The 57,671-nt window shown below is 40.3% G+C and carries 48 protein-coding genes (1 of these 48 running past the window's edge); 21 read left to right on the plus strand and 27 right to left on the minus strand.

Annotated elements, in window-relative coordinates:
• Positions 1–7: 7 nt before the first annotated feature.
• On the minus strand, positions 8–1,006 hold the full coding sequence (dusB, locus tag B3394_RS09500; RefSeq protein ID WP_286918029.1) for a tRNA dihydrouridine synthase DusB: 999 nt from the start codon (positions 1,004–1,006) through the stop codon (positions 8–10).
• A gap of 176 nt (positions 1,007–1,182) precedes the next feature.
• Positions 1,183–1,473, minus strand: coding sequence for a hypothetical protein (locus tag B3394_RS09505; RefSeq protein WP_286918030.1), 291 nt, complete (start codon positions 1,471–1,473; stop codon positions 1,183–1,185).
• On the opposite strand from B3394_RS09505, the gene lepA reads away from it, so the two are divergent.
• From lepA to thiL, 3 genes are all read left to right on the plus strand, one after another.
• Positions 1,465–3,261, plus strand: coding sequence for a translation elongation factor 4 (lepA, locus tag B3394_RS09510; protein WP_177730497.1), 1,797 nt, complete (start codon positions 1,465–1,467; stop codon positions 3,259–3,261). The two genes, B3394_RS09505 and lepA, sit on opposite strands and share 9 nt — an antisense overlap.
• Positions 3,262–3,485: 224 nt before the next feature.
• A complete protein-coding gene (locus B3394_RS09515; RefSeq protein ID WP_286918031.1) occupies positions 3,486–7,538 on the plus strand; it encodes a T9SS type B sorting domain-containing protein in 4,053 nt (1,350 codons plus the stop codon).
• Positions 7,539–7,617: 79 nt separating this feature from the next.
• Positions 7,618–8,667, plus strand: a complete 1,050-nt coding sequence (thiL, locus tag B3394_RS09520; protein ID WP_286918032.1) for a thiamine-phosphate kinase — start codon at positions 7,618–7,620, stop codon at positions 8,665–8,667.
• Between the two features lie 408 nt (positions 8,668–9,075).
• On the opposite strand, the gene B3394_RS09525 is transcribed toward thiL, so the two are convergent.
• Complete coding sequence (locus tag B3394_RS09525; RefSeq protein WP_286918033.1) at positions 9,076–10,617, minus strand: glycine--tRNA ligase; 1,542 nt, start codon at positions 10,615–10,617, stop codon at positions 9,076–9,078.
• Between the two features lie 60 nt (positions 10,618–10,677).
• On the minus strand, positions 10,678–11,484 hold the full coding sequence (locus B3394_RS09530; RefSeq protein ID WP_177730506.1) for a hypothetical protein: 807 nt from the start codon (positions 11,482–11,484) through the stop codon (positions 10,678–10,680).
• A gap of 62 nt (positions 11,485–11,546) precedes the next feature.
• On the opposite strand from B3394_RS09530, the gene B3394_RS09535 reads away from it, so the two are divergent.
• Positions 11,547–12,230, plus strand: a complete 684-nt coding sequence (locus B3394_RS09535) for a ComF family protein (RefSeq protein ID WP_177730508.1) — start codon at positions 11,547–11,549, stop codon at positions 12,228–12,230.
• Positions 12,231–12,307: 77 nt separating this feature from the next.
• Entirely contained in the window at positions 12,308–13,909 is a 1,602-nt protein-coding gene (locus B3394_RS09540; RefSeq protein ID WP_286918034.1) for an Ig-like domain-containing protein, read from the plus strand.
• Here the strand turns inward: B3394_RS09540 and B3394_RS09545 are convergent.
• The 6 genes from B3394_RS09545 to B3394_RS09570 form a co-directional block, all read right to left on the minus strand.
• Positions 13,896–14,663: an amidohydrolase gene (locus B3394_RS09545; RefSeq protein WP_177730512.1), complete on the minus strand. Its 768-nt coding sequence runs from the start codon at positions 14,661–14,663 to the stop codon at positions 13,896–13,898. The genes B3394_RS09540 and B3394_RS09545 overlap by 14 nt on opposite strands.
• Before the next feature lie 177 nt (positions 14,664–14,840).
• Positions 14,841–15,584, minus strand: a complete 744-nt coding sequence (locus B3394_RS09550) for a succinate dehydrogenase/fumarate reductase iron-sulfur subunit (RefSeq protein WP_177730514.1) — start codon at positions 15,582–15,584, stop codon at positions 14,841–14,843.
• 58 nt (positions 15,585–15,642) lie between these two features.
• Entirely contained in the window at positions 15,643–17,643 is a 2,001-nt protein-coding gene (locus B3394_RS09555) for a fumarate reductase/succinate dehydrogenase flavoprotein subunit (protein ID WP_177730517.1), read from the minus strand.
• Positions 17,644–17,663: 20 nt separating this feature from the next.
• The gene (locus tag B3394_RS09560; protein ID WP_286918035.1) at positions 17,664–18,500 is read right to left on the minus strand and encodes a succinate dehydrogenase cytochrome b subunit; all 837 of its coding nucleotides are present in this window, start codon (positions 18,498–18,500) and stop codon (positions 17,664–17,666) included.
• Positions 18,501–18,682: 182 nt separating this feature from the next.
• A complete protein-coding gene (locus B3394_RS09565; RefSeq protein WP_177730521.1) occupies positions 18,683–19,549 on the minus strand; it encodes a hypothetical protein in 867 nt (288 codons plus the stop codon).
• 54 nt (positions 19,550–19,603) lie between these two features.
• Positions 19,604–20,458: a ChaN family lipoprotein gene (locus tag B3394_RS09570; RefSeq protein ID WP_273244327.1), complete on the minus strand. Its 855-nt coding sequence runs from the start codon at positions 20,456–20,458 to the stop codon at positions 19,604–19,606.
• Between the two features lie 113 nt (positions 20,459–20,571).
• Here B3394_RS09570 and B3394_RS09575 point away from each other — a divergent pair, with 113 nt between their 5' ends.
• Entirely contained in the window at positions 20,572–21,864 is a 1,293-nt protein-coding gene (locus tag B3394_RS09575; RefSeq protein WP_177730525.1) for an aminopeptidase P family protein, read from the plus strand.
• Positions 21,865–21,971: 107 nt separating this feature from the next.
• Positions 21,972–22,754, plus strand: coding sequence for an alpha/beta fold hydrolase (locus B3394_RS09580; RefSeq protein ID WP_177730527.1), 783 nt, complete (start codon positions 21,972–21,974; stop codon positions 22,752–22,754).
• 1 nt (position 22,755) lies between these two features.
• On the opposite strand, the gene B3394_RS09585 is transcribed toward B3394_RS09580, so the two are convergent.
• From B3394_RS09585 to B3394_RS09600, 4 genes are all read right to left on the minus strand, one after another.
• Complete coding sequence (locus tag B3394_RS09585) at positions 22,756–25,518, minus strand: PD-(D/E)XK nuclease family protein (RefSeq protein WP_286918036.1); 2,763 nt, start codon at positions 25,516–25,518, stop codon at positions 22,756–22,758.
• Positions 25,519–25,730: 212 nt separating this feature from the next.
• A complete protein-coding gene (locus tag B3394_RS09590; protein ID WP_177730531.1) occupies positions 25,731–27,134 on the minus strand; it encodes an OmpA family protein in 1,404 nt (467 codons plus the stop codon).
• 109 nt (positions 27,135–27,243) lie between these two features.
• Complete coding sequence (gene kbl / locus B3394_RS09595) at positions 27,244–28,440, minus strand: glycine C-acetyltransferase (protein WP_177730533.1); 1,197 nt, start codon at positions 28,438–28,440, stop codon at positions 27,244–27,246.
• 35 nt (positions 28,441–28,475) lie between these two features.
• Positions 28,476–31,628, minus strand: coding sequence for a UvrD-helicase domain-containing protein (locus tag B3394_RS09600; protein ID WP_286918037.1), 3,153 nt, complete (start codon positions 31,626–31,628; stop codon positions 28,476–28,478).
• A gap of 119 nt (positions 31,629–31,747) precedes the next feature.
• Between B3394_RS09600 and B3394_RS09605 the strand changes: the two genes are divergently transcribed.
• Positions 31,748–32,356 (plus strand): superoxide dismutase, encoded by a 609-nt coding sequence (locus B3394_RS09605; RefSeq protein ID WP_286918038.1) that lies wholly within the window; start codon positions 31,748–31,750, stop codon positions 32,354–32,356.
• A gap of 233 nt (positions 32,357–32,589) precedes the next feature.
• Here B3394_RS09605 and B3394_RS09610 read toward each other — a convergent pair whose 3' ends face one another.
• From B3394_RS09610 to B3394_RS09625, 4 genes are all read right to left on the minus strand, one after another.
• Positions 32,590–34,488, minus strand: a complete 1,899-nt coding sequence (locus B3394_RS09610; RefSeq protein WP_273244318.1) for an amidophosphoribosyltransferase — start codon at positions 34,486–34,488, stop codon at positions 32,590–32,592.
• Between the two features lie 71 nt (positions 34,489–34,559).
• Positions 34,560–35,489, minus strand: coding sequence for a PfkB family carbohydrate kinase (locus tag B3394_RS09615; RefSeq protein WP_177730542.1), 930 nt, complete (start codon positions 35,487–35,489; stop codon positions 34,560–34,562).
• A gap of 99 nt (positions 35,490–35,588) precedes the next feature.
• Positions 35,589–36,062 (minus strand): ribonuclease HI, encoded by a 474-nt coding sequence (gene rnhA, locus B3394_RS09620; protein ID WP_177730544.1) that lies wholly within the window; start codon positions 36,060–36,062, stop codon positions 35,589–35,591.
• A 1-nt stretch (position 36,063) separates the two neighbouring features.
• Positions 36,064–36,627 (minus strand): phosphoribosylglycinamide formyltransferase, encoded by a 564-nt coding sequence (locus B3394_RS09625; protein ID WP_177730546.1) that lies wholly within the window; start codon positions 36,625–36,627, stop codon positions 36,064–36,066.
• A gap of 176 nt (positions 36,628–36,803) precedes the next feature.
• On the opposite strand from B3394_RS09625, the gene B3394_RS09630 reads away from it, so the two are divergent.
• From B3394_RS09630 to pyk, 5 genes are all read left to right on the plus strand, one after another.
• On the plus strand, positions 36,804–37,040 hold the full coding sequence (locus tag B3394_RS09630) for an acyl carrier protein (protein ID WP_007137004.1): 237 nt from the start codon (positions 36,804–36,806) through the stop codon (positions 37,038–37,040).
• Between the two features lie 198 nt (positions 37,041–37,238).
• Entirely contained in the window at positions 37,239–38,492 is a 1,254-nt protein-coding gene (fabF, locus tag B3394_RS09635; protein ID WP_177730548.1) for a beta-ketoacyl-ACP synthase II, read from the plus strand.
• 7 nt (positions 38,493–38,499) lie between these two features.
• Positions 38,500–39,240, plus strand: a complete 741-nt coding sequence (gene rnc / locus B3394_RS09640; RefSeq protein WP_177730550.1) for a ribonuclease III — start codon at positions 38,500–38,502, stop codon at positions 39,238–39,240.
• Between the two features lie 94 nt (positions 39,241–39,334).
• Positions 39,335–39,820 carry an IPExxxVDY family protein gene (locus B3394_RS09645; RefSeq protein ID WP_177730552.1) on the plus strand — a complete coding sequence of 162 codons (486 nt, stop codon included), beginning with the start codon at positions 39,335–39,337 and terminating at the stop codon, positions 39,818–39,820.
• Between the two features lie 5 nt (positions 39,821–39,825).
• On the plus strand, positions 39,826–41,256 hold the full coding sequence (gene pyk, locus B3394_RS09650; protein ID WP_177730554.1) for a pyruvate kinase: 1,431 nt from the start codon (positions 39,826–39,828) through the stop codon (positions 41,254–41,256).
• A 65-nt stretch (positions 41,257–41,321) separates the two neighbouring features.
• Here pyk and dinB read toward each other — a convergent pair whose 3' ends face one another.
• Together dinB and B3394_RS09660 are read right to left on the minus strand one after the other, a co-directional pair.
• Positions 41,322–42,404, minus strand: a complete 1,083-nt coding sequence (gene dinB, locus B3394_RS09655; protein WP_177730563.1) for a DNA polymerase IV — start codon at positions 42,402–42,404, stop codon at positions 41,322–41,324.
• A 278-nt stretch (positions 42,405–42,682) separates the two neighbouring features.
• Positions 42,683–43,531 carry a hypothetical protein gene (locus B3394_RS09660; RefSeq protein WP_273244313.1) on the minus strand — a complete coding sequence of 283 codons (849 nt, stop codon included), beginning with the start codon at positions 43,529–43,531 and terminating at the stop codon, positions 42,683–42,685.
• A 331-nt stretch (positions 43,532–43,862) separates the two neighbouring features.
• On the opposite strand from B3394_RS09660, the gene B3394_RS09665 reads away from it, so the two are divergent.
• Positions 43,863–44,837, plus strand: a complete 975-nt coding sequence (locus tag B3394_RS09665; RefSeq protein ID WP_286918093.1) for a helix-turn-helix domain-containing protein — start codon at positions 43,863–43,865, stop codon at positions 44,835–44,837.
• Here B3394_RS09665 and B3394_RS09670 read toward each other — a convergent pair.
• A complete protein-coding gene (locus tag B3394_RS09670; RefSeq protein ID WP_286918095.1) occupies positions 44,825–46,864 on the minus strand; it encodes a site-specific recombinase in 2,040 nt (679 codons plus the stop codon). The genes B3394_RS09665 and B3394_RS09670 overlap by 13 nt on opposite strands.
• A 94-nt stretch (positions 46,865–46,958) precedes the next feature.
• Between B3394_RS09670 and B3394_RS09675 the strand changes: the two genes are divergently transcribed.
• A complete protein-coding gene (locus tag B3394_RS09675) occupies positions 46,959–47,432 on the plus strand; it encodes a CYTH domain-containing protein (protein ID WP_177730571.1) in 474 nt (157 codons plus the stop codon).
• A gap of 9 nt (positions 47,433–47,441) precedes the next feature.
• On the plus strand, positions 47,442–47,882 hold the full coding sequence (locus tag B3394_RS09680; protein ID WP_286918128.1) for a YciI family protein: 441 nt from the start codon (positions 47,442–47,444) through the stop codon (positions 47,880–47,882).
• Here B3394_RS09680 and B3394_RS09685 read toward each other — a convergent pair whose 3' ends face one another.
• From B3394_RS09685 to B3394_RS09710, 6 genes are all read right to left on the minus strand, one after another.
• Positions 47,883–48,344, minus strand: a complete 462-nt coding sequence (locus B3394_RS09685) for a septal ring lytic transglycosylase RlpA family protein (RefSeq protein ID WP_177730575.1) — start codon at positions 48,342–48,344, stop codon at positions 47,883–47,885. It lies immediately after the preceding gene.
• Between the two features lie 77 nt (positions 48,345–48,421).
• Positions 48,422–48,844, minus strand: coding sequence for a hypothetical protein (locus B3394_RS09690; protein ID WP_273244295.1), 423 nt, complete (start codon positions 48,842–48,844; stop codon positions 48,422–48,424).
• A gap of 103 nt (positions 48,845–48,947) precedes the next feature.
• The gene (locus tag B3394_RS09695; RefSeq protein WP_286918146.1) at positions 48,948–51,140 is read right to left on the minus strand and encodes a M12 family metallo-peptidase; all 2,193 of its coding nucleotides are present in this window, start codon (positions 51,138–51,140) and stop codon (positions 48,948–48,950) included.
• Between the two features lie 101 nt (positions 51,141–51,241).
• Positions 51,242–51,901, minus strand: coding sequence for an aspartate kinase (locus B3394_RS09700; protein ID WP_177730581.1), 660 nt, complete (start codon positions 51,899–51,901; stop codon positions 51,242–51,244).
• A gap of 73 nt (positions 51,902–51,974) precedes the next feature.
• Positions 51,975–52,334: a YraN family protein gene (locus tag B3394_RS09705; protein ID WP_177730583.1), complete on the minus strand. Its 360-nt coding sequence runs from the start codon at positions 52,332–52,334 to the stop codon at positions 51,975–51,977.
• A gap of 11 nt (positions 52,335–52,345) precedes the next feature.
• Positions 52,346–53,245, minus strand: a complete 900-nt coding sequence (locus B3394_RS09710) for a S66 peptidase family protein (protein ID WP_286918730.1) — start codon at positions 53,243–53,245, stop codon at positions 52,346–52,348.
• A 264-nt stretch (positions 53,246–53,509) separates the two neighbouring features.
• Here B3394_RS09710 and metG point away from each other — a divergent pair, with 264 nt between their 5' ends.
• The 5 genes in view from metG to B3394_RS09735 are tightly spaced (at most 28 nt apart) and all read left to right on the plus strand, a layout consistent with a single transcriptional unit that may run on beyond the window.
• The gene (gene metG, locus B3394_RS09715; RefSeq protein ID WP_286918176.1) at positions 53,510–55,570 is read left to right on the plus strand and encodes a methionine--tRNA ligase; all 2,061 of its coding nucleotides are present in this window, start codon (positions 53,510–53,512) and stop codon (positions 55,568–55,570) included.
• A gap of 28 nt (positions 55,571–55,598) precedes the next feature.
• On the plus strand, positions 55,599–56,285 hold the full coding sequence (locus tag B3394_RS09720) for an HAD family hydrolase (protein ID WP_286918177.1): 687 nt from the start codon (positions 55,599–55,601) through the stop codon (positions 56,283–56,285).
• A complete protein-coding gene (locus B3394_RS09725; protein ID WP_286918179.1) occupies positions 56,285–56,911 on the plus strand; it encodes a chloramphenicol acetyltransferase in 627 nt (208 codons plus the stop codon). Before B3394_RS09720 ends, B3394_RS09725 begins: the two co-directional genes overlap by 1 nt.
• A gap of 2 nt (positions 56,912–56,913) precedes the next feature.
• Positions 56,914–57,372: an NUDIX hydrolase gene (locus B3394_RS09730; RefSeq protein WP_177730602.1), complete on the plus strand. Its 459-nt coding sequence runs from the start codon at positions 56,914–56,916 to the stop codon at positions 57,370–57,372.
• Positions 57,373–57,671 carry the 5' end (the start) of a histone deacetylase family protein gene (locus B3394_RS09735; RefSeq protein WP_286918207.1) on the plus strand. It continues 604 nt past the right edge of the window, so 299 of the gene's 903 nt are visible here — the first part of the coding sequence; it begins with the start codon at positions 57,373–57,375; the stop codon falls past the right edge of the window.

The following is a 57,671-nucleotide window of genomic DNA, read 5'->3' on the forward strand; positions in this document are numbered from 1 at the left end:
ACCTATTTTAGGACGACTCAATCTGATAATCCGAATAGACTTCCTGGATTTCATCCAGTATCCGGAATAAGGTTTCCCCGTCATCGGTAGTTACCAGTTTCTGACGGTATTCTTTAAATCCGTGGATTCCTTTAAAATAATTGGTATAATGACGACGCATTTCTACAATACCAACACGCTCCCCTTTCCAGTCCATTGACCAGGTAAGGTGGTTTCTTGCTGCTTCCACTCTGTCCTGTATGGTTGGCGTTGGCAGTAATTCCCCGGTATTAAAATAATGCTTGATCTCGTTAAATATCCATGGATATCCAATTGCAGCACGCCCGATCATAATACCGTCCAATCCGTAGCGGTTTTTATATTCCAGCGCTTTTTGCGGACTGTCGATATCGCCGTTACCAAAAATAGGCATCGTAATTCTCGGGTTGTTTTTCACGCGTTCAATATGGCTCCAGTCGGAATGCCCTTTATACATCTGGGCACGGGTTCTGGCATGAATCGTCAGCGCCTGTACGCCTACATCCTGTAGTCTTTCGGCCACTTCATCAATATTGATCGAATCTTCATCCCAGCCCAGTCTTGTTTTTACCGTTACCGGAAGATGGGTACTTTTAATGACCGCTTTCGTCAGGCGCACCATCAGGTCGACATCTTTCAACACTCCGGCTCCGGCTCCTTTGCACACCACTTTCTTTACCGGACATCCAAAATTGATATCCACCAAATCCGGCTCGACCGTTTCCACGATCTTTGCCGAAAGCGCCATAGCTTCTTCATCACCGCCGAAAATCTGAATCCCAACCGGTCTTTCATAATCGAAAATATCCAGTTTTTTACGACTTTTCATTGCATCGCGTATGAGTCCTTCCGAAGAGATAAACTCCGAATACATCAAATCTGCGCCATGAAGTTTGCACAGCCTGCGGAAAGGCGGATCGCTCACATCTTCCATAGGTGCCAGCAATAACGGATAATCGGGTAATTCTATGTTGCCAATCTTGACCATCTTCTACATTTTGGCGCAAAATTACGAATTTTTCAGCGATTCTTTTTCTTAAGAAATGTTTAAAGCATTTTTAAACTGCTTTACAGGAAAGCATTAACGCTTTCCGAAGGCATAAAAAACAGCCTTAATACTCCTTTCAGCCGGGCTGTTTTCCTGCAAATCCGGGCGAAACAGTGTTATGCTGCCGTTATTTTTACAGTTAGCGGCAAAAAAGGTGCCGATTTAAAAATTAATCGTTTGTAACTGTTTAACTTTAAATTATATTTGCCGATTATTTCACTACCTTTATATGTTGGACCATGGTGAATGATGACTAATCGGAGCGTATAAGCTGCTGATTGGATGCGTAAAGGATTGCAGCGGCATCCTTTTGTTTCACGAAGTGAGCAAAAGATACAGCGGAAAGCCTGGCCTGCTTCCGGCAGGATACGCCCAAATAAACTTGATACTAAACGAAGATGAAGCATATTAGAAATTTTTGCATTATTGCACACATCGATCACGGAAAAAGTACGTTAGCCGATCGATTGCTTGATGCCACCCAAACCGTAACGGCCCGTGAGCAACAGGCGCAGTTACTGGACAACATGGACCTGGAGCGTGAGCGTGGAATCACGATTAAAAGCCACGCCATCCAGATGGAATATACCTATAAAGGGGAACAATATATCCTGAACCTGATTGATACTCCGGGACACGTGGATTTCTCCTATGAGGTTTCCCGTTCCATTGCTGCCTGCGAAGGTGCTTTGTTAATTGTAGATGCTGCACAGAGTATACAGGCGCAAACGATCTCCAACTTATACCTTGCTTTGGAAAATGACCTGGAAATTATCCCGGTACTGAACAAAGTGGATTTACCAAGTGCAAATCCGGAAGAAGTGAGCGATGACATCGTAGATTTATTAGGCTGCAAACACGACGAGATCATTCCGGCTTCCGGAAAAACAGGTCTTGGCGTAGACAAAATATTAGAAGCTATTATTGAGCGTATCCCTGCTCCGAAAGGCGATAAAGAAGAACCGCTTCAGGCTTTGATTTTCGACTCGGTTTACAATCCGTTCCGCGGTATTGAAGTTATTTTCCGTGTTATTAACGGTGAAATCAAAAAAGGACAGAAAATCAAGTTCATGGCTACCGGCAATGAATATTATGCTGACGAGATTGGTACTTTAAAATTAAATCAGGTTCCCAAACAGGTTGTTTCTACAGGCGATGTTGGGTATTTGATTTCCGGAATTAAAGAAGCCCGTGAAGTAAAAGTGGGCGATACTATTACCGATGCCAAAACGCCGACGCAAAACATGATTAAAGGTTTTGAGGATGTGAAACCAATGGTATTTGCCGGTATTTATCCTGTTGATACGGAAGATTATGAAGAATTGCGTAACTCTATGGAAAAACTGCAACTAAACGATGCTTCTCTGGTGTTCACACCGGAAAGTTCGGCGGCTTTAGGGTTTGGTTTCCGTTGTGGTTTCTTAGGAATGTTACACATGGAAATTATCCAGGAGCGTTTAGAGCGTGAATTCAACATGACGGTTATTACAACGGTTCCGAACGTTTCGTACCTGGCTTACACCAAAAAAGATCCGGAAACGGCGCTGATTGTAAACAACCCTTCGGATTTACCGGAACCTTCAAAATTAGACCGTGTAGAGGAGCCGTATATCAAGGCGACGATCATTACCAAATCGGACTTTGTGGGTAACGTAATGTCTTTGTGTATTGAAAAACGTGGTTTGATTACCAACCAGACGTATTTAACGACCGAGCGTGTGGAATTGAATTTCGACATGCCGCTGGCCGAAATTGTATTTGATTTTTACGACCGTTTAAAAACGGTATCCAAAGGATATGCTTCTTTTGACTACTCTCCGATTGGAATGCGTACGTCAAAATTAGTAAAACTGGATGTCCTGCTGAATGCGAATTCTGTGGATGCCCTTTCTGCGCTGATTCACGAAGACAATGCATATAACATTGGTAAAAAAATGTGTGAAAAGCTGAAAGAATTAATCCCGCGCCAGCAATTTGATATTCCGATTCAGGCTGCTATCGGCGCCAAAATTATCGCCCGTGAAACCATTAAAGCGTTGCGTAAAGACGTAACCGCAAAATGTTATGGTGGTGATATTTCCCGTAAGCGTAAGCTACTTGAAAAACAGAAAAAAGGTAAAAAACGTATGCGTCAGGTAGGTAACGTAGAAATCCCGCAGGAAGCATTTATGGCTGTATTAAAGCTGAATGATTAACATAGAAGACCTGATTGTATCAGGTCTTTTTTTTTATACTGCTGTAACTCACCTCCGAATAAATTACACTGAAAGTTTAAAGTAAATTTAATTTTAAAACAATATTTGCAATATTTTAACTTTAAATAGCTTTTTAATTAACCATAACTACAATTTAATTGCATTTTCACAATATCGAAAAGCGTTTTTTCGTTAACTTTACATGGCTAAAAATCATTTTAGTTATGAGAAAATTTATCCCCATTTTAATATTTCTCTTTAATCTCTCTTTATATGCACAAGGGATCACTATTGACACGACTTCACAGAGCGTTCCGCAGCTGATCAGCAACTCCCTTTTACAGAATTCCTGTTTTAACGAAACCAACTTTCAATATTCTTCCCATCGCGGTATCGGGCAGTTTACGAGCACCAATCCGAATTTCCCGATTCAAAGCGGTATCATTATTCGTAACGGTATCGCGAAATATACGGAAGGGCAATATACCGGATTAAACGAAAGCAGTGTGCTCACCGCAGCCGGTGATCCGGATTTACAAAACATCAGCAATGCCAGCGGACAGCCGTCATCTATAAACGATGTGGCGTATATACAATTTGATTTCACGCCCTTATCCAGCAGTTTTAGTTTTGATTTTCTTTTTGCATCCAACGAATACGGTCAGTACCAATGCGGGTTTAGTGATATTTTCGCCTTTTTACTTACCGATCTGACCACCGGTGTGACCACTAACCTGGCGGTCGTGCCGAATACAACCATTCCGATTTCGGTAAAAACCATACGCGACAATCTCTACAATTCCGGCTGTACGTCATCGAATCCGAATCTATTCGGCCGTTATAATGTTACCGATGTTGCCAATTCTGCCATTAACATGCGCGGAGAAACCGTCCTGCTGACCGCTTCTTCTGCCGTAACGCCCAACAGGGCCTACCGCATTAAACTTGCCATAGGCGATTATAACGATGCTAATTTTGATTCGGCTGTATTTATCGCCGGGAAAAGTTTTGTAACCAATACCGATTTAGGACCGGACACCACGATCTGCCAGGGAGAAACCATACTATTGCAATCGGGATTAGGACCGCAGTTCAATCATGTCTGGACTTTTAACGGCTCGATAATTCCCGGAGCAACCGCAGCCACATTAACCGTTACTCAGGCCGGAACCTATGGCGTGATTGCCACAACCGGCAATGGCGGCTGCCAGATAACCGACGACATTGTGATTACCGATCTGGCTATCACGATGCCAAATAACCTGAGAGTCTGCAACAACGGACAGAGTACTTTTGTATTTAACCTGACGCAAAACAATGCGGCTGCTTTGGGCCTGAATAACGCCAGCTTTGAATTGCTGTATTATGCTTCTTTAGCCGATGCCAATGCGAACAATCCCATTCCGCAATCGGATCTGGCAGCTTATTCCAGTGCCGGCAACCAAACCATATACATTAAAGTGAGAAGACTGAGCAACAATACAATTTGCAACAATCTTATTTCCTTTAACCTGCTGGTCAATGCCATGATTACCGCTACACAACCACCCAATCTGTCCAGATGCAGCACCCGTTCCGGAAATTTAAGCATTAACTTAACGGTTCAGACTCCCATAATTTTAAACGGACAGAATGCCAACGCTTTCAGCATACAGTATTTCACTTCACAGAGCAATGCTCAAAACAATACTGCTGCGATAAGCAATCCGGGTGCTTTCACGATGACTGCCGGGCAATCGCCAATGACCATCTGGGTCAGAATGTCCGATAGTAACAATCCGGGATGTTATGCCCTGGTTAGCTTTGATGTGGTTATCGAACCGCTTCCTCCGGTAGACACCCATCCCAACGTAATTGAATGCAGCAGCTATACGCTGCCGCCTTTGGTAAACGGGCATTATTTTTCCGGTCCGAACGGCACGGGCGTTCCGCTCAATCCGGGTGACGTGATTACACAACAGGGTACCTATTTTATTTTTAACGGCCCGATAGGCCCTTTAGGCTGTACCGATCAGAATTCTTTTATGGTAACGTTAATCGATCAGTTGAGTTTTCCGGATACCGGTTGCGGACAATATATCATCCGAAGTGCGCCGGCAGGGAATTTCTACACCGGACCGGCTGGAACCGGAACACTGCTACCACCGGGAACCGTATTGACAACCAATCAGACCATTTATTTTTATGCGCTTGTTAATGGTGTTCCCTGCCAGGAAAAAACCTACAACATTACCATTTTCCCGTTACCACCGGTAGATACTCCGGCCGATGTGGTAACCTGCAACTCCTATGTATTGCCGGCGCTCACGAATGGTAATTATTATACCGGAACCGGAGGAACCGGAACCCAGTTAAACGCCGGAGCCACCATTACCGCCAGCCAGACGTTATATGTATATGCGTTTAACGGAACCTGTCCTAACCAGCACCCTTTTCGCATCAATATTATTGATACTGCTGTTTTCCAGCCAATAACCGCCTGCGGAGAGTTTATACTGCCGGCCATTCCGATTGGCAATTATTATACCCAGCCGGGAGGCAACGGTACCGTTATTCCGGCCGGAACAAGCATCACCACGTCACAGACGGTTTACTATTATGCCAATACCACCACCACACCCAATTGTACGGACAATCTGAACTACCAGCTAACGATACTGCAAAAACCGGTAGTGGACACTCCGGCTGACCGGTTGGAATGTGCCCAGTACCTGCTTCCGCCATTAAACAACGGCGCTTATTTTACCGGAACCGGAGGTACCGGAACACCATTAAATGCCGGTGCTGTTATTACAAGTACGCAGACCCTTTATATTTATGCGTCTTCCAGCAATGGCTGTACGAACGAGCATCCTTTTACTGTTACCATAAGACCCTTACCGCCAATAGATAGTTTTACAGACGTATATACCTGTACTTCTTTTACCCTGCCGCAGTTAACCAACGGTAATTATTATACTGGAACCGGAGGAACCGGAACCCAATTAAACGCCGGAACCGATATTACGACCACCCAGACCATTTATATCTTTAACAACTGGAGTGATTTCCCGCAATGTACTAACGAAACGATGTTTACCGTACATGCTCTGGGCATTGATGTCGGCACGTTTGACGATGTACGCGCCTGCGACAGTTACACCCTGCCCAATTTAACTATCGGGAATTATTATACACAGTCTAACGGACAGGGCAGCCTACTTCCTGCCGGAACAGTTTTAACCACTACCCAGACTATTTATGTGTATGCCGTTTCCGGAAACCGGTTTACCTGTACCGATGAAGATGATTTTCTGGTTACCGTTTCCATAACTCCTGTTTTACCTGTATTTAACGATGTAGAGCGCTGCGGAAGCTATACCCTGCCGGCGATACCGCTTGGAAATTATTTTAGTGCTTCCGGAGGAACGGGTACTGCTTACAATGCCGGTGACGTTATTTCCGGTTCGCAGACCATGTATGTTTATGCCGCCGCCGCGGATAACAGTAACTGTTTTGATGAAAAACCGTTTCAAATTACCATCCATCCTTTACTGGATTTAGCTCTTGCAGACGGCACCATCTGTGTCGATCCGGTAACACAGGCCGTCATCACGCCTTATACCATAAACACCGGATTAAGCCCTTCGCTGTTCACGGTGGAATGGTCCTTAAACAACCAGGTCGTGCATACCGGACCCGATTATACCGCCACACAAACCGGTACCTATACCGTAAGTACTATAAAACTAACCCCGGAATCGGGTAATGACTGCAATTACAGTCCGGAAACCGTTATTGTCGATCAATCCAGTGTTGCCATAGCCACGCTGTCCATCAGCGAGCCTTTTGCCGATTCCAGCACGATTACCGTAAACGTTACCGGAGGTTACGGGAATTACGTTTTTCAGCTTGACGACGGTGGCGAACAAACGTCGAATGTTTTCAACAATGTATCGGGAGGAGAGCACTGGGTCAGCATTATTGATACCAAGGCTAATTGCGGCCTTATCCGCTTAAAAACCTATATCCTGAAATACCCTAAATATTTCACTCCGAACGGTGACGGTTATAACGACACCTGGAATATCCCGGATTTGCGCAATCAGAAAGATGCCCGGATCTATATTTTTGACCGTTACGGAAAATTCTTAAAAGAAATCAGCCCTAACGGAAGCGGATGGAACGGAACTCTTAACGGTTATCCGCTACCTTCAACCGACTATTGGTTCAAGGTTCTTTTTAAAGATAACGGAGAGCAAAAAGAATTCAAAGCCCACTTTTCACTGAAACGATAAGCGCCGTTTTTCAGTCCTTTTAACATTCTTATCCTGTGCGTTTTTTTTATTTAACTTTGCACTCTTATAATTTATTCAAATGATAGAAGATAAAACGCCTCAAAGAACAAGTTTGTCCCAACTGGGGGAATTTGGATTAATAGATCATTTAACCAAAAATATCCAGATCAGTCAGCCTTCTACCCTGAAAGGAATTGGTGATGACGCTGCCGTTCTGGATTTTAAAGATAAAAAAGCCGTTATTTCTACCGATTTATTAGTAGAAGGTGTTCATTTCGATCTGGCTTACATGCCGTTAAAGCATTTGGGTTATAAAGCTGTGGTGGTGAATCTTTCCGACATCTGCGCGATGAATGCCAAACCGACCCAGATAACAGTTTCGATTGCCGTTTCAAACCGTTTTCCGCTGGAAGCACTGGAAGAACTTTATGACGGAATTGCACTGGCTGCCAAAATTTACGATGTGGATGTTATTGGCGGCGACACGACTTCTTCTCAGAAAGGTTTATTAATCAGCATTACGGCTATTGGTGAAGCGACTGAAGAGGAGCTGGTGTACAGAACCGGCGCTAACGATAATGATTTATTGGTGGTTACCGGCGACGTTGGTGCGGCCTATATGGGATTGCAGGTACTGGAACGCGAAAAGCAGGTATTCCAGGTGAACCCGAACAACCAGCCGGATCTTGACAATTATACCTATTTAATAGAACGCCAGTTAAAACCGGAAGCCCGTAAAGACGTTAAAGAGCTATTACAGGCTTTGGATCTAAAACCTACGGCTATGATTGATATTTCTGATGGCCTGTCTTCCGAGATCATCCACCTGTGTAAGAATTCCGGAATTGGCTGTAACCTATATGAAGACAAATTACCGCTTGATCCGCAATTGATCAATACCTGTGAAGAGTTTAATGTAGACAGCACGACGATTGCCATTAACGGCGGTGAAGATTATGAATTGCTTTTCACGATCAAGATGGACGATTTCGACAAGATTAAAGGAAACCCTAATTTTACGGTAATCGGTCACATGACACCGGAAAGCGAAGGCATCCATTTAATTACAAGAGCAAACACTAAAATTCCTTTGAAGGCAAGAGGCTGGAACGCTTTAAATGCTGAGTAATAAAATAATTCCAAAAAAAAAAGCGTTAGTACATTACTAACGCTTGATTTTTAATGAGCTAAACCAAATCCTCTATTTGGCTGGGCTGAAGCAAGACCTTTTACAGGCTGGGCTAAAGAAGGTAATCCACTATTTTTACCTTATACTGTATAAACTAACTTAATTAAGTATTTAATGACACTGTAAAAGTACTTCTTTCGACAACACAGATTTTACGGTTTTTTCAAGTATTTTTTACGGTTTCGTTTTTTTTTGAGTTTTTCTTTGTTTTTAACACTTTCAAAGGGTTTAAAAGGGCTTAAAATCGTTCTGAAAGGGCTTCAGCATCTCAAAAAACTGTACCATTTATAAACCGGATTACGGTATAGTAAAAAGGCTTTCCCGAAAAGAGAAAGCCTTTTTTATAATTTACATTTTCATCAGCCAGTTACGCATAGAAACTTCTTCATTGATAATTCCTCTCAATTCTGAAATTTTCACACGATCCTGCTGCATGGTATCTCTGTGACGAATCGTTACTGTTTCATCTTCTAATGTCTGATGATCGACCGTAACACAGAACGGTGTTCCTAATGCATCCTGACGACGGTAACGACGCCCTACGGCATCTTTCTCATCATAGGCAACATTGAAATCCCATTTTAGATCTTCTATAATTTTTCTGGCAACATCCGGAAGTCCGTCTTTTTTAACCAATGGCAGTATCGCAGCCTTTGTTGGCGCTAAAACGGAAGGCAGTCTTAAAACCGTACGGGTTGAACCGTCTTCCAATACTTCTTCCTGCAATGATTTTGAGAAAACCGACAAGAACATTCTGTCCAGTCCAACTGAGGTTTCCACTACATACGGTACATAACTGGAGTTTGTTTCGTTATCGAAATATTGTAATTTCTTACCGGAATGCTGTTCGTGTGCTTTTAAATCGAAATCGGTTCTGGAGTGAATTCCTTCCAGTTCTTTAAATCCGAATGGGAAGTTAAATTCAATATCGGCAGCAGCATTAGCATAATGGGCTAATTTTTCATGGTCGTGGAAACGATAGTTTTCTTTTCCTAATCCTAATGAAAGGTGCCATTTTAATCTTGTTTCTTTCCAGTATTCGTAATATTTCATTTCTTCCCCCGGACGAACAAAAAACTGCATTTCCATTTGTTCGAACTCCCGCATACGGAAGATAAACTGACGGGCAACGATTTCGTTACGGAACGCTTTTCCGGTTTGTGCAATTCCAAAAGGAATCTTCATACGCCCTGTTTTCTGTACGTTCAGGAAGTTTACAAAGATACCCTGTGCCGTTTCCGGACGCAGGTACAGGTCCATTGCAGAATCGGCAGAAGCGCCTAATTTTGTTCCGAACATCAGATTAAACTGGCGTACTTCGGTCCAGTTTCTGGATCCTGATTCCGGGCAGGCAATTTCCAGCTCTTCAATCAAAGCCTTAACATCGGCAAGATTTTCCGTTTCCAGGGAACGTGCCATTCTTTCCAGAATTTCGCGCTGTCTGCTTCGGTATTCAATAACACGGGCATTGGTCGCTACAAACTGTGCTTCATCAAAAGCATCGCCAAAACGGTCTTTTGCTTTATCAATTTCTTTTTGTGCTTTCTGGTTTAATTTTTCGGCATAATCCTCAATTAAAACATCCGCACGATATCTTCTTTTTGAATCTTTATTGTCAATTAGCGGATCGTTAAACGCATCCACGTGGCCGGAAGCTTTCCATGTAGTAGGATGCATAAAAATAGCAGCATCAATACCTACAATGTTTTCGTGCATCTGAACCATGGATTTCCACCAGTATTCACGTATATTTTTCTTTAATTCTACACCGTTTTGAGCATAATCGTATACTGCGCTCAAACCATCATAAATTTCGCTAGAAGGGAAAATAAATCCGTATTCTTTTGCATGCGAAACTACATTCTTAAATAAGTCTTCTTGTTTTGCCATAATGCAAAAATAGGAAAAAGAGATTGTAAAAAATAGGGGAAATTTTAACTTTTTGAAGTATTATCGAAATTGGAAATTAGCCGTTCCGATTATTCTGTCCTGATGGATTATGTTAACTTCATAATCGCCTTTAATCAGTTTTTTTTTATCGACGTCAACAAAGGCGCAAACGTCGGTCGCTTTATTATCATAAAACACGATCCCTCTGGCGGTACAGTCCAGATCGCTGTTGTATTTTTCATTAGGATGAAGGCCGTTGCTCAACACGGTGTGTTCCGGGTTTACAATCTGATAGAAAATCTCCTGATTGCCGCGGCCGATGTTTTCGTTATATGCTAAAGTGTAGCAAATCCTGATCTGGTCTATCTTATTGGACCGGTTGGTTTCCAAAAAATCGCTGTAGATAATTTTAACACCTCTAACACTTACATTCATGGCTTTGAGCTGTTTCGATTTCAGACCGGCATCATCATTTTCCAGGCTGCTTAACTCGTTACTGGCTGCTTTCGCCGTTTTTTTTCTTTCTTTCGTTTTCGTACTGGCAATCTTCTGTTTTACCTTTTCCGTCTTTTTCAAATCTGCCGTAACAGCTTGGGGTTGTTTTACGGCTCCTTCGGGATGTATGACTGTTTTAAAAAGCAGGGAACTTCTTTTCGTATTTGTCCCCAGAACATTGCTAACAGAATCATATCGTTTTAAAATTTCCGAAAGTTCATTTTTATGTATGGAATTCTCTAAAGATATCTTATCTTTAAGTGATTTGTTTTCACTAGATAACCGATATAAATTAAAAGACAGGGTGAGTACTCCGATAACGAGCACACCGACACTCACCTGACCTAAAATTGAAGAATTATTACTTGTCATTTCTATTTATTAATCAATAAAAGTATTCCGCCTGTTGTAATACTAAAAAAATAATCGATGAAATGATAAAAAACTTGATAAACTTACTCTTTCCGAGATTATGTAGCGGCTGTAACAGCATTTTATTGCAAAATGAAGGGGCAATTTGCATCAAATGCCGGCATGAGATCCCGATTACGAATCATCATCTGATACCGGAAAATGAAACCCTGAAAAAGTTCTACGGAAGACTGCCTCTGGAATATGCTTCCTCCTTTTTTTATTACCATAAAGAAGGTATTGTACAGCAGCTCATTCACCATCTCAAATACAAAGGCCGGCAGGAAATAGGCGAATTGCTCGGCAATTGGTATTTTTCAGAAATTAAAGACCTTACCATTCTCAAAACCGTTACCGAGATCATTCCGGTTCCGCTTCACAAAAAACGGTTACAGGAACGCGGTTACAACCAGCTCACCACATTCGGAAAAGCGCTGGCGGCCGGTTTTGAAATTCCGTACAACGAAACCATCCTGCTTCGTAAATATTATTCCAAGACCCAGACAAAGAAGACTATTTTCAGCCGGACCGAGATTGGCACCGAATTATTCGAGGTTCATTTTACCGAAAAAGACCACGGCAAACATTTTTTACTGATCGACGATGTTATTACCAGCGGTGCCACACTGGAAGCCTGCGGCAAAATGCTGCTGAAAATCCCCAATGCCAGCCTGAGCATCCTTGCCATTGGTTATACACACTCTTAATTTTACAAAGATTTTCTAAAAACATTTTCATTCCACTGAATATAATTGTTATTTTGTGCTGTAAAATCATTGGTAACATGTTGAAGAACCGTATTGCTTTCTTTATTATTGTCTTTTCTCTTTTATTAACCGGTTGTGCCAAAAGAGGTATGGTTTCGGGTGGTCCGAAAGACACCATTCCTCCTACAATCACCTATAGTAATCCTGAGAATTTCAGTACTAATTTTAACGGGAATTTCATCAAGATCAATTTCGATGAATATATTAAGGTAAAAGACATCAATAAACAACTGATTATTTCGCCTCCAATGAAGAAGGCTCCGGATATCGTTCCGATGGGCTATGCCAGCAAATACATCACCATTAAAATCAAAGATACTTTACAGCCCAACACCACTTACAGTTTTAATTTCGGACAGAGTATAACGGACAACAATGAGTTCAATCCGTATTCCCAGTTTAAATATGTGTTTTCAACCGGTCCGTATATTGATTCTTTAAAAGTGGGCGGTGTCATCAAAGATGCCTATTCCAGAAAGGCCGATAATTTTGTATCGGTAATGCTGTATGAAGCCGAAAAATTTACCGATTCCACCGTTTTTAAACAGCAGCCGCGTTATGTTACCAATACGCTGGACAGTTTAAAGGTGTTTACCCTGGAAAATTTAAAAGAGGGCAAATACCATGTTGTTGCTATAAAAGACGTTAATAACGATTATAAGTTTGATCCGAAAACCGATAAAATCGCTTTTTTTAAGGATCCGATTACAATTCCTAACGATACCCTTTTCAGCCTGAGTTTATTCAAGGAAGAGCTTCCGTTTAAAGCAGAAAAGCCTACGCAGGAAACTCCCAACAAACTGATTTTAGGTTACGAAGGGAAAAATCCGAAAAATACCAAAGTGATTGTGAAACGGGGCGGCGAAACGCTGAATACCATAATTACCAAATTCCCGGCCAAAGATTCCCTACACATCTGGCTGCCTAAAATCACGCCCGATTCCCTGCAAATCCTGGTTAGTAACGGCAATTATTCAAAAGAGTTTAAAACGAAAATCAAGGAGCAGAAAGTTAAAGATTCCTTGTCTTTTGATGCCAAACCAAAGGGTTCCATCGGCCTGAGAGATTTTTTTACAGTATTGCCGTCGATGCCTTTAACCAAAATTGACGAGGCTAAAATGAAGCTGATCAATAAAGATTCCGTAGCGGTTCCCTTTAAAACAAAATATAACGATTTTGATAATGCGCTGGAATTCGACTTTAAAAAAGAACCCAATCAGAAATATTCCCTGACCTTATTTCCGGGCGCTTTAACCGATTTTTACGGAAAGGCCAACGATACCCTTAAATATTCATTAGCCACAAAAAGCATTACGGAGTATGGTAATTTACGGGTACAGCTTGAAAACGTAAAACGTTTTCCTGTAATTCTCGAAATTCTTGACAAGAACGCCAAAGTGATTGCAACCGCATACAGCGAAAAAGAAACGGTTCTGGACTTCAACACGCTCGAACCGAATTTGTACACGCTGCGCCTGATTTACGACGACAATAAGAACCGTAAATGGGACACCGGTAATTACCTGGAAAAGTTACAACCGGAAGAGGTTATTTATTTTATTAATGATGTCGACGTTCGCGCAAACTGGGATGTGGATCAGGTTTTTAAATTAGATTAAACTTATCCCTGTCTCTCAGGAAGCCCAGCTTATTTCTGTTCGCCAGCATTAATTCTTTGTCCAGCTGAACGGAGAACACCACTTCTTTTTCCACCGGTTCCACCAAAGCATTGCCCAGATAGTCCAGCACCTGCGAATGTCCAGAATAAAAGTTATGATTCACATCGTCACCAATCCGGTTCACGCCTATCACATAGGACATATTTTCTATGGCTCTTGCTTTCAATAATGTATCCCAGGCTAAAATTCTAACCTGAGGCCAGTTCGCTACATAGATCAGCAAATCATAATCGTCATTGTTACGGGAAAAAACCGGAAAACGCAGATCGTAGCAAATTAACGGACAGATTCTCCATCCCAGATAATTCACAATCAGTCTTTCGGTTCCGCCGGAAGTATAAACCTTGTTTTCGCCAGCCAGGGAAAACAGGTGTCGTTTATCGTAGTATTCCACATCACCGTTAGGAAAAACAAAAAGCAGGCGGTTATAGAAATTATCATTTTCGCGGATGACCAGACTGCCTGTTATGGCACAGTTTTTTTCAACGGCCGTGTGTTTCATCCACGTTACCGTTACACCATCCATGGATTCGGCTACTTCATCGGGATTCATCGTAAAACCGGAGCTGAACATTTCCGGCAATACAACCAGCAGCGAATCTTCGGGAATATTCTGAATTTTTGCAGCAAAATAATTTCTGTTTACTTCCGGGTTTTCCCAGAAAAGAGGGGCCTGAATAATGCTAATTTTCATTTCCTGTGCTTCGTTTTTACGGTTTATGGATTCGAAATGTATTTCTTCAATAAAAATAGAAAAGATATTGTAAACAAAAGGGTTTCATCCCACAAAAATACTGCAGGTTTTATTGCTAAAAACAAAAAACGCATTCAGCTTGTGGCCGAATGCGTTTTTATCGTGATTTTTATAAAACTATTTGATACTTGCTTTAAGATATTCTCTGTTCATACGGGCAATATTCTCAAGAGAAATTCCTTTTGGACATTCTACCTCACAAGCACCGGTATTAGTACAGTTACCAAAACCTTCGTGATCCATTTGCTCTACCATGTTCAGTACACGCTCTGCTGCTTCCACTTTACCCTGAGGCAATAAAGCAAATTGCGATACTTTAGCTGAAACAAACAACATAGCCGAAGAGTTTTTACAAGTAGCCACACAAGCACCACAACCGATACAGGTAGCCGCATCGAAAGCTCTGTCTGCATCATGTTTAGGAATTGGAATTGCGTTAGCATCCTGTGTATTTCCGGAAGTATTTACCGAAATAAATCCTCCTGCGTGCTGAATTCTGTCGAAAGCACTTCTGTCTACAACTAAATCTTTAATTACCGGGAAGGCTTTCGCACGGAATGGCTCAATATAAATAGTATCACCATCTTTAAACATACGCATGTGTAACTGACAAGTCGTTACTCCTCTGTCTGGTCCGTGAGCTTCTCCGTTAATATACAAAGAACACATTCCGCAGATTCCCTCACGACAATCGTGATCGAAAGCTACCGGTTCGTCTCCTTTTTCTACTAATCCGTCATTCAATACGTCTAACATTTCCAAGAAAGACATATCAGGCGACACATCGCTGATTTTATAATCAACTAATTGTCCTTTATCTTGAGCGTTTTTCTGACGCCATATTTTTAACGTTAAATTCATAACTTTTTGTATTAAGTATTAAGTGCAAGGTATTCTAATTTGCCTTAACACATTAAAATTATTTGTAACTTCTTTGAACCAGTTTCACATTTTCGAATTTCAGCTCTTCTTTGTGTAATACGGCTTCTCTCGGGTTTCCTTTGTATTCCCAAGCGGCTACGTATGCAAAGTTAACGTCATCACGTTGTGCTTCTCCTTCTTCTGTTTGATATTCTTCTCTAAAGTGACCTCCACAAGATTCATTTCTGTGTAAAGCATCTTTAGCGAATAACTCTCCTAATTCCAAAAAATCGGCAACACGCAATGCTTTTTCCAATTCCTGGTTAAATCCGTTAATATCTCCGGGAACACGAACGTCTCTGTAGAATTCCTCACGGATGGCTTTAATCTCATCCATAGCTTCCGTAAGTCCCTGGGCATTACGCGCCATACCTACTTTATCCCACATTACTTTTCCTAATTTTCTATGGAAATGGTCAACAGAATGTGTACCGTTATTGTTACTGAATTTTTCAATCAAGTCTCTAACGTTTTTCTCCGCTTCCGCAAATTCCGGTAAATCTGTTGAGATTTTACCTGTACGGATATCTTTTGATAAATAATCACCAATAGTATACGGTAATACGAAGTATCCGTCAGCAAGACCCTGCATCAAAGCAGAAGCTCCCAAACGGTTCGCTCCGTGATCGGAGAAGTTTGCTTCACCAATAGAATAACAACCTTCAATTGTGGTCATTAAGTTATAATCTACCCAGATTCCACCCATTGTGTAGTGAACTGCCGGATAAATCATCATTGGTGTTTCGTATGGATTATCGTCAACGATTTTCTCATACATCTGGAACAGGTTACCATATTTGTTAGCAACTACTTCTGTTCCTAATTTTTTTACTAAAGCCGCGTCATTCTGATCCAGGTGTTTGATTTTTGCCTGCTCTTTTCCATAACGCTGAATTGCAGAAGCAAAATCCAAATAAACGGCTTCTCCAGTTTTGTTAACGCCATATCCCGCATCACATCTTTCTTTTGCTGCACGTGAAGCTACGTCACGCGGTACCAGGTTACCAAAAGATGGATAACGTCTTTCCAAATAATAATCTCTGTTTTCTTCTGCGATTTGTGTTGGTTTCAAACGGCCTTCACGAATAGCAATAGCATCATCCATGTTTTTAGGAACCCAGATTCTACCGTCATTTCTTAATGATTCAGACATCAGGGTTAATTTAGACTGGTGGTCTCCTGATACCGGAATACAAGTTGGGTGAATTTGCGTATAACAAGGATTAGCGAAGTAAGCTCCTTTTTTGTGTATTTTCCATGCAGCGGTTACGTTACTTCCCATAGCATTGGTAGAAAGGAAGAATACGTTTCCGTAACCTCCTGAAGCGATAACAACAGCGTGAGCCGAATGTCTTTCGATTGCTCCGGTAACCAGGTCACGGGCAATGATTCCTCTTGCTTTTCCATCAACGATAACAAGGTCTAACATTTCATGACGGTTGTACATCTGGATTTTTCCACGTCCGATTTGACGGTTCATTGCAGAATAAGCGCCTAATAACAACTGTTGTCCTGTTTGTCCTTTTGCATAGAATGTTCTGGAAACCAATGTTCCACCGAAAGAACGGTTATCTAATAAACCTCCGTACTCACGTGCCAAAGGCACACCCTGAGCCACACATTGGTCAATAATATTAGCCGATACTTCTGCTAAACGGTGAACGTTAGCTTCACGGGCGCGGTAATCGCCTCCTTTAACCGTATCGTAAAACAAACGGAAAGTGGAGTCACCATCACCCTGGTAGTTTTTTGCTGCATTGATACCTCCCTGTGCTGCAATCGAGTGCGCACGACGTGGAGAATCCTGAAAACAAAAAGCTTTTACGTTATAACCTAATTCTGCCAAAGTAGCGGCAGCCGAACCTCCTGCCAAACCTGTTCCAACGATGATTACATCGATGTTACGTTTGTTCGCCGGGTTAACCAGGTTGATGTGATCTTTATAGTCTGTCCATTTCGTTGAAATAGGACCTTGAGGTATTTTAGAATCTAATGCCATAATCTTTATCTATTATAGGATTATTTAACAAAGTGAATATATAAAGGAATAATAGCAAATAAAAGCGGTACAATAATTGCAAATCCTTTTCCGAAAATTCGAATCGCCGGAGAATATTTAGGATTATTAGCTCCTAACGACTGGAAAGCACTATTAAATCCGTGTAGTAAGTGGAATGCTAAAACAGCCATTGAAAACACGTAGAAAATGGTAAATGCCAATCCCAATTTCGGATCTTTAAAGAACGCAATTGTAATTGTATGTAAATCTTTATATCCTTCTGCAAATTTAATTTTCGCCGGTTTAACGTAGTAAAAATCACGTCCTTCAACAACAATGTTTTCACCGTCTACACTTTGTACCGGGATAAATTTATCCTGTCCCCAACCGGAAGTAAGGTAAAATTCCTGAGAGTTTCCTGGCTGTGCTTCTACTGTAATTTTTTGCAAAGGCATATTTGAGAAATGCATTTTTGCCCAAAAATTCACCATGTGAGTAGCGATAAAAATCAGGATTAAGGTTCCTAAAACCGCCATGTTTCTTGAAGCCCACGCGCTGTTTACAGCAGCGTTGTTTTTAGCATACCCAACAGGCCTTGCTTTCTTGTTTTGGATTGTCAGAAGAATACCATCGATCGCGTGGAATAAAATCGAAATGTACGTTAAATAAGATAGAATTTTTACAGCTGGATTGGTAGTCATAAACAATGCATATTCATTGAATTGCAATTGTGTTCCGAATAATAACTGTAGGTTACCTGCTAAGTGACCCACCAAAAACAAGCATAAAAATAAACCCGTAAGAGCCATCCAGTATTTTTTCCCGATAGATGACTTTAAAAGTGCAGATTTTGCCATAGTGTTTGATTGTAATAGTTTTTAAAAAAATCAAACAAAAGTAACGCTATTTCAAATTAACCGCAACCCTTTAACCCTTATTTATAATGAATTTAAAGTGAGAAATGCAATGTCTTGCGAAAAATGCACTGCCTGAATTTGGTATATACTTTAAAAATAGAAGAGTAGCTATTCCGGAAATATTATTTCAGATAAGAAGGTATTAATCCTCTAAGCCCCATATCAACAACATTTTCACCTGCTGAAGGCTCATATTTCCCATCAAAATTAACCTCTTTCCACTCAAAACTGTTGTTTACAGAAAGCGACAGGGTAACTTCAACATTTTTTGTTTCGTTTCCGGTAATCACAAATGCATTGGCAAATTTACCGGTTACCACACAGGATTTAGGCGGTATCGGAGAGGTGGCAAAAAGCGGGTTCGGAACCGTTGTGGCACCTTCCGGAGCCTGTCCGGAAAAAGGCATTCCGTTAACATTTAAAGCCCAGTATCCCTGCTCTCTGTTACCGTTTACCGGGAAACTGCTGTTCCCGATGTGATGTGTCGTTAAATAGGTTTTAAATCCGACAAAACTAGCCAGCGTTCCGGTATAGTCTGTTCCCTGATTTAAAATATTGATGTCATAATTCTGGTAAGACAACGAAACCCTTACCCATTCGTAGCTTCCGGTAGCCACCTGACTTAACGGTATGGAAAGGAAAACTTCATTTTCACCCACAATTTTCGACTGACTAAAATCTATCGCATTTTCACCACCTGCCATTGTTTCAGGCGCATGGTATAAAACGGTACCCATTCCTAAAGCAGTATTGGCATTTGGTGCCAGCTCCAGATAATGAGAACTGATAGCATTAAAAGAAGGGGATTGTGCCGCATTGCCACTGGCAATCGGTGCCGGCTGACCGGTATTGTTTAAACGGATCTGGTTGTTGTCAAATTTAAATTTAACAATCAACTGCGGCTCTGAATTCCTCACATCGTCATTGTCATCACATGCAAATAATGTGATGGCAATTAATAATATGTATAGAATGTTTCTAAAATTCATAACCTTCGTTTAACAAAATATAATAAACAAAAATCTTGCCAAGATTTTGTTAAATCAATATGTCTTCGTGACATCTTCATCTACAACGATAATATAGTCCGCTTTATTGTGGTGTTCTTCCTCTAATTTCAAAATATTTTCCTGGCTTACCGTTGCAATGGTAATAATTTTAATTTCAGGCTGATATTGTTTCAGATACCAATAGATTCCTTCATGGTAATCGCTGTGATAACTTCCGTTATAATGCACAAATACCGTATTGTCTTTTTTATTTTTCACAATAAAATATCCCATGGTCGCATCTTTGATTGCCTGCGCTTTCGGAAGGGTTTCGCCGCCATGGCCGCCCATCATTTCTACTATTTTAACATAGCCCGGCAGTTTGGCATCATACGGAACCGGAAGCGGTGCTATCCAGGTTTTCTCTTCATCCGTAAGGGTTTCCAGTGCTTCAAAGCCTTTTTTAAATACCAGGCTGGCATATCGTCTCGGGATATTCGTGGCAATAAATTCTGTTTTGGTTGCTTTGGCAAAATCCACTAATGGTTTGTAATCTGTTTTATGATTTTTCCACAATCGCGCCAAAGTATCGAAAGCTTTCTGGTCTATCGCGCCACTCAGATACTGATTTAATTGCGGCTGATTATCGGCTTCGATCATTTCGGCTCCCAAAACCAGTTTTCTTTTTGCAGCCAGGTCTTTTGTTAATTCTAATTGCAGCCAGTGCACCACAGAGTTGTCATGAAACTCTCCAAACAACACTACTTCTGTTTTTTCACAGGCCTTTACTAATTTTTCATAATTTGTTTTTTTACCGTTTTTATCAAATAACTGGTATGGCATTTTATGCTGAGCCTGCAAAATTGTCACTAAAAATAGTGTTACAAGAAGTGATATTGTTTTTTTCATGGCAGAAAATTACCCATAATTATGAATTCTTCAAAATTTTATAGTCGTATTAACAGCATTTGTTTCTAAAGTTTTTAAATTTGGGTTCATATATACTTAAAAATTATTTCGTTATGAAATACCATCAAATAGACCGGGACTTATTCATTAAAAACCGCAAAAAATTCGCTGCGGCAATGAAGCCAAACAGTATCGCTGTTTTTAACTCCAATGATATTTACCCTGTTAGTGCAGACAGTACGTTGCCATTTGCACAGCACCGTGACATTTTCTATCTGTCCGGCGTAGATCAGGAAGAAAGCATCCTGGTTATTTTCCCCGATGCTCCTTATGAATCTCAAAAGGAAATGTTATTCTTAAGAGAAACCAATGAACACATTGCGATATGGGAAGGTGAAAAACTAACCAAAGAACGCGCATTTGAGGTTTCCGGTGTTAAAACCGTACACTGGTTACAGGATTTCGAAAAGGTATTGTATGAACTGATGACTTATGCCGATACGATGTATATCAACACGAATGAGCATTACCGTGCCAAGGTGGAAACCGAAACACGTGAAGCCCGTTTTGTAAAATGGTGGAAAGAAAACTATCCTGCGCATAAAGTAGAAAAAAGCAATCCGATTTTACAGCGTTTGCGTTCGGTAAAAGAAAGCGAAGAACTGGATTTAATCCAACAGGCCTGTAATATTACCGAAAAAGGTTTCCGTCGTATTTTATCGTTTGTAAAACCGGGCGTTATGGAATATGAAGTAGAAGCCGAATTTGCACACGAGTTCCTGAGAAACCGTTCCAAAGGTTTTGCCTATACTCCTATTATTGCTTCCGGTAACAACGCAAATGTATTGCACTATATCGAGAACAACCAGCAGTGTAATGCCGGTGATTTATTATTATTGGATGTTGGTGCCGAGTATGCCAACTATTCGAGCGATATGACCCGAACCATTCCGGTTTCCGGGAAATTCACCAAAAGACAAAGAGAAGTTTACGATGCGGTATTGCGCGTAAAAAACGAAGCCGGTAAAATGCTGGTACCGGGTAATTTCTGGAAACAATACCATGTTGAAGTAGGAAAAATAATGACTTCCGAATTGCTAGGTTTAGGATTACTGGACAAAGCTGACGTTCAGAACGAAAATCCGGACTGGCCGGCTTATAAAAAATACTTCATGCACGGTACTTCCCACCACATGGGATTGGACACGCACGATTACGGTTTGCTGTATGAGCCGATGCAGGCAAATATGGTTTTCACGATCGAACCGGGAATTTACATTCCTGCTGAAGGATTCGGAATCCGTATTGAAGACGATGTGGTTATCCAGGCAAGCGGAGAGCCTTTCAACCTGATGCGCAATATTCCTATTGAGGCTGACGAAATCGAAAGCTTAATGAATCGCTAAAAAACGCTTATTTTATATAAAAACGGTTTATGACTAAAGTTGTAAACCGTTTTATTTTTTCAGTTTGCCGAATAGGTTTACTTTTGCAACACGATAAATCCCCACCGTTGAAACACATTCTTTTTAAAAATACTAAAATTGCTTATTCCGAAACCGGAAAAGGAACCGCCCTGGTTTTTCTGCATGGTTTTTTAGAGAATTCCGGTATGTGGGATTTTTACACCAAAGCTTTTTCTAAAAAATACCGCGTTATCACGATCGATTTACTGGGTCACGGACAATCGGAATCTATCGGCTACATTCACAGTATGGAAGATATGGCCGATGCCGTTCATGCCGTTTTGAGTGAACTTCGTATCCGGAAAGCGGTTTTTACCGGACATTCTATGGGTGGTTATGTTGCTCTGGCTTTCGCCGAATTGTACCCGGATAATGTTAAAGGAATGGTGCTGCTTAACTCTACTTCCAGAGCCGACAGCGACGAGCGCAAGCGCAACCGGGATCGTGCCATTATTGCCGTAAAGCAGAGCTATTCGAATTTTATCAGAATGTCGATTGCCAATTTATTCAGTGAAGACAATCGCGAAAGACTGACCGAAACCATTGAAAAGGTAAAACTGGAAGCTTTAAAAACACCCTTACAGGGCATTATTGCCGCTTTGGAAGGTATGAAAGCCCGCAATGACCGGGAAGTTATTTTACACTTTGCGCCATATCCCATTATGCTTATTCTGGGCAAAAAAGATCCGGTACTAAACTATAACGACAGCCTTGAACAGCTTGAAGGTACCGCCGTAAAACTCGTTACGTTCAACGACGGCCACATGAGCCACATTGAAAACAAATATGAGCTGAAAGGAATCTTATCGGATTTCTTTAAGAACATCTAACTTATTGTATCCGCTCTTCAAAAGGAATTCCGGCGTTCAGGATTTCATTGATCAGGACAATAATTTCCGTCCGGAAACTGGCCAGCGTCTCCGCCGTTATCATCATATTGAATTCTTTCTCCTCTTTAAATCCAAAAGGCATAAAGCCGTTCCGCATATTTTTAAAGGATATAATCCCTACTTCCAGTTCCATACCGTTACAGTGCTGTTCATACATAAAAGCATAGCATAGCAGCTGTATGATCTTATCATTTTTTATGTCCGTGGTTAAACCAGTCCAGTCTTTTAAGAGCACACTGTTCTTTTCGACTCTTCCGGTTTTATAATCCACTATCCTTATTTTTCCGTTGCGCTGTTCAATCCGGTCCACATTACCGGCAATTTTGACCGGAAACGGCAACCGGCTGTCTTCCAGCACTCTTTCCAACGGGATTTCCAGACCTAAGATCTTAACCGCATCATTGTTTTCCAATTGCTTTTTCTCCTCTCTCAGGAAGTTGTGTACGTTCCGTTTCGCCACTTCAAAAGCGAGCAGGTTTTTACCTTTGGCAATCTCTCCTTCCTTATAAATCATCCGGAATTGTTTTTCAACTTCCGCATTTGATGCACCAAACATCTGATCCACATCAGGTAATGTCAAAAATTTTCCCAGATATGGACGATACAGTTCTTCCAGCACACCATGGATAATGGTTCCCAGAGTATTCAGAGCAATGTTTTCCTCAACTTCTTCCACTTCGGATATCCGCAGTATTCGCTGGTTATAAAACTGAATCGGATTCCGCATATAGGTCGTCAGTCCGGATGGCGAAAATCCTTTTACTGTAGCGATTTCCTTTAAACGCGCCAGTACTCCGTCAGATTTCGGGATCACGACCGGCTCGTAGGCTTTATCCGGTAAAAAAGCATTGTAAATTTGATGTGTCAGAACATGCTTCGGTCTTTTTTCAATTTCCAGCTGCGTAATAAAACGGCTGCGTTCCCCGGCATCCAATCCTTCACTTTCGGTATTGTACAGCAGGTAAATATTTTTAGCCCTTAGCAATAAGTGGTAAAAGTGATAGCTGTAAATAGCATCTTTTTCCTTATAGGTAGGCAATCCCAATTCTCTTTTAACATCATAAGGGATGAATGAATTCGTGGTTTTTCCGGCCGGAAATTTACCTTCATTCATCGAGGTAATGATTACCGTTTCGAAATCCAGCACACGACTTTCCAAAACACCCATTATCTGCAATCCGGTTAGCGGCTCTCCTTCAAATGAAACTTCCGCCAGGTCGATAATCTGCTTGTAAACCGTGAAAAGCGTATTCAGGTTATCAATTTTTGGATGTGCCTCATAATAATTAATAAGCTTGTTAATTACTTTGAAAACCGAATACAGGAAGGCTTTGGATATTTTATCTTCTTCATTATCATTACTCAGGAAGGACTTGATTGTAAGGATAATTTCCGAAAGCCTGTTCAGCACACTAATGACATCATCACTCCATTTCTCGAATAATAAAGAGAATAATCCGGTAGGATAATTGTTGATTTCGAGCAGTTTTTTTTGCGTCAGGAACGTAATATTGTTTTTATTCACAATCTGAACAGCATAGGAAGCCTTCGCATACGGTTCGACTAACGGATGCGTCAGGATATCCAGTATTTCTTTATAGTAGAACACATAATTCTTTTCATCCCGCTGTATGGCGTTTGTGTGAAGTTTGAACAATTTGTGTATCAATATCTGAGCCGGGTTATTTTTACTGCTGTAACCCATTGTAATATTCAGGCTTTCAATCGTATTGGGCAGCGCATACAGCACCGGAATGAGCAGGTTTTCTTCCCCTAAAACAAGCGCGACCTTGTCCAGACTTTCTGTTTTGAGCTGCACTTCTTCAATCAGTTTTCCGGCAATTTTTGCCTGGCCTACGGTTTTCGGCGTTCCGATAATCCGGATGTTTTTTTCCTGGCTGAATTCGTTTACGATCCATTCAAACGGCTGCGTAGTATATTGTTTCCACTCTTTTTTAAACCTTCTGACAAATAGTCCGGCATCGTGAAAGGTATCGTTCAGGAAAACCTCATCGATGTCCCAATACACTTTTGCCTGTTCGTTAAACAGCAGTTGCTGCATTATCTTTTCTTCTGCCTGATTCAGCGCATTAAAGCCTGCAAACAGCAGTTTTTTATCACCTATGGCTTCCGAGAAATGGTTCAGGTTTTCAACAGCTTCCCGGTAGATCAGTCCCTGATAGCCTATTCCTTTCCGAAGTAGGTGTTCGTATAATCCTTGATAATAGGAGGGTAATAAATTCCAGAATTCCAGATAGTTTTCAATCAGCGTGGTTCTTTGTTCCAGATCTAACGACCAGTGCTTGATGTCTTCAATATCTTTCAGATAGGAAAACACATGGCCTGGTTTTAGCAGGTAGCGGTCAATTTCATTAAAATCCTGCAGCAATGTTTTTGCCCAGTTAGCAAAAAGCTCAAAAGGCTGTTGTTTCTCTTTGGGCGTTAATTCCAGATAAACATCATAGAATTCAAACAGCAATTCAATACTATCGCAGGTGCGAATGCCGGCAACATTTTGAATAAAGTCTTCGATACTGATGATTTCGGGAGCGAATACCGTTCCGTTCAATTGTTTTTTCAGCGCTTCTATTAAAAATATTTTCGCCCTTTTGTTGGGTAAAACAATTGTAATCCCGGACAGGTTTTCCTGGTATTGCGATACGATTTCGCTGCTTAATTTATCTAAAAAGGAATAATTCACCATTTATTTTTTTTGCAGATAACTGCCTTGGAAATTTTTAACTGTATTGAAAGCCAAACTGGTTATGGCTGATTTTATTTCCATGCAGAATAAAAATTATGCCTCCATAAAGTTAGGAAAATTGACCTTCAAAAAAAGCAATCAGCCACAATTATGAATAAAAAAAACGTCCCGATAAATCGGGACGTTTCATTTATTTAGGTATGTGAATTAAATTATTTGATTAATTTAACCTCAACACGTCTGTTGTTAGCTTTACCTTTAGCTGTTTTGTTAGTATCGATTGGTTTAGATTCACCATATCCGATTGAAGATAATCTTTCGAAATCGATTCCGTTTTCGATTAAATAATCTTTAACAGCTTTAGCTCTTTCTTCAGATAATTTTTGGTTGAATGCATCTTTACCATCGCTATCCGTGTGACCTTCAATGCTGAATCTAGCGTGAGGGTACTCTTTCAAGATTGCAGTGATTGACTGTAATACCGGGAAAGTTTGTTTTTGGAAAGTAGCTTTACCAGAGTTGAATAAGATTGTTTTAGCGTAAGCATTTAATTTTTTGATAGTCTCGTCAGAAACTTCAGGACATCCGTTGTTAGCAACAGTTCCTTTAACGTCTGGACATTTATCATCTTTATCAGCTACACCGTCACCATCTCTATCTGGCCAAGGACAACCTGCATTTTCTTTAGGACCTTTTACAGAAGGACATTTGTCTAAGTTATCTGGCACACCGTCACCGTCTGTATCAGGACATCCGTTGAATTGTTTTAAACCAGCTACTTCAGGACAAGCATCATCTTTATCAGCGATACCATCACCGTCTGTATCAGGACATCCCTGGAATTCTTTAAGACCAGCTACATCCGGACAAGCATCATCTTTATCTGGAATACCGTCACCGTCTGTATCAGGACAACCTTGGAATTCTTTTAAACCAGCTACATCTGGACAAGCGTCATCTTTATCATAGATTCCGTCTCCGTCTGTATCTTTACCTCCAAATTTGAAAGTAATACCAGCGAAATGCTGCATATGAGAAGGAACATCAACAGAAGGATTTCTTGTCTCATCAAATGAATGCTTGTAAGTTGAACGGAAAGATAAACCTACGTTTTCAGAGAACCAGAAAGTTAAACCTAAACCTCCGTTTACAGTTCCTGTACTAGCATCTCCAAAGAAAGTATAACCTCCACCAATGTGAGCAGAAGGATCAATAACTTTAGATCCGATTAAATTCATGAAGCTATAGTTGATAACCCCATCGATACCGTAGTAAGAAAGATCACCAGGATTTACAACAGTGTAATCTCCAGGAATCGTAACTCTTGGCTCTACGAATCTTGTAATTTTATTTACCGATCCAGTCACTCCGAAAGAGAAGTTATCTCCTACGTGTCTAGAAACATTAACGAAAGAAACAGAAGGGATAATATTCCAATTATCTCTTACGTTAAAATACTGTGAAAATTGTTCTTCTAATTTCTTGCTGGCACTGAATCTTGTGTCTACAGCGTTCGCACCAATAGTAATAGCCCAAGGGTTATTGCTATCCTGAGCCTGCGAACTAAGACCCGCAAACATCAATGCTGCTACGAATAATTTGTTTAGATGTCTCATACTTTTTTTATTTAATTACAATACGTTATAATTACAGCAAAAGTAAGATGTAAAATATTAACTACAAAGCAATTTGTTAAAAAATTCGCTTTTTCTTACTAAAAACTTCTTATTGAATTACTCCCAATGCTTTTCCAACCTCTTTAAATGCATTTATTGCCTTATCCAGATGCTCTTTTGAATGAGCCGCAGACAGTTGTACTCTTATTCTTGCTTTATCCTTAGGAACCACCGGGAAGAAGAATCCGATTACATAGATTCCTTTTTTCAGCAATTCATCTGCCATTACCTGAGAAAGTTTCGCATCATACAGCATTACCGGTACAATTGCCGAATCGCCGTCAATAATATCAAATCCGGCTTCTTTCATTCCGGTTTTAAAATAATTGGTATTCCACTCCAGTTTATCTCTTAAAGCAGTGTCTTTCTCCAACAATTCAAACACTTTTATTGAAGCTCCCACAATTGAAGGCGCCAAAGAGTTTGAAAACAAATACGGACGGGAACGCTGTCTTAAAATTTCGATAATTTCTTTTTTAGCGGTGGTATACCCCCCCATTGCTCCACCCAAAGCTTTCCCTAATGTTCCGGTGATGATATCCACACGACCCATAACGTTTTTAGCTTCCAATGTTCCTTTTCCGGTTGCTCCGATAAATCCTGCCGCATGGCACTCGTCTACCATAACCATTGCATCATATTTGTCTGCCAGATCACAAATCTTATCCAAAGGCGCTACCAGTCCGTCCATTGAAAAGACCCCATCGGTAACGATCAGTTTGAAACGTCTTCCTTCTTCATTTGCCTTGATAAGCTGCTGCTCCAAATCGGCCATATTATTGTTTTCATAACGGTAACGTGCCGCTTTACACAAACGCACTCCGTCAATAATAGATGCGTGGTTTAAGCTATCGGAAATAATTGCATCCTCCTCACCCAATAACGGTTCAAAAACACCTCCGTTAGCATCAAAAGCTGCTGCATAAAGGATCGTATCTTCCGTTCCGTAAAAGTTGGCTATTTTTTGTTCTAATGTTTTATGAATATCCTGAGTTCCGCAGATAAAACGTACAGACGACATTCCGAAACCGTGCGTATCCAAAGCATCTTTCGCTGCCTGAACCACTTCCGGATGAGAAGACAAGCCCAAGTAGTTATTGGCACAAAAATTTAAAACGGTTTCGCCGGAAGCAATTTTAATTTCGGCTCCCTGCGGAGAAGTAATGATTCTTTCTTTTTTAAACAATCCGTTTTCCTGAATTGTATTTAATTCGTTTTGCAAATAATCTTTGATTTTTCCGTACATGATATGCTGTTTATTCGGTTATGCTATTTATTCAGTTACAAATGTATCACATTTAAAGTTTCCCCTATATACACCAGGGTCTTTTTCATCACTTCAAATCCCATCTCCTCCAATGCCATTTTGTACTCTTCGAGCTGTTTTTCATACTTCGCCTGATGCATCCCGGTTTTATAATCCAGCAAATAGGCTTTCCGCTCTTTTAAAACCACCCTGTCCGGTTTAATGGTTCTGTTCCCTTTTTTAATAATACTCTGTTCTTTGTAAACCACATTGCCTTCTTCAAAAAACAATTGCAGTTCGGGATGTTCCACAATTTCCCGCAGGGTTTTTTCTACTTCTTCCTTTTGCGTATGCGTTATCAGACCGCTTTCCTGCGCCTTGATTATCGCCAGCGGGATATCGTTGCCGGTTTTTACAAAAGACAGGATCTCATGGAGTACATTTCCAAATTCAATAGCTCTTTCCTGAGCCGTTCCCCACATCAAAGCCTCTCTCTGGGCGATTTTCACGGCCTTAGGATCTAATTTCTCCTGAACTACCGTAATCAACTGCTGTTGCTCTCCCTGCGGTCTGGCTACAGATTTCCGTTCCGGTGTTCCAAATTCGAAGATTCTTTTTTCCTCCTGATATACGCCTTTATAATCCAGATATTTAATAAAATAGGAGGACATATTGTTTTTCAGCTCGCCTTTACTGCTCACATTTTTACCGGAGATAATATACAGCTGTTCTTCCGCCCTCGTAAGTGCCACATACAAAACATTGATATTGTCCAGTAAATCCTGCTGACTTTTTTCTTCATAGACCAAAGCGGCTTTTTCGCCATATTCCGACACTTCTTTCCTGACATCCACCAATGCTTTCGAAATAGCAAAATCGGCTTCATCCATTTCCAGCCACATTTTACTTCGCGGCGCGCGCGCATAGTCTTCTTCCGCAAACGGGAAAATAACCACCGGAAATTCAAGTCCTTTCGATTTGTGGATCGTCATGATCCGGACAGCATCATTACCTTCCGGTGACGGGATACTGAATTTCGATCCGTTTTTATCCCAGTATTCCAAAAAGTCGGCAATTCCGGATTGTGTTCTCACATCTCTTTCCAATACCAGATCCAGGAAATACTGTACGTAGGAAATCGTACTTTTTTCTTTTATAAAAACAGCCACAATAATTTCCACCGCTTCATACAGGGATTTTTTACGGCAATCTTTAAACGAGATGATAATCCCCAGTTCGTGCAGCCATTGCTCCAATCCTTCTTCCGTTTCCTGCTGCATGCCTTTTTCGATACAGTCGTGAACCGGCAGCTGTGTTTGCCTGTATTGCGCAACGAAATACAAAAAGGCAGCTTTCGCTTCTTTATCGTTATTGTTTTTCAGGTATCGCAGTACATTCAGGATCAAACGCACCTCTGTGGCATTTTCAATCAACAGGGTTTCCGACGAGAGTATCTTAACCGAATTTTCGGTTAGAAAATTTGCCAGCGCCACACCCGAAGAACGCTTACGGGTAAGCAACACGATATCTTTATAAGCAAAACCTTTAGCCACTACCTCTTTAATGGTCTGCAATGTCGCTTTCAGGTACAACTGCTCTTTTCCGTCCGCTTCTTCCTCGTTGTTTTCGTCGGCCGCCACTACATCCGGAATAAACGAAATATTCACATAGCCGCCGGTTTTAGCATTTACCTGCTGATGGCTGTGGTTCCTGTACAGATCCTGATAATCCGCATTGGAAAACTCATCAGACAGCATGGCAAAAAAGGCGTTGTTGAATTCGATGACTTCCGAATAGCTCCGGAAATTTTTCTCCAGACGCACCAATTGCTTGTCCGGATTTGAAAAAGGGTTCCGGCATTTGCTCAAAGCAATAAACTGCTCTGCTTTACCGCCCCGCCATCTGTAAATGGATTGTTTAGGATCGCCCACAATCATCAGCGAGCCTCTTGTTCCGCTCAGGTCTTCGCTCGACAGCGCATTATCGATTAACGGAATCAGGTTGTGCCATTGCATTTCGGAAGTATCCTGAAACTCGTCTATAAAAAAATGTTTGTACCGTTCCCCCAGACGCTCATAGATAAAAGGAGCCGGCTGGTTCTGAATTTCTTTATAAATAATCGCATTGAACTCGGAAATAGACAGGATATTCTGTTCTTTCTTAATCCGCTCCAGTTCTTTACTAATGGAGTTCAATAGCGATAAGGGTGTAATATTTTTTAGAAAGGCCTCATAAAAACTTTTCTTTTCATAGTTTTTATAGACTTCCTCCAGCAACGTTATTAACGTTCCGGATATGCTTTCTATAATTTCTTTGTCTTTTGCCGTTTTATTAACGGCTATATCTTCGGTTTCCCGGAATTTTTTATGGCTGCTTTTCAGTTCTCCTTTCTGAATGTATCCCAAATGATTCGGAAAAGTTCCGCGGGAAAACGATTTTAAATCGATGCCTTTGCTTTCAATCAACGCCATTGCCTCATCGGCTTTCGCCACACAATCGGCTTCCAGTTTTGCAATAGCAGCTGTTAACTGCTGTTTGATGACCTGGAATTCCTCAATTGTTTTATCCTGAAAATTAACGATCTCATTCCGGTTGTTTTCATTCATCAGCAGCCTGCCCACATCCAGTAATTCCCCGGTAACATCCCAGCTCTTATCATTATCCGTTTTATCAACCGAAAAGTCTACCAGGATATTGGTCAGCTCATGGTCTTCCCCGGCTTTGGCAACTATAGCATCAACCGCTTCCTGCAATAACGAATCGGTTTCCAGAGAAACGTCAAACGTGACCGGAAGATTCAGATCATGTGCAAACGCACGAATAACCTTATGGGTGAATTTATCAATGGTCGAAATATCAAACGAGGCATAATTGTGAATGATATTTTTAATAATGGCTTTCGATTTATCTTTAATCGTAACCAGACTGAGCCGTATTTCGGCAGCAATATCCTGCATCAGGTCCATTGCTTTGTCATTTGGCGCTTCTTTTGAAAACTCCGACAAGCTGGAAACAATCCTGGTTTTCATTTCCTCAACCGCTTTATTGGTAAAGGTAATGGCCAGGATTTTTTTATAGGCATCGTTGGTATCCGATTGCAACAGTATCTTTAAATACTCTTTTACAAGCGTATAGGTTTTTCCGGAACCTGCCGAAGCATCATATATGGAGAATGCAGTTTTATTCACAGTTAAGAAAAGTTTATATTGAAATTACCAATAACGGAATAGAGAATTACTATTTTTTATTCCAAAGTTTAATTTATAAATTTGAATAAAAATAATACTAATCTATAAAAAATCATACTATGGCTTTCGAATTACCACAACTCCCATATACTTATGACGCCTTAGAGCCTCATATTGATGCCCGTACAATGGAAATACACCATTCCAAACATCACAATGCATACACCACAAATCTGAACGCTGCTATTGCAGGAACAGACCTGGAAGGAAAATCTATTGAAGAAATTCTTCACAATCTGGATTTATCCAAAGCTGCTGTACGTAATAATGGTGGTGGTTTTTACAATCACAATTTATTCTGGGAAGTAATGTCACCAAACGGCGGCGGACAACCAACGGGAGAATTAGCAGAGGCGATTACGGCTGCTTTTGGTTCTTTTGAAGAATTTAAAGCACAGTTTTCAAAAGCAGGAGCAACACAATTCGGTTCCGGATGGGCCTGGCTTTGTGTTCAGAAAGGCGGAAAACTGAATGTTTGCGGAACGCCTAACCAGGACAACCCGTTAATGCCGGGAATCGGATGCGGCGGTACGCCTATTTTAGGAATGGACGTATGGGAACATGCTTACTACCTGAACTATCAAAACAGAAGACCGGATTATATTGAAGCTTTCTTTAATGTAATTAACTGGGCTGAAGTAGCAAAACGTTTTGCAGCTGCGAAATAAAGATATCTTTTACAAAAAAACCCGAAAGAATCAGGGATGATTCTTTCGGGTTTTTTTATGCCTTTTTATAAAATGAAAAAGGTGGAATAGAATTCCACCCTTTTTGCCCCAAATCTACCATAAACTTAACCTACTAATGCTATGGTGATACAAATGTATTGTCAACGCTTTCCGTCATCAAATAAATCAGATTATCTACTAATAAATTCGATAAAAAGCGCGTTTTTAACTCTTTAATAAGCACGGGCATCCTTACCTTCATAAAAATTCATAAAAGCCCGGTTCACAACACGATTACCACCGTTTGTCGGATAGTCGCCTGTAAAGTACCAATCTCCTAAATTTTTAGGACATGCTTTGTGTAAATTTTCAACGGTCTGGAAGATGATTTTTACCTCTGCTCCCACACAGGAAGTAGTCAGCATTGCAGCAATTTTATCGGAAATTTCCTGGTCTGTAAAAGGAGCATACATTTCTTTTACATAGTTAACCACTTCACTATCCGGTAAATTTTCCTGTGCTTTCGATTTTTGATAAACTTCTTCCACTATATGATACAGGTTACGCTCTTTCAGCAATTCCAAAGCGGCCTGAAAAGCAACCAGTCCTTCCAGTTTTGCCATATCGATACCGTAACAATCCGGATAACGGATCTGCGGTGCCGAAGAAACAATCACTATCTTTTTAGGATGCAGCCTGTCCATCATTTTGATGATACTTTTCTTTAAGGTCGTACCGCGAACAATACTGTCATCAATGATAACCAGATTATCGGTCGGTTTAATAACCCCGTAGGTCACATCATAAACGTGTGCTACCAGATCATCACGGCTGCTGTCTTCTGTAATAAACGTACGCAGCTTCGCATCTTTAATCGCCACTTTTTCGGTTCTCAGTTTTACAGAAAGGATATCCTGTAACTTCTCAGCCGTTAAAACTTCTTTATTCGCTAAGATATCGGATATTTTACGCTGGTTTAAGAAATCCTGAGCCGCTTCCACCATTCCGTAAAAGGAGGTTTCTGCAGTATTGGGAATATATGAGAATACCGTATTGTCCGTATCATTATCAATAGCCTCTAAAACAGCCGGCATGATCAGTTTACCCAAATCTTTACGTTCCTGGTAAATTTCGGCATCGCTTCCTCTTGAAAAATAGATTCTTTCAAAAGAACAGGCTTTTAAAGGTAATGCCTCTCTGATTTGTTCGTCCAGTACGCGGCCGTCTTTTTTTACGATAATAGCATGTCCCGGAGTAATTTCCTGAATGGCTTCAAACGGAACATTGAAAACGGTCTGAATAACCGGTCTTTCAGATGCTACCACCACGATTTCATCATCCTGGTAATAAAATGCCGGACGGATTCCTGCCGGATCTCTTGTTACGAAAGCATCACCATGACCTAAAAGTCCTGCCATTGCATATCCGCCATCCCAGTTTTTGGAAGCACGTCTTAAAATACGGGCAATATCCAGCCTTTCGGCAATTACCGGAGAAGCATCTCTTTTGCTTAGTCCTTCGTTCTTACATTCCTGATACAGGTCTGTAATTTCATCATCCAGAAAATGTCCGATTTTTTCCATTACCGTAACGGTATCGGCCATTTCTTTCGGATGCTGCCCCAATCGTACCAAATCGTCGAAAAGTTCTTTAACATTCGTCATGTTAAAGTTTCCGGCAACAATCAGGTTGCGGTGCATCCAGTTGTTCTGACGTAAAAACGGATGTACACTCTCAATGCTGTTTTTTCCAAAAGTCCCGTAACGAACGTGTCCTAAAAACAGTTCACCGATATAAGGGATTTCTTTTTTCTGTAGTTCTACATTGTCGTTATACTCCGGATGTAACGCTAATTCTTCATTAATCCTTTGATTGACTTGTGCAAAAATGTCCTGAATCGGTTGCGCCTGATTGGATCTGATTCTGCTGATATAGCGCTCTCCCGGTTCCACATCTAATTTAATACTTGCCAAACCTGCTCCATCCTGCCCTCTGTTGTGCTGCTTTTCCATTAGCAGGTACATTTTCTGTATCCCGTAAAAAGCAGAACCATATTTTTCTTTATAGAATTCCAATGGTTTTTTTAATCTCAAAAGGGCAATGCCACACTCATGTTTTATTGCGTCACTCATAGTTGTTGTGTTGTTGTGTGTTTTTGTATATTAATAAAAAAAGCCCCGTTTCGAGGCTTCGGATGTATCCGTTATTCTTGTAATGCAATTTCAAATTGCGTTAATGCTTTAAATTGTTTCAAGCGGGACAGTACTTCCGGTTTTTGCAAACGTTCCATTCGCTGCGTTCCGAATTCTTCAACACAGAACGATGCTAAATTGGATCCGTAAACAATGGCGTTTTTAAGGTTTTCAAAAGAGACATTTTCGCTCTGCGCGATATATCCTGAAAAACCTCCTGCAAAAGTATCTCCGGCTCCTGTTGGATCGAAAACTTCTTCCAATGGTAAAGCCGGTGCAAAGAAAACTTCTTTATTGTGGAACAATAATGCTCCGTGTTCTCCTTTTTTGATTACCACAAACTTAGGTCCCATTTCCTGAATTTTAGCAGCCGCTTTCACCAAAGAGTATTCTCCGGACAACTGGCGTGCTTCTTCATCATTAATTGTAATTACATCTACTCTTTTAATGACATCCAGTAATTCCGGTAAAGCGCAATCCATCCAGAAGTTCATGGTATCCAATACTACTAATTTAGGACGTGATTCCATTTGATCCAAAACACTGCTTTGTACAATAGGATGCAAATTTCCTAACATTACTACATCGGCATCTTTAAAATCTGCCGGTACTTTTGGCTGGAAATCTGCCAATACATTCAATTGTGTATCTAAGGTATCTCTTGAATTTAAATCGTTGTGATAACGTCCGCTCCAAAAGAAGGTCTTTCCTCCTTTTACAACTTCAAGTCCAGAGATATCAATATTTCTATTTTTAAGTGAGTCTAAATATTCTTGTGGAAAATCTTCACCAACTACAGAAACTATAGCCGACTTTAAATTAAAAAAAGAAGCCGAAAGTCCAATATATGTAGCAGCACCACCTAAAATTTTATCAGTCTTTCCAAACGGTGTTTCAATTGCATCAAAAGCAACAGTTCCTACAATTAATAATTTATTCATAAAACGAGTTGAAAATTAGGGTGCAAATATACTTCATAAGTTTCAGAGTTGCAACGATTCAGCATCACAAAGTAATTGTAAAGTTTACAACAGCATTCCCTAATTATGCTGCTCTCTTTCATAAAAGGTATCCACAGAAAGTTTTTCCAGCTGTGAAGCCATTACCGCCAGCTCGTCACATCGTTCATTCTGAGGGTGGTTATTGTGTCCTTTTACCCATTTGAAGTCCACCTGGTGTTTGCGGTAAATCTTTAAAAACCGCATCCAGAGATCCGGATTTTTCTTCCCGTCAAAGTTTTTCTTTTCCCAGCCGAAAACCCAGCCTTTCACTACGGAATCAATCACATATCTGGAATCGGAGATAACCAGCACTTTTGTGCCCTGTATTTTGAGCTTTTCAAGTCCTACGATTACCGCCAGCAATTCCATCCTGTTATTGGTCGTGAGGCGGAAACCTTCAAAGAATTCTTTTTTATACGGTTTGCCTACCCATTGCAGGATTACACCGTAACCGCCGGGACCGGGATTGCCTTTGGCAGCACCGTCTGTATATATATGTACTTCGTGACTCACGTTATTCTTTTAACAGGTTTTCAATCACCACCGGGAAATGGTCGTGTTCCAGAAGCTGCACTTTATGCGCAATTTCTTCAGGCGTCAGACAATCTGCAACAGCTGTCCGTGCCTGAAATACAATACCGCCTTCGTCATAATGTTCGTTTACATAATGTATTGTAATCCCCGTTTCCGCTTCTTTATTTTCCAGAACGGCACGGTGAACATGCATGCCATACATTCCTTTACCGCCATATTTCGGTAATAATGCCGGATGAATATTGATGATTTTATCGGGATAATGCGCAATAATACTGTCCGGAAACTTCCAAAGAAATCCTGCTAAAACGATCAGATCCGGCCGAATTGTGTCGATTTTTTCCAGAACAGTTCCGTCAAAAAGCTCGTTTTTGTCAAAAATTACGGTCGAAACACCCAATTTTTCCGATTTTTCCAAAACTTTTGCAGTGGCATTATTCGAAAAAACTGCCGCCACCTGTATTTGGCTATTATCCCTGAAGTGTAAAATAATTTTTTCGGCGTTAGAGCCCGAACCAGAAGCAAATATCACAATCTTTCTCATCGATCCCGTGTTTTTTTATTCCGCAAAAAAAAGAATAATAAATGATATTAAACAGTTTTTAGAGGCCTTTGTAAAATTAATTTTTTATTTTCGTAGCCACATTTATTAACTAAAATGTTGTATTAAAATAAAGTTTTTTATTTTTGCCAACAAATTAAATTTTAAAATTAAAGATTATGTCAGACATTGCATCAAGAGTAAAAGCGATTATCGTAGACAAATTAGGTGTTGACGAAAACGAAGTTGTAACGGAAGCAAGCTTCACTAACGATTTAGGAGCTGATTCATTAGACACTGTTGAGCTTATTATGGAGTTCGAAAAAGAATTCGATATTCAAATTCCAGATGACCAAGCTGAAAACATTGCTACTGTTGGCCAAGCTATCTCTTACATAGAAGAAGCTAAGAAATAATAACCTCATGCATCCCATGTGTTCATTTTCCTGAATACATGGGTGTTATTATTTTTCAACAGGTATTTGGTTAAGAGAAATACTACTGATTGGAAACAATCTATTAAAATATATATCAAATTACCCATGTTTCCTTTGATTCATAAAAGAAAACAACATGGGTATTTTTGTTTAAATTGAAACTATAAAATTGAACGTATGAAATTAAGACGAGTTGTAGTAACGGGATTAGGTGCACTTACTCCTATTGGTAACAATATTCAAGAATACTGGAATGGTCTTATTAATGGTGTAAGCGGAGCGGCTCCAATTACTTATTTTGATGCAACCAACTTCAAAACACAATTTGCTTGTGAGCTAAAAGGTTTTAATGTTGAAAATTTCATAGATCGTAAAGAGGCTCGTAAAATGGACCGTTATGCGCAATATGCAATGGTTTCATCTGAAGAGGCGGTTAACGATGCTAATTTCAATTTTGACAAATTAGATAAAGACAGAGTTGGTGTTATCTGGGGATCCGGTATTGGCGGTTTGGAAACTTTCCAGCAGGAAGTTATGGATTTTGCAAAAGGAAGTGGTATTCCTAAGTTCAATCCGTTCTTTATACCAAAAATGATTGCGGATATCGCCGGAGGTCACATTTCAATAAAATACGGATTCAGAGGTCCGAACTTCACTACAGTTTCGGCTTGTGCTTCCTCTACAAATGCATTAATTGATGCTTTTAACTATATCCGTTTAGGCCATGCTGATGTTATGGTTACGGGTGGTTCTGAAGCAGCAGTTACCATTGCAGGTATGGGTGGTTTTAATGCGATGCATGCCCTTTCTACAAGAAACAACGATCCCAAAACAGCTTCCCGCCCTATGGACAAAGACCGTGAAGGTTTTGTACTAGGAGAAGGAGCCGGTGCTTTAATTCTGGAAGAATACGAACACGCTGTGGCTCGTGGTGCCAGAATCTATTGCGAAATTGGCGGTGGTGGAATGTCAGCAGATGCACACCACATTACAGCTCCGCATCCGGAAGGATTTGGTGCTAAAAATGTAATGTTGAACTGTTTGAGAGATGCCGGCTTACAACCAACGGATGTAGACGGTGTGAACATGCACGGAACTTCTACACCATTAGGCGATATTGCCGAAAGCAAAGCTATTCAGCACGTATTTGGCGAACACGCTTATACGTTAAACCTGAATTCAACAAAATCAATGACCGGACACTTACTGGGTGCTGCCGGAGCCATTGAAGCAATTGCTTCTATTCTTTCTATCGTACACGGAATTGTTCCTCCAACGATCAACCATTTTACCGATGATGAAAACATCGATAACAAATTAAACTTCACCTTCAATCAGGCTCAGAAAAGAGACATGAAAGTTGTGATGAGTAATACTTTTGGTTTTGGCGGACACAATGCTTGCGTATTAGTTAAAAAAATAGAGCTATAGTATTCTAATGAGTATTATCAAAAAAATATTTTCAAATTCCCGCTCTAATGAAGACGGGATTTTTTTTGATGAAATCCAAAAAATATTAGGATTCAAACCCGCAAATTTAAACCATTACCGCAAGGCTTTCACCCACCGTTCGATGAACAAAACGGACGAGGATGGAAACCCGCTTAACTACGAACGTTTGGAGTTTTTAGGCGATGCCATGCTGGGCTCTGTTATTGCAGCCCACCTTTTCAATATGGTTCCCACCGGCGATGAAGGCTATCTGACCAAGATGCGCTCCAAAATCGTGAGCCGGGAACACCTTAACGAATTGGGCAAGGACCTGAACCTGATCAAACACGTGGAAAGCAAAGTGTCTACCCAGCATTTTGGTGAGAATATACACGGAAATTTATTCGAAGCCTTAATCGGCGCCATTTACCTGGACAGAGGGTTTACCTATTGTGAGAAATTTATCCACAAAAAGGTCATCACTCCTTATGTCGATATCCCGAAACTGGAAGGAAAAGTAATCAGCTATAAAAGTCTTGTCATTGAATGGTGCCAGAAAGAAAAGCTGTCATTCCATTATGATGTTTTTGAAGACAACGGAAACGAAGGCATTAAATATTTTGGCGTTAAATTAAAGATTGACAACAAGATCGTTGCAAGAGCAAGAGCAACGTCTAAGAAAAAAGCAGAAGAGAAAGCCTCACAAAGAGCCTATTTTGCTTTTCAGGAAAAGATGAACAAAAAGTAACAACCTGCCTTTGCTAAATTATCGTTAACAACACGGCTTTGCTGTTTTTTAAATCTTTAATGTACTATCTTTACATTTGATTTTTTAAGAAAATATGGCTATTCACAAACTACTGATTGACGATTTCATTTCCGAAGATTATGAATTGATTGCAATTCATGCTACCTTGGAAGATTATCGATTAGCCTATTTTATCAATCAGAAATTACCGGTTACCTTCGAAAAAAGCAGTAAAGACATCGGCATCCAGATCGAGGAGGGAAAAAGTCATTTTACCCGCTTTATTTTTGATGACGAAGCCAATGAATTGTTCTGGAATTTAATTCCGAACAAGACCAAAATAATAACCCGCCAAACGAAAGCAACAACCCTTTTTGAGGAAACAGAATTTGATATTACTACCAACATCTTCCTGCTTCCGGAATTAAAAAAAGTGGATTACATTATAAAAATCGAAAATACCGACGATTTTTTTGACCTGGACAGTTTAATCGACCAATTACTAACGATTAAACAGATCACCATGGCCTACAAAATCGATCAGAACAAACTAAAATCAAAAAATAATTTAATTTTCTAATACAAATGCCGACAAGAAAAAAGACAAAAATTGTAGCAACACTTGGTCCTGCATGCAGTACAAGAGAGATCATTAAAGATATGATCGATGCAGGAGTAAATGTGTTTAGAATTAATTTTTCTCATGCTGATTATACCGATGTTAAAGAACGTATTGACATTATTAGAGGGCTAAACGAAGAATTTGGCTATGCAACATCCATACTGGCCGATTTACAGGGACCAAAACTGCGCGTAGGCGTTATGAAGGAAGATGTCGTAGTCAGCAAAGGCGATGAAATCACTTTCACCACTGCCGAAGACATTTTAGGTACTGCCCAAAAAGTGTACATGAACTATAAAGAGTTCCCGAGAGATGTGAATCCCGGAGAACGCATCCTTCTGGACGACGGAAAGCTTATTTTCGAAGTTCTGGAAACCGATAAAAATACCGAAGTAAAAGCGGTTGTGATTCAGGGTGGTCCTTTAAAATCTAAAAAAGGGGTAAACCTTCCGAATACCAAAGTATCGCTTCCGGCTTTAACCGAAAAAGATATCCGTGATGCGCTTTTTGCCATTAAAAACAATGTGGACTGGATTGCGCTTTCATTCGTTAGAACACCAAAAGACCTGGAAGATTTACAGGATCTGATCGCTGCAAATTCCGACCATAAAATTCCGATTATTGCTAAAATTGAAAAACCGGAAGCTGTTGAAAACATTGATAAAATCGTTGCTTTTGCCGATGGTTTAATGGTTGCCCGTGGTGATCTGGGTGTGGAAATGCCGGCTCAGGAAGTACCGCTGATCCAGAAAAAACTGGTACACCGAGCTAAAACAGCCCGTATACCGGTAATCATTGCCACACAAATGATGGAAACAATGATCACCAGCCTAACACCTACCCGTGCAGAAGTAAACGACGTGGCAAACTCCGTAATGGATGGTGCCGATGCCGTAATGCTTTCCGGAGAAACGTCTGTGGGTAGTTACCCGGTTCAGGTAATTGAGAAAATGACACAGATTATTGAGAGCGTTGAAAACTCTCCTTTAATTAAAGTACCTCAAAATCCGCCATTGGTAAGAACCAAACGCTACATTACAAAATCGATTTGTTACCACGCTGCTTTAATGGCTAATGATATTGATGCCAAAGCCATTTCAACTTTAACGAATAGCGGTTATACGGCTTTCCAGATTTCGGCATGGAGACCTCATTCCCATATTCTGGTATTTACTTCAAACAAACGAATTGTAACACAATTGAGCCTGCTTTGGGGGGTACATACATTCCTATACGACAAATTGGTCAGCACTGACGATACCGTAGAGGATATCAATAAAATTTCGAAAGAAAAAGGATTTGTCGAAGAAGGCGACATGCTTATCAATCTTGCCGCAATGCCGGTGATTGACAAAGGGATGGTTAATACCTTACGAATCTCGCAGATCAACTAGTATACTACTAAAAAAGCTATCCAAACGGGTAGCTTTTTTATTTGATACCGGTTTCCGGATTATACTTAGAAATCAAATTTTAACTGTACTACAACGGCTTTCTTTATTTCCGTATTCAGGTTTCCTAAAGAAATTCCGAGTAAACGCACCGAATCTTTCATTTTTTCCTGGTAGAGCAATTCTTTGGCCGTTTCAAAAATCAGGCTTTTATCCGAAATAAAATACGGCAGCGTCTTGCTTCTTGTCTGCAACGTAAAATCGGAATATTTAATTTTAAGCGTAACGGTTTTGCCGGCTATTTTTTGAGGCTTCATTCGCTTATCCAGTTCTTTTGCAATGTTTTCCAGCTTCTCTTCCATAAAGATTTCCGAAGAGAGATTGATGTTAAAGGTTCTTTCGGCGCCAACCGATTTCAACGTCCGGTTGGGTTTTACCGAACTGTTGTGAATACCCCTGACAATGCTGTAATAATGCACGCCGCTTTTTCCAAAATGTTCTTCTAAATATTCAACCGATTTTGCTTTTAAATCCTTGCCGGTAAAGATTCCGCTCTGATACATTTTTTCCGCCGTGACCTTACCAATTCCGTAGAATTTTTTAATATCCAGTTCTTCCAGAAATTGCTCCACTTCTTCCGGGTTGATGGTTTTTTGTCCGTTTGGTTTATTAATATCGCTGGCTACTTTTGCTACAAATTTATTAATGGAAATTCCAGCCGAAGCCGTTAAGCCCACTTCATCAAAAATCCGTTTCCGGATTTCTTTGGCAATTAATGTCGCACTGGGGTTTCCTTTTTTGTTCTCGGTAACATCCAGATAGGCTTCATCCAGCGAAAGCGGTTCCACCAGATCCGTATAATCATGAAATATAGCACGGATTTTTTTAGAGATCTCTTTATAGCGGTCAAAACGGGGCCGGACAAAAATGAGTTCCGGGCAATTTTTCTTGGCAAGATAGCCGCTCATTGCACTCCGAACACCAAATTTCCGGGCTTCATAACTCGCTGCCGAAACCACTCCCCGCACTTCACTACCACCAACAGCAACAGGTTTCCCTTTAAGCATAGGATTGTCCATTTGCTCAACAGAAGCATAAAAAGCATCCATATCGACATGGATAATTTTGCGGAAATAGGGAGTCGATTCCATGGAGTAAATTTATTGTATATTCCATAAAAAAATAAGCATTCCTGAAAAAAACGGCGATACTTTCAGACACTTCCGGTTTAATAGGAAATTTATTATCAACCCTGATATGAAGCGATAATGATACGAAAAAGAGGCTTCCGTTTTTCGCCCTCAGGCTGTTTGCTACAGCACGAAAGAACAAAATCCGCAAATAAAAAAAGAGGCCGTTAAGCCTCTCTGATCACATAGGTTCTGTTTTATGTTTGTAGAAATGGATTTTTTTTAAATAGTTCCGGAAATCAATACAGCTTCTGTACCGATAAAAACAATTCCCGGGTATTGTCTGCCGTATTTGTATCTGTAGTGGTCGCATTACTGCTTCCTGCATAGGATTTATTGTCTACGCGAATGGCATAATATACCCTGTACCATCGTGGTTCCGGCTCCTGCATTGTAATATCAAAAGTTACCGTTTCATTATGGGTCTGGGTTAGGTAAACGCCATCGTCAAACTGCCGGTAATCACCCGGCACTAATTTTATGTTTCCATTATCGGAATCTCCGGTATGGGTAGACACTTCCGAAACCCAAATTTTAATATTGCCGGTACTCACGTTGTACAAACGGGGATTAAATGTAGTTGCGGCACCTGTTCCCGAGGAATTGGCGTTAAACTGGGCATCCAGCCTCAGCACACCGCCCAATACGGGAAGGTCAGCAAGATAGGTGCTTGCCAGGATATTCGCGCCGGCCGTACTTGCCGGAATACTACCGTGATAATAGACCAATTCGCCGATGGCAATGTCCTCATCATTTCCGCCAAAAGCAAATTTCCAGGTTACCCCGTTAAAGAGATAATATCCCGGCTTATCTACTCTCGCCGTTTTTACTGATGGTGTGTTTACCGCTTCCGTTACATATACCAGTGCTCCGGTCTGCTCAGCAAGATAGACCGCATCTTTGGCTTTTAGCTGATCACCGGTCATTCTCGGAGCAATTACGCCGTCGGCCGATGTTGCGGCATCCGGTTTTCCCACAACATCCAGAGTGGCTTTCGGAGCCGCTGTATTGATGCCTACCTGTGCAAAAATTCCAATAGAAAAAAAACTTAAAATCAAACTGCATCCCAATAACTTAACTTCCTTCATCTTTTTACGTGCTTTTTAAATATTTTATTAAAAAAGCGGGATACGACCTGGAAATCATTTTATTTTTACCTTGTCTTCTTTATCTTTACACTAATAAACACTTTACCCCAAAATAAAGTTACCCCGCTTTAATAGTACAAAGAGTTATCCCGCTTTATTGAAGTGCAAAGTTATCCCGCCAGACAAATCATTTTCAGGTCCTATCAATGAAAACCGGAAAACGGCTTATACTCTATAAAGCACTTCTAGTCAACGCCTTAATGCAGTCATTTACAGAATATGACTGATTGAAAAATAGTTGAAGTAATAACCCGGTAATAATAGAACAGTAATGACATCCTCAGGCCTTACAAAACTTCAGAAGATCGAAAAATATAAAAAAGCGTTGGTTCGTTCCTATATCATTTTAATGACCATTGTGCTTTTTATATTTGCCGGCATTTTTACCTTTTTCATTGTAGACAAAACAATGTCCTGGTATCTCTATGGCGGGCTTTTTTTCCTGCTATATTCTTATTTCATTATTGGCAAGCGGTACTCTGTTAACATACTGGTTCACTCGTATATGATCATTGCTTCCTTTTACAATTTTTACATCATGCTCGCTTTCTGGCACAACTCTGTAGCAAGTTTTGTATGGCTTATGCCAATTCCATTAGCCGCTTATGTATTTTTCTCCAGAAAATATGTTATTCTCTACAGCCTGTTTGTTCTTTTAAATATTGCTGCAGGCTATTTGATTTCCGTAAATTTTGATTTTGACTTTAAAGAACACACCCGGGAAGATGTAAAGCTTACGGATACTTTTCTTGTTATCTCTAATGTGGCAGTGATTGCCCTTCTCATCTATTACAAGGATAAAATAAGGCGGGAAGAGATTTACCATCAAATTGAAAATGTGCCGAATACGGAAATCCGAACGGGCAACGTTGCCGAAAAAGATCCGCCGTTTGCAGATGAACTGTTTGAAAAGATTGAAAGTGCCATGCAAGACCAGCAGTTTTATAAGGATGTTACTTTCAACATCTCCAAACTGTCGGCAGCATTGGGTGTAAACAACAGCTATATCTCAAAAGCAATACGCCATCACGGTTATCCCAATTTTAACAGCTATCTCAACCGGTACAGGGTTAATTGTGTGAAAAAACTATTGGTCGAAAACGATCTGGAAAAAGTAACGCTGATGTCTATTTATACCGAAGCAGGATTCTCGAATCAATCTACTTTTAACCGTGTGTTTAAGCAGCTTGAAAAAATTACGCCTTCCGATATGATCCGGCAGCTGAATAACGATTATTCTTCGTGATTTCTTTCCTTTAGCGGGAAGAAAAAGGCACCCGGATGTTTTTTAAAATGTGCCCAGATGGCTTTATTCAGCAAACGGAATTCCGAGATTGGAATATTCCGGGAACGAAACGCAAGTCCTAACGACAGTGCAAAACTTACAATAAAGTTCATAAAACCAATTATTCCGATTCCGAGGATGCTCCAGAAAATCATCCAGAAATCCACTTTAAAATCGGTTCCGTATAGTCCTAAGGCAAAGTTTCCGCTGGCAAAAGTAATGTGGCGGATATCCAGGTTTAGTCCTAAAAAGATTCCTATTGAAGCGGTACTTCCCAAAAAGACTCCAAACCATCCGTTTGAAACAATTCCCGCCCAGTTATTTTCAAACCAGGTGGCTATTTTTTTTGTTTTTTCCACACCCAGACTCAGTTTTAACAACGGGTGCTCCTGGATTCTATAATACACCTGATTGTGTTTGTTTCGATTGGAAATACTTCCCGAAATAATCCCGGAAAGGAATAAAAACACACCGGCTATCGAAGCGTGGAAGATGGCCGCAGAATATATGGGGTTTAAATCTCCCAATAGTTTAGGCCATTTTGTCGCTGCAATATTGTAATCGAAAACAAGGTCGATAAGCCATATTCCCAATAACGAAACGGGGAAAGCCATGACTACGTTACCCACAAAAGCGATAAACTGCGAACGGAATAAACGGGCAAAAAGCCGGGCAAACGAGCTGTGCTTGTCTTCGTTTCTGGACTGTTTCTTCATTCCTTTTTCTAACGACTGGATAATGGTTGCTGCCGTCATTGCCGGCTGTTTGGTTGCCAGCGTAAATCCGCAAAGGTAAATGGCGATAAAACCCAGTGAATAGTTCAAACTGTATAAAAAGGCATGTCCGAAAGCACTGGTTTCAATCTTCGAAAACAATAGTTTGATCACGCAAAGCACCCCAACAATAAAGCCGCCGCCAAGTGCCGCCTTCAGCATGCCAAAATATTCGCCGGCACTTTCCGTAATATAATGCTCGCCGGTTTTGGCCGTATGCTGCGTGATTTCATACGAAAGCAACTGTGTACTTTCGTTGAACAACTGGCCGACATTATTTTTATAGCAATTAAACTTGATGAGTTTTAATGCTAACTGAATGGTATTGTTTCTTTTGTCTTCTTCTTTATTGACCACCAATAACGGAATCAGGATTTTCATCCGGTACAGCTGCTGGCGGATTCGCAGCAAACTCTGGTTAACTTTTATCGATATTCCGTATTTGGAGCTGTTGCTAAATGCCTTGTCGACATATTCTTCACATTGTTTGTGTAAGATCAGTAATTGCTTGTAAAAATGATCATCGGATGTAATGGAATGCGCTTCATCGGTTCTTACCCTTTCTATTATCAGCAGCAATTCTTTTTCAAAAGCGGTAAACGGACTTTCAAACTGGCTGTATTCCGGCACCATCTTGATCACATCATTCTCCATCGCTCTACCGCTCATACGCTGCGGGATAATGCTCATTACCTGCAGCATTTCGGACAGTGGTGATTTTTCTTTAGCCGAAACATACATATCGTTAAAAGACAATAAATCATAAAGCTGGTACAGCTCTTCCATCGGGACTTTGTTAATCCAGACAGCATCCGAGTTCAGGTAAAACACCTGATTCAAGATGTATTGCAGTGTGTCTTTTTGCGGCTGATAGGGTAAAACCTTGGCTAACAATCGTTTTTTTACTTCAAAAACAAAATCGGAATCCTGCAATATCGCTGCATCCGAAAGCATCCGGCTGAATTTTCTTTCTTTAAAAACATGCGTCAGATAGGTTATCAGTAAGGCTCTTTTTTCGGGATTCTCCTGTAGGTAGAGCAGTAATTTCGCAATGGAAACAACGGTTTCTTTTTTTGGTTTTTTCGGTCGGAAAAGATGAACTAAATCCACCAAAAAGTGCAGATTATCTTCAGAGACATATTGTTGATTTTCAAAGTGTTTGTTAAATAACGCTTCTATGGTCAAGGCTGATTGTAGTTTATGTCTTAAATTCATACTGTTGTTTTTGGCAATTATTCTCCCGCAAAATTACAATTTGAGCGGTATTATTTTCTTAACTTGCTCCTAAATTAGGTTAATTTCTCTAAAAATGCAGGAAATAGAACGAAAGTTTTTAGTTACATCCGATGCTTTTAAAGCCGCTGCACATACCGAAAACAGGATTGTCCAGGGTTATCTGAATTCCAATCCGGAAAGAACGGTAAGGGTACGGATCAAAGGCAAAAAGGGTTATATCACGATCAAGGGCAAAGGCAATGCGTCGGGAACGACCCGGTTTGAATGGGAAACGGAGATTCCACTGGCAGAAGCCGAAAACCTTCTTCTTTTATGTGAAAAAGGAGTTATAGATAAAATCCGTTACGAGATACCGCAGGGTAATCACGTTTATGAAGTAGATGTGTTTTCCGGAGAAAACGAAGGATTGATTATTGCCGAGATTGAACTGGATTCGGAATCGGAGCATTTCGAAAAACCGGACTGGATTGGCAAAGAAGTCACGGGTGACAAAAGGTATTACAATGCTTTTTTAAGTCATCATCCGTATCAAAGCTGGTCACTTTAACCCTTGTTTATGAAATATTTTACCTCCTTATCGGCATTATTCTTTCTTTTTTCATGCGGTACTCCAAAAAACCAAACGGAAAAGAAAGCAGTGGTTTCCGGAGTTGTCCCGGAGACGTTTCGTTATAAAGACGGTGATACTACCTACACCATGCAGAAGTATTTTCTGGTTTTATTAAAAAAAGGGAAAAACAGAAATCAGCCGAAAGAAGAAACGGAAATGATCCAGAAAAATCACATGGCCCATCTTTCCTGGCTGCATGAAACCGGTAAAATAAGCCTTGCCGGTCCTATTGACAAACACAACAATATTTCCGGTATTGTCATTTTTAACACCGCTACTTTAAAAGAGGCTGACAGTCTTGCCAAACTGGATCCGGCGGTAAAAGCCGGCCGGCTGGAAGTGGAAACCATCGGATGGTGGGCTGCTAAAGGAAGTAAGCTGAAGTAATTAATCCTGGATTATTTCAATATTTACATTGACAAATCCTCTTCCCTTACCATGAGTGATTTCCATAAACGCCTTTTTGGACAAATCGATTTCACGTCCTCTGGTAAATGGTCCTCTGTCGATTACCTCAACGATAACCGCTTTTTTATTGGCAACATTTGTCACTTTAATTTTAGATCCGAACGGTAAGTTCCGGTGTGCTGCCGTATATTTTGAATTGTCAAATTTTTTACCGCTGGCTGTTCGTCTGCCATTAAACCGATCGGCATAATAGGATGCGTGAACATTTTTCTTGAAACCCTTAAGTTTAAGTCCGCCCTGAATAGCGATTGAATCTTTTTTAATGGTATCATTTGCTTTTGTTTTAGGGTCAGCCTGTACGGCAAAAACCTTACCGGTAACACTGCTAATTAGCAAAACAGAAAGCGAAACGAATACTATATATACAATTATTTTTTTCATTCTATTCAATTTTAAAGATACTTAAGTCAGCAAGAAACATGCCATTGATAAAAAAAGCCCTTACGGGCTTTCAATTATTAAAACCATAGACTCCATGGTATTCTGCTTAATATAAGAAGTAATCCTATTGCATAAAAAACGGCGATTTTTTTGAATTTTCCATTTTCGCTTTCTTCTCTTTTATGTTTTGACCATCCTACAGTGATTAAAGCAATCGCAATAATATTGATCAGCGGATGTTCCAAGGATGTTAATCGAAGGGCACTGTTACTCATTTGTCCAAGTGCTTCTTTACCTAACGGGGAAACGAAGTAAAGAATAAAACCAAAAAGTAATTGGATGTGGGAAAAAATTAATCCGAATAATGAGATTCTTCGGTCTTTTGGTTCAAAATTTCTTTTAGAATTAATCCCCATAAAAGCATTAATCACTGCAATAAATAATGCCAATAAAGCCAGGTAAGCCAAACCGGAATGGGCTTTTTGAATAATTTCGTACATAGTTTTGTTTTTGTTTTACAAACAAAGATAAGGATTTGAAAATTAAAAAAACCGTTTACCTGTGAGTGTAAACGGTTTTTAAACATTGGTGATTTTATTTTAATTAAAATTTCACAATTTTAAAATTCACTGTCTGATTATTGATAGTCATTTTAAAGAAATAAGTACCTGTTGCATAATTTGACATGTCAACTTTTGTAGTCATATCATTCAGCTTGTTCGAGTACAATAATTGTCCCTGTACGTTAAACACCTCTAAAGCGGTTATCGCATCTTTGGAAACTATAGTTACCAAACCGTTTGCAGGATTCGGATAGTAAGAGAAATCCAGATAGGTTGCTTCATCTAATCCCAATGACGGCACACAAGATGTTGTTGCTACCCAGCCGGAATCGGTTACACCCGGATCGGAAACGAATTTAAGTGTCAATGCTCCGTCTGCAGCTGTCGATTCAATTGGTGCCGGAATTGTTGTTCCGGTCAATCCTGCACCGCCCACCAATGGTGCTGCAGTAGTAGAACCGTTATAAACATACAGGAAGTCATAACCGTCTTCCAGTCTGAAGCTTGTAAAAGTGATTTTCACTTTATTATTAGCCAGATTCGGCACTAACGATCTAACAAAAGTCTGGTTGTTAGCATATTGTCCAAATACACCTCCGGTATCTGTTAACTGAATATTGTTACAGTAATCTGCACCTGTTAACAATATATAATCACGGGATAATGAGGTTGCTCCGGCAGTACAAACCGGTCTGATTCTAACTTTATAATAGGTATTCGGACTTAAGCCCTGAGCATCAAACGAATTGGTAGTAACCGTAGTCCACGTTCCCGGCGTTCCTGAAAACGGGAATACCACAATTTCCCAGGAGGTAGCCGTTCCGGAATCTGTCCATGTGATGATGGCTGATGTATTGCCAGCTCCCATAGTCGATTCTATTCCGGTAACCGTATTGATACAGGTATTGATACAGTCTGTACTCAAACAGGCTCTGGAGTTTACGTGATTTAAAATGGCCGTTGTTGGCTGCGGACCAAATCCGTTTGTAAAGCTTATTCCTACTCCATTCACCAAATGGCAGTAGCTCATAATGGTTCCTTTAACGGAAGAAGAAGGGATTGTTGGAGGGTTTGTCATACAGCTGTATCCTTCTGCTGTAGATCCCAATGCACTTGGTGCACAGTTATCAATCGCCGTGTTATTGCCATTCCACACACAGGCATGCGTATGTCTTGATCCAAGCAAGTGACCCAATTCGTGTGTTACCACCTGAACGGTCCAGGAATAAGTAGGCACTGTACTGTAGCTGAAGTTCACATCAGAATAACTGTAATTGTTAGCTGTACATATTCCGCCAATGGTTACTGCTACACCGCCTAATCCTCCCGGATCAATACCTACAAGCTGTCCTACATCGCCATCAAATACCGGTCTTACAGCATTAAATTTACCAAGATAATCCCCTGAACTGGTTCCTACTCCTTCATAAGGATCCTGTGTTGTCCAGATATAAACCGATTTCAACGCTGTTGTAATACCATCGTTATTATATAATGTCTGTACATTATTAAAAACAGAGGTCATCCAGTTTGAAGTTGTTGTTGTATTACTTCCGTTGGACTGATACAGGTTGTAATCCATTTCAAAATAAACCGTCACACATTTTGTACTAGTTGGGTTCAATGATGTAGCAGGTTCATTTTTGAATTCCCCTACTTTATCATCAGTAGCACATTCTGCATCGTTGGCAATTTTTAATTTCTGATCTTCATAGATAATGTAATCTTTCTGGTTGTTCTTTTTATCCAGTTTACCGATGGTTAGATTACTCAGTTTTGCACTGGAAACAATTCCGTTCAATTCATTCCTGAAAAAGTTAAAGGACACTAACGATTTGTCATCTCCTTTAATGATTCCGCGATAATAAACACCCGGCTGGTAGGCAATATTTTTCTTCTTATCCGTATCAATATGAAACCCTTCAGCTAATAAATCCACTTTATAAAGCTGAAGCGTTATGATTTCATCGTGATAAGGTATTTCCAATTCAATTGTTCCGTTTTTCTGGGATACAATTTCATTAACCGCTTCCGTCTTAATCTCTGCAAAAGAAGCATCACTTACCACCCGGGAAATTTCTTTACCCTGCGGTTTTTGTGACGCTGCTAATACCGAAAATTTCTTGAAGTCTGCCTTTCTCGACTGCAATTCACCCACTTTCTGGGCGACTTTATTCTGAGAAAAGACAGTTAACCCTACCATTAGGGTCAGAAAAAGGGTAATTTTTTTCATTTTAGCTAGTCTAGTTAGTATTTTTAGTCAGTCCAAATATAAAAAAATAATCAACTACTAATCAATACTAACGGTATAACCGTATGATTTTAACCTTTTAACTACATACTCTTAAGGTCTTTTATTGCTTTAAAGGCAATATCAACCTGATCGTCGCTCACGATTATAGTAAACTCGTAATTTGTTGAAACTACTTCACAGATGTTTACTCCTTCCCAGGCCAAACGCTGGAAAACATAGTAGAACAATCCGGGAACAGAAAGATTGTCTTTTGGAAGTTTAACGGTAATCGAAGCCAGATTTTCTGTTTTATGTGCCCACTTCTCTTCTGCGAAATGTTTTTCTACCAGATGATTAAGCGAATCACTTACAATAATATTGGTTTCGTTAACTCCTCTTGAAGAGGTATAAAAGATATCGGTATAGTTATTAATTTCAGCAATAAGATCCGATTGACAGCTCAGCACCTTTGGTGTAATTGCGAAATTATAATCCGTCAGTGAAGAGCGAACGGTAATTTCTCCGAGATTCTTCAGAACCTTATCTAATTTATGGTTCATTCGAAATCCGAGCTCTTCGGAAAGTCTTTTAAGGGCCATTACTACAGCACCCTGTTTAATGTTTTTACCTAATTCTTGCTCTAGTTCCGGCATCATTACCCGTGCCAGTGAAGTTAAATTAATAATGCCTTGCGACAAACCATTGAGCAAAAATGGCTTTGTTTTAATGTAATGTTCAACTACAGAGGAAATAGTTTTCATAAATATAGTGGGTTTTTAAAAATCTTGTAAAATTACAAAAAAAACAATCTGTTAAAACTTTAACAAAAATAAATTAGAAATAATAAAAAGCATCCTCATAATGTTCAATATTAAAACAACCCTCCTCTTTATGGATAGCAATAATATCAAAACGGACGTCACATTCGATATCCTCTAGGATTACATATTCGTTAACCGCTTTCAGTAAAAGCTGAATTTTTCTCGATTTTACAAATTCCTGAGGAAGACCGAAATCTAATTTAGAACGGGTCTTAACTTCAACTACTACTAAAATTGCATCTTTTTTCGCAATTATATCTATTTCTGCCTTTTGAAACTTCCAATTTTGTTCCACTATTTCATACCCTTTTTGCTTTAAAAAGGCAACCGCCATCTCTTCTCCCTGTTTTCCCAAATCATTATGCGATGCCATCTTAAAAACAATTACGGTTTGAACTCCAGCGTAATTTTATCTTTCGTAACTTCCAGATCTACGCTACTTCCCAAAATAAGTGCCCTGTTATCCTTCACATGGCCTGCCGGAAAATAAAAACAAACCGGAATTTTGTACTCTTTGGCGATCGCTAAAATAATTCCAACCTCATTCTGTCCGAACGGTATCTCATTATCATGCATATCGGTCATGCCGCCCACAACCAGTCCTTTCAATCCTTCAAAATAGCCGTTCCGCTTCAGGTTATACATCATTCTGTCCACATGATACAGGTATTCGTCCAGATCTTCAATAAACAAGATCTTGTCTTTGGTATCAATAGACGACTTAGAGCCTAACAAACTGTACAGAATAGAGAGGTTACCTCCCACTAACTGCCCGCTTGCCTTGCCTTCAATTTCATATCCCTTTGCCGGTACTTCATATTTTAGTTTTTCTCCAAAAAGTGCTTTCCGAAGCGTTTCCTTCGAAATTTCTTCTGTTCTGGGAACTGTAAACGGCATGATACCGTGTAGTGTTGCCACTTTCATATTGTGAATATGGCTGTGCAAAACCGTTACATCGCTAAATCCGATAACCCATTTCGGGTGTTTTTTAAATTTGGTAAAATCCAGGCTGTCTACAATACGCACTGTTCCATATCCGCCTCTGGCACACCAGATTGCCTTAACATCGTCGTCGTCCATCATTTCCTGAAAATCCCGGATCCGTTCCTTATCCGTTCCGCCCAACTGGCAGCTGTCAAGTCCGATGGTTCTGCCTAATTTTACTTCAAGTCCCCAAGACTTTAACAAATCAATGGCAGGCTGTGCCTCTTCCGGGAAAAACTTTCTTGCGGTACAAACAATGGCAACCGTGTCGCCTTTTTTAAGATAGGATGGTATTTTCATTCTTTTCTGCGAGTATATATCAGTCGTTGTATTTAATAATATTAAAATCAAAAAGGACTTCAAAAATACCGCTTTTGAGAATAGTTTGATAATTTTCATTTGAAATCGTTTCTAACAAATTTACTATTTTTTATGGCAATGTTTTCATTCCTTTTACAAAGGTTTTTATGCAATTTGAGCAAAAAAAACATACTAATTAGTGTCTAATAAACTATTTTTGCATTTCATTTTGAAAATACTATCAAAATCTAATTTTACGTTTTTATGATACAAAATCCAAAAAGATATACGATCACTGCCGCTTTACCTTATACTAACGGTCCGATACACATTGGCCATTTAGCTGGAGTTTATGTCCCATCCGACATTTATGCCCGCTATTTACGCCAGCAGGGTAAAGATGTTGCTTTCATTTGCGGAAGCGACGAACACGGTGTGGCTATTTCTATGAAAGCAAAAAAAGAAGGCATTACACCACAGGAAGTTATCGATAAATACAACGGAATTATTAAAAAATCGTTTGAAGATTTTGGTATTTCTTTTGACAATTATTCCAGAACCTCTGCACAGATCCATCACGATACCGCTTCAGAATTTTTCAAAAAGCTGTATCAGGACGGGAAGTTCATCGAAGAAGTTACCGAGCAGTTATTTGACGAAAAGGCACAACAGTTCCTTGCCGATCGTTTTGTTATCGGAACCTGCCCGAAATGCGGCAATGAAGAAGCATACGGTGACCAATGTGAAAAATGCGGAACATCTTTAAATGCAACCGATTTAATCAATCCGAAATCGACGATAACCGGAACTAAACCGGTTTTAAAGTCCACAAAACACTGGTTCCTGCCTTTAGACCAATACGATGCTTTTTTACGCGAATGGATCCTGACCGGACATAAAAATGACTGGAAACCAAATGTTTTCGGACAGGTAAAATCATGGCTGGACGATGGTTTAAAACCGCGTGCCGTAACCCGTGACCTGGATTGGGGAATCCCGGTTCCTGTTGAAGGTGCCGAAGGCAAAGTATTATATGTATGGTTTGATGCCCCTATCGGTTATATCTCTTCTACAAAAGAATGGGCTGCCCGTGAAGGAAAAGACTGGGAACCGTACTGGAAAGACCAGGATACAAAACTGGTACACTTTATCGGAAAAGATAATATTGTATTCCATTGTGTGATCTTCCCGGCGATGCTAAAAGCAGAAGGAAGCTATATTTTACCGGATAATGTTCCGGCAAACGAATTTTTAAATTTAGAAGGAAACAAACTTTCCACCTCCAAAAACTGGGCGGTCTGGTTACATGAATATTTAACAGACTTCCCGGAAAAACAGGATGTATTGCGTTATGCACTAACCGCTAATGCTCCGGAAACAAAAGATAACGATTTTACCTGGAAAGATTTCCAGGCGAGAAACAACAACGAACTGGTTGCTATTTTCGGAAACTTCATCAACCGTGTGGTAGTTCTGAGCAACAAATATTATGAGGGAATCATCCCGCAGCCAAATGCCTTAACAGCCGTAGACGAAGCTGTTTTAACAGAACTGAAAGCCTATCCGGCGGTTATTGCAAGTTCAATAGAACGTTACCGTTTCAGAGAAGCTTTAGGCGAATTGATGAATGTAGCCCGTTTGGGTAATAAATATTTAGCCGATGAAGAGCCCTGGAAAATTGTAAAAGAAAACCCGGAAAGAGTACAGACACAAATGTATGTTGCCCTTCAGATTGCCGCAGCATTAAGTGTTCTGGCAGAACCTTTCCTTCCGTTTACAGCAGCAAAATTAAAAGGTATCCTGAATATTGACAATACTTTCGGTTGGAATGACATCAGTACCACATCCGACTTACTTCCTGCCGGACATCAGATCGGACAGGCAGCATTATTATTCGCTAAAATTGAAGACGAAGAAATTCAGAAACAAATAGACAAGCTGGAAGCGACCAAAGTGGCCAATAAAGCCGAAAATAAAATCGTTACGCCTCAAAAAGAAGTCGCTACTTTCGACGATTTCGCAAAACTTGACCTTAGAGTCGGGACAATCGTTGCCGCCGAAAAAATGCCGAAAGCCAACAAGCTTTTAGTACTTAAAGTAGATACCGGAATAGACATTCGCACTATTGTTTCCGGCATTGCAGAACATTTTACACCGGAAGAAGTTATTGGAAAACAAGTTACCGTTCTGGCTAATTTAGCGCCAAGAGCTTTAAGAGGTGTAGAAAGTGAAGGAATGATTTTAATGACTGAAAATGCCGAAGGAAAACTGGTTTTTGTCAATCCGGATGCAGAAGGCGTTAAAAACGGCGAAACAATCAACTAATTATTAACCATTTTAAACGCCATTCCTTATGTCTTTAAAAGTTATTGCCTTTGATGCCGATGATACACTTTGGGTAAACGAACCTTATTTTGAAGAGACCGAAAAAAAATTCTGCGAGTTAATGCAGGATTATTTGTCACACCAGGGCTTATCGCAGGAATTATTTAAAATCGAAATTGAAAACCTGCCGTTATACGGTTATGGCATTAAAGGATATATCCTTTCCATGATTGAAGCGGCTTTAAAAATATCGAACAATACGATTAACGTTGCCATTATTGAAAGAATAATCCAACTGGGAAAAGAACTTTTAGAAAAACCGATTGAATTACTGGACGGCGTTGAAGAAACGCTGGAAGCTTTAAAAGGAAAATACCGTTTGGTAGTAGCAACCAAAGGTGATTTAAAAGACCAGCACCGAAAACTTCACGATTCCGGCCTCGGGCATTATTTCCACCATATTGAAGTTATGTCGGACAAACAGGAAATCGATTACCAGAAACTGGTAACCCGTCTGGATTTGAAACCGGAAGAATTCTTTATGATCGGAAATTCCCTGAAATCGGATGTACTGCCGGTTTTAGGAATTGGCGGCCATGCCGTTCATGTTCCTTTTCATACCACCTGGGCACACGAACGGATTGATCACAAAATAGAACATCCGAATTTCAGAACAATCGAAAAATTAACGGATATACTGCCGATACTATTATAGTGAAGAAACAATTGGATATCGCTAACTGGAACCGAAAAGAGCACTTTGATTTTTTTAGAAAATTTGAAGAGCCTTTTTTCGGACTTACCGCAACGGTTGACTGTACCAAAGCCTACAGCACGGCAAAAAGCCTGGGTATTTCTTTCTTTACCTATTATTTACACAAAACACTGGCAGCGGTAAATGCTGTCGAAGCTTTTCGCTACCGGATAGACGGTGACCATGTGGTTGTGTACGACCGCATCGATGCTTCTTCTACGATTTTCAGAGAGGACAGCAGTTTTGGTTTCTCTTATATTGAGTACCACGAAGATATTAATACTTTTGCCGTCATAGCACAAAACGAGATCGAACGCGTTCGCAATACTTCCGGTCTTTTTACCCGGGAATTCAACAGCGACAATCTGATTCATTTCTCCTCTGTGCCATGGGTCAATTTCACCTCATTATCCCATGCCAGGAGTTTTACTTTAGCCGATAGCTGTCCGAAAATATCCTATGGCAAAATGACCACCACAAACGGTGTAATGGAGATGGCCATTTCCGTTCACGTTCACCACGGGCTGGCAGACGGTTATCACGTTGGCTTATTCCTTGAAAAATTGCAGCAATTATTAAACGAATAAAGATGAAAAAGATAGCTGTTTTTGTTATTCTGAAACACAATGACGAATTGCTCCTGCTCAAAAGATTTAAAGAACCTTTTAAGGATCACTATACTCCCGTGGGCGGAAAACTGGAACCTTATGAGATTCCGCATGAAACCGCCATCAGGGAAACATTTGAAGAAACCGGAATACAATTAAGCACCATCACCTTTATGGGAACCCTGTTTGAAGTTTCTCCGGTAGATTATAACTGGATCAGCTTTGTTTACGTTGCCGATATTCCGTATCAGCCTGCTCCGGTTTCCAATGAAGGAATACTGGAATGGATTCCTAAAGACAATTTAGGTACCCTAAAAACTCCGGAAACAGACGCGCATATATACCAGAAAATTTTCGAGGGTAAAAACTTTGCCTACAGTGCTAAATATGATGAAAACCTTGTACTGTTAAGCCTTACAGACGAGCTTAATCCGCTATAGATGTTTCCCATTGCTTTCCATCCCATTTACAGGCATCCGCTTCCTGAAGGACACCGCTTTCCAATGCTCAAATATGAGTTATTGCCGCAACAGTTACTCCATGAAGGAACGGTAACGGCAGCCGCTTTTTTTGAACCCGGTTTACCCGACATGGAACACATTACCGCCGTACATAAAAAGGAATATGTTGATGCCTTAACCGCACTAACGCTGGATCCGAGAGCTGTCCGCAAAATCGGTTTTCCGTTAACTGCCGAATTGGTTGAAAGAGAATTGCGTTTGGCACAGGGAACCATTTT

Origin of the sequence: Flavobacterium sp. UBA4197 (assembly GCF_002379575.1) — a bacterium.
GTDB classification, from domain to species: Bacteria; Bacteroidota; Bacteroidia; order Flavobacteriales; family Flavobacteriaceae; genus Flavobacterium; species Flavobacterium inviolabile.

What these genes read in the sequence shown, in the direction of transcription:
- B3394_RS09530 (WP_177730506.1), bottom strand. Translation starts at nt 11,484, where the DNA reads ATGACAAGTAATAATTCTTCAATTTTAGGTCAGGTGAGTGTCGGTGTG.
- B3394_RS09720 (WP_286918177.1), top strand. Translation starts at nt 55,599, where the DNA reads ATGTCTTTAAAAGTTATTGCCTTTGATGCCGATGATACACTTTGGGTA.
- B3394_RS09550 (WP_177730514.1), bottom strand. Translation starts at nt 15,584, where the DNA reads ATGAATTTAACGTTAAAAATATGGCGTCAGAAAAACGCTCAAGATAAA.
- B3394_RS09730 (WP_177730602.1), top strand. Translation starts at nt 56,914, where the DNA reads ATGAAAAAGATAGCTGTTTTTGTTATTCTGAAACACAATGACGAATTG.
- fabF (WP_177730548.1), top strand. Translation starts at nt 37,239, where the DNA reads ATGAAATTAAGACGAGTTGTAGTAACGGGATTAGGTGCACTTACTCCT.
- B3394_RS09660 (WP_273244313.1), bottom strand. Translation starts at nt 43,531, where the DNA reads ATGAAGGAAGTTAAGTTATTGGGATGCAGTTTGATTTTAAGTTTTTTT.
- B3394_RS09610 (WP_273244318.1), bottom strand. Translation starts at nt 34,488, where the DNA reads ATGAGTGACGCAATAAAACATGAGTGTGGCATTGCCCTTTTGAGATTA.
- B3394_RS09540 (WP_286918034.1), top strand. Translation starts at nt 12,308, where the DNA reads ATGTTGAAGAACCGTATTGCTTTCTTTATTATTGTCTTTTCTCTTTTA.
- kbl (WP_177730533.1), bottom strand. Translation starts at nt 28,440, where the DNA reads ATGTACGGAAAAATCAAAGATTATTTGCAAAACGAATTAAATACAATT.
- pyk (WP_177730554.1), top strand. Translation starts at nt 39,826, where the DNA reads ATGCCGACAAGAAAAAAGACAAAAATTGTAGCAACACTTGGTCCTGCA.
- B3394_RS09625 (WP_177730546.1), bottom strand. Translation starts at nt 36,627, where the DNA reads ATGAGAAAGATTGTGATATTTGCTTCTGGTTCGGGCTCTAACGCCGAA.
- B3394_RS09680 (WP_286918128.1), top strand. Translation starts at nt 47,442, where the DNA reads ATGAAATATTTTACCTCCTTATCGGCATTATTCTTTCTTTTTTCATGC.
- B3394_RS09560 (WP_286918035.1), bottom strand. Translation starts at nt 18,500, where the DNA reads ATGGCAAAATCTGCACTTTTAAAGTCATCTATCGGGAAAAAATACTGG.
- B3394_RS09615 (WP_177730542.1), bottom strand. Translation starts at nt 35,489, where the DNA reads ATGAATAAATTATTAATTGTAGGAACTGTTGCTTTTGATGCAATTGAA.
- B3394_RS09705 (WP_177730583.1), bottom strand. Translation starts at nt 52,334, where the DNA reads ATGGCATCGCATAATGATTTGGGAAAACAGGGAGAAGAGATGGCGGTT.
- B3394_RS09665 (WP_286918093.1), top strand. Translation starts at nt 43,863, where the DNA reads ATGACATCCTCAGGCCTTACAAAACTTCAGAAGATCGAAAAATATAAA.
- metG (WP_286918176.1), top strand. Translation starts at nt 53,510, where the DNA reads ATGATACAAAATCCAAAAAGATATACGATCACTGCCGCTTTACCTTAT.
- B3394_RS09690 (WP_273244295.1), bottom strand. Translation starts at nt 48,844, where the DNA reads ATGTACGAAATTATTCAAAAAGCCCATTCCGGTTTGGCTTACCTGGCT.
- B3394_RS09535 (WP_177730508.1), top strand. Translation starts at nt 11,547, where the DNA reads ATGATAAAAAACTTGATAAACTTACTCTTTCCGAGATTATGTAGCGGC.
- lepA (WP_177730497.1), top strand. Translation starts at nt 1,465, where the DNA reads ATGAAGCATATTAGAAATTTTTGCATTATTGCACACATCGATCACGGA.
- B3394_RS09570 (WP_273244327.1), bottom strand. Translation starts at nt 20,458, where the DNA reads ATGAAAAAAACAATATCACTTCTTGTAACACTATTTTTAGTGACAATT.
- B3394_RS09555 (WP_177730517.1), bottom strand. Translation starts at nt 17,643, where the DNA reads ATGGCATTAGATTCTAAAATACCTCAAGGTCCTATTTCAACGAAATGG.
- B3394_RS09675 (WP_177730571.1), top strand. Translation starts at nt 46,959, where the DNA reads ATGCAGGAAATAGAACGAAAGTTTTTAGTTACATCCGATGCTTTTAAA.
- B3394_RS09630 (WP_007137004.1), top strand. Translation starts at nt 36,804, where the DNA reads ATGTCAGACATTGCATCAAGAGTAAAAGCGATTATCGTAGACAAATTA.
- B3394_RS09515 (WP_286918031.1), top strand. Translation starts at nt 3,486, where the DNA reads ATGAGAAAATTTATCCCCATTTTAATATTTCTCTTTAATCTCTCTTTA.
- B3394_RS09590 (WP_177730531.1), bottom strand. Translation starts at nt 27,134, where the DNA reads ATGAGACATCTAAACAAATTATTCGTAGCAGCATTGATGTTTGCGGGT.
- thiL (WP_286918032.1), top strand. Translation starts at nt 7,618, where the DNA reads ATGATAGAAGATAAAACGCCTCAAAGAACAAGTTTGTCCCAACTGGGG.
- rnc (WP_177730550.1), top strand. Translation starts at nt 38,500, where the DNA reads ATGAGTATTATCAAAAAAATATTTTCAAATTCCCGCTCTAATGAAGAC.
- B3394_RS09685 (WP_177730575.1), bottom strand. Translation starts at nt 48,344, where the DNA reads ATGAAAAAAATAATTGTATATATAGTATTCGTTTCGCTTTCTGTTTTG.
- B3394_RS09695 (WP_286918146.1), bottom strand. Translation starts at nt 51,140, where the DNA reads ATGAAAAAAATTACCCTTTTTCTGACCCTAATGGTAGGGTTAACTGTC.
- B3394_RS09575 (WP_177730525.1), top strand. Translation starts at nt 20,572, where the DNA reads ATGAAATACCATCAAATAGACCGGGACTTATTCATTAAAAACCGCAAA.
- B3394_RS09605 (WP_286918038.1), top strand. Translation starts at nt 31,748, where the DNA reads ATGGCTTTCGAATTACCACAACTCCCATATACTTATGACGCCTTAGAG.
- B3394_RS09505 (WP_286918030.1), bottom strand. Translation starts at nt 1,473, where the DNA reads ATGCTTCATCTTCGTTTAGTATCAAGTTTATTTGGGCGTATCCTGCCG.
- B3394_RS09700 (WP_177730581.1), bottom strand. Translation starts at nt 51,901, where the DNA reads ATGAAAACTATTTCCTCTGTAGTTGAACATTACATTAAAACAAAGCCA.
- dinB (WP_177730563.1), bottom strand. Translation starts at nt 42,404, where the DNA reads ATGGAATCGACTCCCTATTTCCGCAAAATTATCCATGTCGATATGGAT.
- B3394_RS09525 (WP_286918033.1), bottom strand. Translation starts at nt 10,617, where the DNA reads ATGGCAAAACAAGAAGACTTATTTAAGAATGTAGTTTCGCATGCAAAA.
- B3394_RS09670 (WP_286918095.1), bottom strand. Translation starts at nt 46,864, where the DNA reads ATGAATTTAAGACATAAACTACAATCAGCCTTGACCATAGAAGCGTTA.
- B3394_RS09545 (WP_177730512.1), bottom strand. Translation starts at nt 14,663, where the DNA reads ATGAAAATTAGCATTATTCAGGCCCCTCTTTTCTGGGAAAACCCGGAA.
- B3394_RS09710 (WP_286918730.1), bottom strand. Translation starts at nt 53,245, where the DNA reads ATGAAAATACCATCCTATCTTAAAAAAGGCGACACGGTTGCCATTGTT.
- B3394_RS09645 (WP_177730552.1), top strand. Translation starts at nt 39,335, where the DNA reads ATGGCTATTCACAAACTACTGATTGACGATTTCATTTCCGAAGATTAT.
- B3394_RS09585 (WP_286918036.1), bottom strand. Translation starts at nt 25,518, where the DNA reads ATGGTGAATTATTCCTTTTTAGATAAATTAAGCAGCGAAATCGTATCG.
- dusB (WP_286918029.1), bottom strand. Translation starts at nt 1,006, where the DNA reads ATGGTCAAGATTGGCAACATAGAATTACCCGATTATCCGTTATTGCTG.
- B3394_RS09565 (WP_177730521.1), bottom strand. Translation starts at nt 19,549, where the DNA reads ATGAATTTTAGAAACATTCTATACATATTATTAATTGCCATCACATTA.